The sequence below is a fragment of the Inquilinus sp. OTU3971 genome (genome assembly GCF_038440215.1).
Genome location: NZ_JASATH010000009.1, coordinates 1 through 54,912 on the forward strand (window position 1 = coordinate 1; position 54,912 = coordinate 54,912).

Sequence of the window (54,912 nt, forward strand, 5' to 3'; positions counted from 1 at the left end):
CTAGCCCCAATCGCTGTCAGCCGCCACCCTTAACCTGACAGAGCCCCGTTTGGTGCCGCAGCCTGGACCTTGGCGCCCGAACGCCTCTGGGTTTCCTCGGCTCTGGCAATGAGCCAGTCGACGAATGCGCCGATCTCCGGATTGCCGAGATTCTCCTCGCTGCAGACGCAGTGATAGTTCTTGGCTGCCGGGACGCTGAGCGAAAGCGGCTGCACCAGCCGTCCCTCGTCGAGATCGCGGGACGAGATCACGTCGTCGATCAGCGCGACGCCCTGGCCGTCGCGAGCCGCCTGGAGGACCAGGCCGAAATCGTCGAAATACACATCGGCGGCGCCGGGATACGGGACCCGCGCCAGGGCCAGCCAGCGCCGCCATTCGCTGCCGTCGTCCTCATGCAGCAGACGATGGCCGGAAAGGTCGGACGGATGGCGGATGCCCTTCGGCCCGCGCAGCAGCACGGGGCTGCAGACCGGCGTCAGCTGCACCCCGTGCAGGAGCCGCCACCAGAAGCCGGGCCAGGGAGGGTTGCCGTAAATCACGGCCACGTCGATCCGCCGCCAGTCGACCTGTTCGAACTCGATCACCGTCGCAACCCGCAGGCGGATGTGTCGGTGGTCGGCCAGGAATCCGAAGACATGGGCAATGAACCAGGTGGCGCCGAGCACGGGCGGCATGCCGACGGTCAGAAGGGTTTCAGGCCGCTCGGCCGAAACCCGCCGCGTGAGGTCGTCGACACCGGACACGATCTCCGCCAGGGCCCGCGCCACCGACCGCTGCAGGGCCAGGCCTTCGTCGGTCAGGACCAGCCGCCGTCCGACACGGCGGAACAAGGCCAGATTCAGCGTGGACTGCAAAGATCGCAGTTGCTGGCTGATCGCCCCCGGCGTCACGTGCAGCTCCGCGGCTGCGGCGCCGACGTGACCCAGCCGGGCGACACTCTCGAAGACGCGCAAGGCATGCAGGGGCGGTAAGGGCATAAGCCAGATCGTTTAGTTTGGTTGGGAGATTTTGAAGAAGATCATTTAGCTTGTCAAAATTCTGCACCCCCCTGATGGTTTGTCGCAGCGAGCCCGCAGACGGCTTGCTTCGGCACAATCAACCGACGGGGAGACCAAACAATGGGCACGCTTCCATCGCGACTTTCATCGACGATCATCTTCGGATTTTCGGCACTCTGCTCCACGGTCGCCATGGCGGGCGGCACTGTTCCATCCTTCATCCAGAACGGAACGCTCAAGGTCTGTACGGCCGGCGATTTCCCTCCGATGGAATACTATGAGCATCCCGGCGACACCCAGATGGTCGGGGTCGAGATCGATGTCGTGTCGGCGCTCGCTCGGATCTGGAACGCCAAACCGGACTATGTGATCGCGCCGTTCACGGGCCTCCTGTCTTCACTCGAGGCGCGGCGCTGCGACCTGGTCGCCAGCGGCATCTCGGTCACCCCCGAGCGGCTGAAGACCTATGACGCGCTGCCCTATTTCAACACCGCGGTGGTCGTCCTGACGTCAGCCTCCGACACCGCGACGGCCCGGCCGGAAGACCTGTCGGGCAAAGTCATCGCGATCGAGGCCGGCACCACCTACGAGGCACGGGCGGAGGATCTCAACAGCACGCTCCGGGCCAGCGCACGGCCCGAGGTGACGGTGCAGACCTACCCTTCGGCCGCGGCCGTGATCCAGCAGATCCTGGTGGGCCGTGCCGCCGCGACCTTCACGCAGGACACGACCGCCATCTTCCGCCGCAACCAGGTGCCCGACGCGCTGCGCATCGCCTATACCTATCCGGACCACAACACCTACGGCCTCTATATCCGCCGAAACGGCGACGACCTGCAGTCGCTGCGGCAGGCCTTCGTAACGCTCGAGCAGAGCGGCGAGCTGGCGGCGATCGCGGCCAAGTGGGGCATCGCCGAGAAAGCCCTGGCTGCCGTGCCCGGCCCGCAATAGGCGCTGCCGGTCCCGATGTTCGATCCAGCTTTGTTTCTGTCGGCCCTGTTCGGGTGGCCGCTGGCGCAAGGGGCGCTGATCACCCTCGCGCTGTCGATTGCCGTCCAGGTGGTGTCGTTTCTGCTGGGCATGGGCGCCGCCTCCCTGGCGGCGTCCCGACGCCCCGTGCCCCGCTGGGGCATGACCGTCTATGTCTGGCTGTTCCGCGCCTCCCCCGCGCTGCTGGTGCTGCTGTTCGTCTGGAACGGCCTGCCGCAGATGATCCCGCAGCTTCAAGCCGGCTGGTTCTCGCCCTTCCTGGCGGCCTTCCTGGCGCTGACCCTGATCCAGGTCGCCTATTTGACGGAGATCCTGCGCAGCGCCTATGCCGCGATCCCGATCGGCCAGCGCGAGGCCGCGGCGGCGCTCGGCCTGCACCGATGGCAGATCTTCCTCCTGGTGATCCTGCCGCAAGCGATGCGCATTGCCCTGCCGGCCCTCGTCAACGAGTTCATCTCGCTGCTCAAGACCACCTCCCTCGCCACCGTCATCTCGCTGAAGGAGTTGATGACCGTGACCTCCTTCGCCATTGCGACCAGCTTCCGCTTCCTGGAGTGGTACGGCGCCGCCCTGGTGTACTACCTGCTCATGGTCTCGGTGCTGACCGTGGTCCAGATCCGGATCGAGCGCCGGCTGTCCGCCGGATATATCCGGCGATGATCGGACCGCTTCGTTCCGCCTGGTTCGAAGAACAGGTGGCGGCGCCCGGCATCCGGCGGCTGTGGGAGCCGCATGTCCACCCCTTCTTCCGGGCCAATATCTGGCACGTCATCGGCCGCGACGCCGACCTCGTCGTCGATGCCGGCATGGGATTGCGGCCTCTGCGCCCGATCCTCAACCCGGCCGGCGGGACGCCGGTGCTGGCCGTTGCTACCCACATCCATGTCGACCATGTCGGGTCGCTGCACGAATTCGAGCACCGGATCGGGCATCGGGCGGAGGCGGAGGGCTTCGCCTGGATGGATGACCGCGACACGCTCGCCCCGCTGTTCCGCAGCCAGGCGGATGCGGTCGCCCGGCCACCGTCCGAGGCCTGGAATCCGGCCGGATACCGGGTGCCGCCGGCGCCGCTGACCCGGATCGTGGAGGAAGGCGACACGATCGATCTCGGCGACCGGCGCCTGAACGTGCTCCATCTGCCCGGTCATTCCCCGGGCTCGATCGGGCTGCTCGACGAGCGGGACGGGCTGCTGTTCAGCGGCGACGCGCTTTATGCCGGCCGGCTGGTCGACGATCTGCCCGGTTCCGACCGCGCGGCCTATCGCCGAACGATGACCCGGCTGCTCGAGCTGGACGTTCGCACGGTCCATGGCGGCCATGGCGACAGCCTGGATCGCGACGGCATGCGGGCCATTGCCTGCGGCTATCTCGATCGCGTTCCATGAGGCTGTCGAGCCGGACCTGCGTTCCTCGGACCCGAAGCGCTGACAGGGAGGACAGGATGGACACACGGAAGCTCGAGCCCAGATGTTGTTCGAGCTGCTGTGCCTGGCGGTCAAGACAAGGTCAGGCACTGGTCGCCGTTGAGTGCGGCCATGACTCGCCCTCACGTACTGGACCCTTGGCGGGGCGGACGTTCCGCCGCCAAGGCAATCCAGCCGACCCAGTCTGACCTTCCGGCGACGGGGTGCGGTACAGCGCGCAACGGGGGCTACTCGCGTGCGGGCCTCGGCGCTTGGAGCTGGTTTACCGCCCTTCGAAAGCTCCGCAGAGCGCAGAAAGCCCCGCCATTTTGGGGCGGGGCTCTGGATCAGACCTTGATGTCGAGGGAGTTATAACAAAGGTGGTTGCGGGGACAGGATTGTAGTGGACTGCAGCAATCTACGACCACCCGCGCCCGAGCACTCTCTTCACCCACTTGCCTGTTTCGAGTCCATCTGCCGCGTTGCGCCTTCCACCCAGCTGAGGTCGAGCACCAGCCGGCCAGCGACCTGTCCCCGTCGCAGCCGCGCCAGCGCCTCATTCACCTGCTCGATCGGCACCGTCTCGACCGTCGCCGCGACCAGGCCGCGGGCCGCGAAATCCACCGCCTCCTGCAGATCCTGCCGGGTGCCGACATTGGAGCCGCGGATCGACTTCTCCCAGTTGGAGATGGCGGCGATCGACAGCCGGATCGCATCCCGCGCACCGCCCGGGAGGCCGATGAAGACAGCGGTGCCGCCGGGCCGGATCAGGGTCAGGCTCTGCTCGAAGGCGGCCGGCGCCGGGGCGGTGACGATCGCGGCCGCGCCGCCGCCGCCGGTCAGGGCCATGACCGCCGCGGCCGCGCCGGGCCCGGCCTCGACCACGGCCTCGGCGCCGAGCCGCCGGGCGAGGTCGAGCTTGGCCGGATCGACGTCGAGCGCGATCGGGCGGAAGCCCATGGCGCGGGCATATTGCACGGCGACATGCCCGAGGCCGCCGGCGCCGACGATGACGACGAAGTCACCGGCCCGCGCCTCGCTGCGCCGGAGGCCGCGATAGGTGGTGACCCCGGCGCACAGGATCGGGGCGATGCGGATCAGGTCGACGCCGTCGGGGATCAGGCCGACGAAATCCGCCCGCGCCACCATGTATTCGGCATAGCCGCCGTCGCAGCTGAAGCCGGTCGCGCCGCCTTCCGGGCAGATCGTCTCCATCCCCGCCCGGCACCAGGCGCAGCGACCGCAGGCGCCGGCCATCCAGGGCACGCCGACGGCGGCGCCGAGCGCCGGTCGGTCGACGCCCGGGCCGTGCGCCACAACGTGGCCCGTCACCTCATGGCCTGGGATCAGCGGCATCTTCGGCGGCTCGCCCCAGTCGCCGTCGACCGCGTGAAGATCCGAATGGCAGACGCCGCAGGCGACGACCCGGATCAGGATCTCGCCCGGTCCCGGCTCCGGCACCGGTGCGGTCCCGATCTCCAGCGGCTCTCCCACCCGGCGCAGCAGCGCCCGACGCATCAACGGCATTCCGGTTTCCCTCTCAGCGACTCTATTGGTTGAATATTCAATAATCTAAAAATACGGTACAACGAATAAATCCAGCCATGGGAGCCCGGACAGGATGATCACGATCACGGCGATCTTGCGCGCGAAACCGGGAGCGGAGGCCGAGCTGCAGGCGGCGCTCCTCACCGTCGCGGCGCATGTCCGGGCCGCGGAGCCCGGCACGGTCGACTTCTTCGTCTCCCGCGACGCCGAGACGCCGGCGGTCTTCACCACCTATGAGCGGTTCCGCGACCGTACCGCCATGGACACGCATAACGGCTCCGCCGCCGTCGCCGCCTTCTTCGCCGCGGCGGCGCCGATCCTGGACGGGTCGGTCACCCTGCACATCTGCGACGAGGTCAGCACGAAGCGCTGAGCCCTACTCCGCAATCAGGCCGCGCAGAATCTCGGTCAGGCGCGCCAGGTCGGCGGGGGACAAGCGGTCGAGGACGCGCTTCTGCTGCTCGGTCGCGTAGCCGCCGATCTTCTCCCACAGCGCCTGGCCGCGCCTGGTCGCATAGATCAGGACGCGGCGCCGGTCGTTCGGGTCGGGGGCGCGGATCACCAGCGACTGCGCCACCATGCGGTCGATGATCTTGGTCAGGGTCGGCGGCTCGACGAAGACCTGCTCCGCCAGCTCGGTCATCGGCCGGCCCTGCCCGTCGGCGAGCAGGCCGAGGACCCGGGACTGCTCGATCGGCACTCCCTGGGGCCGCAGCTTCTCCCTGAGCTCTTCCTCGAATTGACGGTTCACGCCGGCGATGAGGTAGGCCAGTTGATCTTCCAGGCGCTCCGGCGGCATGGCGGTCTCGACCATCGAAATTTCATTAGATGAGTTCGGAAGTAAATACGCGGGACAGGCGCGGCTTTCAAGGCGGCAGACCCCTCGTCCCGCCGGTGGCGCTGCCCAGAACATGGGCATGCAGGATCGGCCCGCCGATTTTTGCGGCATGCCGGCCGCGGCCGGGGCGGCGGGCGCCCGCCCGGTCCATGAGGCCGGGCTGGCATAGTCATTGCATTGCATTGTCGGCAAACTCGAAGCCGCGCTCGACGGGCCGAGCGGCCAGAGCGCTCCGTCGGCGTGCCCCAGCCTCGGAAGGACGTGGCATGAAGATCGGGTTGCTGCTGCCGCGGGACGGGCCGGCCGGCCTGTGGTCCCCCTCGACCGAAGCCAGCGCACTGCTGGCGGTCGCCGAGATCAACGCCCGCGGCGGCATCCGCGGCCGTCCGATCAACCTGGTCCTCGGCGATGCCGGCGGCACGGTGGCGGAGGCGGCAGAGGCGGCCGACGACCTGATCGTGCTTGACGAGGTCGACCTGCTGGTCGGCATGCATCCCAGCGACATGCGCGAGGCGGTGACCGCGGCGGTGCGCGGCCGCCGCCCCTATCTCTACACCCCGCAATATGAGGGCGGCCGGATCGAGGCCGGCGTGACCGCGACCGGCGTCACCGCGGCCGAGTTGCTGCGGCCAGGACTGCACTGGCTGTCGGAGCAGCGGGACGCCCGGCGCTTCTTCATCGTCGGCAACGACTATGTCTGGCCGCAGGTGTCGAGCGCAGTCGCCCGGGCGCTGATCCGCGACGGCGGCGGCGTGCTGGTCGGGCAGAGCTTCCTGCCCTACGGCACGCGGGACTACGACCCGGTCTTCGCGGCGATCCGGAGGACCCGGGCGGATGTGGTGATCCTGCTGCTGCTGGGCCAGGAGGCGATCGCCTTCAACCGCGAATTCGCCGAGGCCGGGCTCGACCAGCGCCATCTCCGCTTCGCGCTGGCGACCGACGAGACCGTGCTCTACGGCATCGGCGCCGAGGCTTCGGCCGGCCTCTACATCACCGCGACCTATCTGGCGACGCTGCGCTCGGCCGGCAATGACGGCTTCCTCGAGCGCTACCACGCCAGCTTCGGAGCCCAGGCGCCGACCCCGAACGCCTTCTGCCAGTCCTGCTACGACGCGCTGCACGCCCTGGCGGGAAAGCCCCGGCCGGCGCCGCGCCGGGCCGTGCATCTGGCCGAGGCCGACGGGCTCGACTTCCGCGTGATCGCCAGCTTCTGAGTCGATCGATAAACCTATTGCAATAGCAATAATTGCCGTTTCATATATCACCAATTCAAAAATGAGCGGTAGGAGAGGCGGCACATGCGGATCTCGCGGCGCGACGTTCTGAAAACCACGGCCCTGTCGGCGGCCGGCCTTCTGGCCAGCCCGGCCATCCTGCGGCACGGCGCCCTCGGCGCCGACGACCCGATCCTGGTCGGCAGCCTGCACGACCAGTCCGGTCCGATCGCGGCCACCGGCGTGCCGATGGTCGCCAGCCTGCAGCTCGCGATCGAGGAGGCGAACGCCGCCGGCGGCCTGTTGGGCCGGCCGCTGAAGCTGGTGCATTACGACACCCAGTCGACGATCCAGATGTACAGCCAGTACGCCCAGCAGCTCGCGCTCAAGGACAAGGTCGCGATCGTGCATGGCGGCATCACCTCGGCCTCGCGTGAGGCGATCCGGCCGATCTTCGACCGGTTCAAGGTGCTGTACTTCTACAACACGCTGTACGAGGGCGGCGTCTGCGACCGCAACATCTTCTGCACCGGCACCACCCCGGCCCAGACGGTGGAGAAACTGGTCCCCTCGGCGATGAAGAGCTGGGGCAAGAAGGCCTACATCATCGCCGCCGACTACAATTACGGCCAGATCACCGCCAAGTGGATGACCAAATACGTCCAGGACAATGGCGGCGAGGTCCTGTCGACCGACTTCTTCCCGCTGGACGTGACCAATTTCGGCCCGACGATCAGCAAGATCCAGGCGACCAAGCCGGACATCATCCTGTCGGCCCTGGTCGGCGGCAACCACACCGCCTTCTACCGGCAATGGGCGTCGGCCGGGATGAAGAAGGAGATCCCGATCGCCTCGACCACCTTCGGCCTGGTCAACGAGCAGACCACGCTGGACGCGCAGGAGAGCGACGGCGTCCTCGCCGCCTACGGCTATTTCGAGGAGCTGACGACCCCGGCCAGCGCCACCTACGTCAAGAAGCTGAAGGACAAGTTCGGCGCCGACATCCCCTACATCTCCGAGATCGCCGCCGCGACCTATGAGGGCTTCTACCTGTGGCTCGAAGGGGTGAAGAAGGCCGGCTCGCTCGACCGCATGAAGGTGATCGAGGCGCTGGAGAGCGGCATCAGCTTCGACGGGCCGACCGGCAAGGTCGTGCTCGATCACGCCACCCATCACGCCACGCGCAACGCTTATCTCGGCAGCGTCAAGGACCGGCACTTCTCGGTGGTCGAGACCTTTGAGCAGCAGCCGCCCGCCGATACCGCGGCAGTCTGCAACCTGATCGACAAGCCGACCGACAACCAGCAATACGTGATCAAGGTCTGAGCGGGGCCGGGCCGATGGATCTCGCCGCCATACTCGCGCTCGACGTCCTGAACGGCGTCGCGTCCCTGATCCTGCTGTGCACCGGCCTGGCCATCATCTTCGGCATGATGCGCATCATCAACCTCGCCCATGGCGAGTTCCTGATGCTCGGCGCCTACGCCACCGTGGTCTCGACCAATGCCGGGGTGAACATCTGGGTGGCGATGCTGGTGGTGGCGCCGCTGTTCGTCGGCGCGGTCAGCCTGGTGGTGGAGCGCTGCCTGATCCGCTTCCTCTACGGAAGGCTAGTCGACACCATGCTCGCCACCTGGGGCCTCAGCCTGTTCATCGTCGGGCTGGTGACGACGATCTACGGCAACACCATCCAGGGCGTGCCGACGCCGCTCGGCGGCTTCTCGATCGGTGCCTACCGGTCCAGCCTCTACACCCTGTTTCTGGTGGCGATGGCGGTGCTGCTGCTGGCCGCGGTCTGGGCGGTGCTGCGCTACACCCGCCTCGGCCTGATCGCCCGGGCGACGATGCAGAACCCGAACATGGCGGCCGCCCTCGGCGTCAGCCCGAACCGGGTCTACATGGCCACCTTCGCCGTCGGCGCCGCCATCACCGGCCTGGCCGGCGGCCTGCTGGCGCCGGTCTCCGGCGTGGTGCCGACAATGGGGGCGGCCTATGTCGCCAAGGCCTTCATCACCGTGGTCGGCGGCGGCTCGGCGATCCTGGCCGGCACCGCCTCGGCCGCCGGGCTGTTCGGCTTCATCAACCAGATGGCGGCCTATCTGACCACGCCGGTCTTCGGCGAGGTGACGCTGTTCGTCTCGGCCATCATCCTGATCCGGGTGCTGCCCCAGGGCATCTCCGGCCGCTTCTTCGGGCGCAGCCTATGACCGGAACCCATCTCGCCAAGCTCGCTCAGGCGGCGGCGCTGGCCGCGGCGGTCGCCGCCGTCGTCGTCATGCCGCAGCAGGTCGAGATCTTCGACCTGATGCAGTACACGCTGTTCGCGGCGATGGGCATCCTGGCCCTCAGCCTCGGCTTCATCTGGGGCTTCGGCGGGATCCTGTCCTTCGGCCAGACCGCCTTTTTCGGCCTCGGCGCCTATGCCTATGCCGTCGCCGCGATCAATTTCGGCGACAGCACCGGCGCCGTGGCGCTGGCGGTGCTGGTGCCGGCCGGGTTCGCCCTGGTGCTCGGCTACTTCATGTTCTACGGCCGGATCAGCGACGTCTATCTCGGCGTGATCACGCTGACGGTGACGTTGATCCTGTTCAACCTGGTGAACTCCACCGCCGGCGACGAGTACCGCATCGGCGCCGCGGCGCTGGGCGGCTTCAATGGCATGCCGTCGATCCCCGGCCTGAACGCGCCGGGCAATCCGGACTACCTGCTCGACCCGGAGGAGCTGTGGTTCGTCACCGGCGGCGCCCTGATCCTGGTCTACGTCCTGCTCCGGCTGCTGCTGGCCAGCCGCTTCGGCCGGGTGGCGGTGGCGATCCGCGAGAACGAGACCCGGGCCGCCCTGCTCGGCTACGATCCGCGGCTGACCAAGCTCGGCGTGTTCGTGATCGGCGGCGGCATTGCCGGCCTGGCAGGCTGCCTCTATGCCAATTGGGGTGCCTTCGTCAGCCCGACGATCTTCAGCCTCGCCTTGTCGGCGGAGATCATCATCTGGGTCACGGTCGGCGGCCTCGGCACCCTGATCGGCCCGGTGATCGGCTGCGTCCTGATCCAGTACCTGGTGGCGCAGATCGGCACGCAGCAGGCATTCAACGCCAACCTGGTGCTGGGCGTCATCCTGATCGCCTTCGTGCTGCTGCTGCGCCGCGGGCTGGTGCCGACGGTACAGGATCTCGGCGGCCGGCTCGCCGCCCTGGTCCGCCGGCGCGCCGCCCGGACGGCCGACAGCCTCGGCGCGCTGAAGGAGGCCGAGTGATGGCGGCGCCGGTCCCCCTGCTCGAGACCAGGGCCCTGACCATGCGCTTCGGCGGAGTGACCGCAGTCAGCGAGGTCGACTTCACTCTGCGCGAGGCCGAGCTGCGCTGCCTGATCGGGCCGAACGGCGCGGGCAAGAGCACCTTCTTCAAGATGCTGACCGGCCAGCTGGCGCCCAGCGCCGGCACCATCCGCTTCCGCGGCCGGCCGGTCGCCGGCGCCAGCCCGCACGAGATCGCCCGGCTCGGCGTCGGCATCAAGACCCAGGTGCCGAACGTGTTCAACGGGCTGTCGGTGCGCGAGAACATCTGGCTCGGCGCCCGGCGCGCCCACACGCCGCTGCGCACGGCGGCGGTGGTGGACGAGGTGCTAGAGAAGATCCGCCTGACCGCGCAGTCCGGAACGCTGGTCGGCCAGCTGTCGCACGGCCAGCGCCAATGGGTCGAGATCGGCACCGTGATCGCGGCCGACCCGGAGCTGATCCTGCTGGACGAGCCGGCGGCCGGCATGACCCATGACGAGGTGCTGCGCACCGCCGAGCTGATCCGCGAGATCAACCAGTCCCGCGCGCTGGTGGTGGTCGAGCACGACATGCAGTTCATCCGCATGATCGCGCGGACGGTCACGGTGTTCCACCAGGGCCGGGTGCTGCTGGAGGACACGGTCGACGCGGTGCTGCGCGACGGCCGGGTGCGCGACGTCTATCTCGGCAAGAAGGTCGCGGCGTGATGCTGAGGGTTCAGGGCCTGCATGGCGGCTACGGCCGCATCCCGATCCTGGCGGGGGTCAGCCTCGCGGTCGAGGCCGGGGAATCGGTCGGCATCCTCGGCCACAACGGCATGGGCAAGACCACGCTGATGCGCACCCTGATGGGCTACCTGCCCGCCACGGCCGGGACGGTCAGCTTCGAGGACCGCGACATCACCAAGGCGCCGACCGCCGACCGGGCCCGGGCCGGACTTGGCTTCGTACCGCAAGGTCGCGAGATCTTCCCGAACCTGTCGGTGATGGAGAATCTGCGCATGGGCATGGCCGCCGCGCGCGAGGACCGCACCGTCATCGACGAGGTGCTGGCCGAGTTCCCGCGGCTGCAGCGACTGCTCGACCGGCGCGGCGGCGCCCTGTCCGGCGGCGAGCAGCAGCTGCTGGCCCTGGCGCGCTGCCTGTGCATGCGGCCGAAGCTGCTGCTGCTCGACGAGCCGACCGAGGGCATCCAGCCCTCGATCATCGAGGAGATCGTGGAGACGCTGGAGGGCTTGCGCGCCCGCCGCGGCCTGACCCTGATCCTGGTCGAGCAGAACCTGGATTTCATCGCCGCGCTGTCGCAGCGGATCCTGACCATCCAGAAGGGCCGGATCACCGGCAGCCTGGCGCCAGAGCAGTTCCGCGACCCCGAGCTGGTCGCCGAGTTCGTCGGCATGGCGTAGCCGCCCGGCCGCCGTCACCGCACCATCGTTCGCCCACACCCGACAAGGGAGCACAGCATGGCCGTCACCCGTCCGTCCGTTCCGCAGCTGGTCGACATCGCGGCCGGCCTGGGCATGCATCTGACCACCGACCAGGCGACGGAGTATCTCGCCCTGATGGGCAGCAGCTTCGCCGCCTACGACGTGGTCGACGCGCTGCCGGACGAGGTGCCGGCGGTGACCTATCCCCGCACGCCAGGCTATCGGCCCGGGCCCGCCGAGAATCCGCTCAACGCCTGGTACTGGAAGAGCGAGGTGAAGGGTGCGCCGACCGGCAAGCTCGCCGGCAAGACGGTGGCGCTGAAGGACAATGTCTGCCTCGCCGGCGTGCCGATGATGAACGGCGCCTCGACCCTCGAAGGCTATGTGCCGAACATCGACGCCACCATCGTCACCCGCATGCTCGACGCCGGCGCCACCATCCTGGGCAAGGCGGTGTGCGAATACTTCTGCCTGTCCGGCGGCAGCCACACCTCCGAGCCCGCGCCGGTGCACAACCCGCATCGCCGCGGCTATTCGGCCGGCGGCTCCTCCTCCGGCAGCGGTGCGCTGGTCGCGGCCGGCGAGGTCGACATGGCGATCGGCGGCGACCAGGGCGGGTCGATCCGCATGCCCGCTTCCTTCTGCGGCATCTACGGCATGAAGCCGACCCACGGCCTGGTGCCTTACACCGGCGTGATGCCGATCGAGTCCACCATCGATCACACCGGCCCGATGACGGCGACGGTGGCGGACAACGCCCTGCTGCTGGAGGTGCTGGCCGGCCCCGACGGGCTCGATCCGCGGCAATACGCCCCCAAGGTCACCTCCTACACCGGCGAGCTCGACCGCGGCGTGAAGGGGATGAAGATCGCCGTCGTCACCGAAGGCTTCGCCAGCGCTAATCTGGAAGCGGATGTGAAGGAGAAGGTGTTGGCCGGGGCGGAGCGGTTCCGCGCGCTTGGCGCCGAGATCGCCGAGATTTCGATCCCCGAGCATCTCGTCGCCGCCTCGGTCTGGGCGCCGATCGCGCTGGAAGGCCTGCAGTGGCAGATGATGCTGGGCAACGGCATGGGGATGAACTGGAAGGGCCTCTACAATGTCGGCCTGATCGACGCCCATGCGGCGTGGCGGGAGCGCGCCGACGACCTGTCCGAGAGCCTCAAGATCTCGATGCTTACCGCCCAGTACTTCATCAGCCATTACCGCGGCCGCTACTACGCCAAGGCGCAGAACCAGGCGCGCCGGATCAAGGCCGTATACGACGCCGCCTTCGCCGATTGCGATCTGCTGCTGATGCCGACCCTGCCGATCAAGGCGACGCCGCTGCCGGAGCCGGGCGCCTCGATCACCGAGATCGTCACCCGGGCCTTCGAGATGATCGGCAACACCTCGCAGTTCGATGTCACCGGCCACCCGGCGATGTCCCTGCCCTGCGGCCTCGGCGGCGGCTTGCCGATCGGGCTGATGCTGGTCGGCAGGGACTATGCCGAAGCCACGATCTACCAGGCCGCCGCGGCCTTTGAGGCCAGCGGCGACTGGAAGACCTTCTGAGCCGGATCGTCAGACACCGGCGATGGACGAATGTTTCACGTCCGACGTCGTAGTGCTCGAACGACTCGCTCAGGATCGGCTGCGCCTGATTGGCGACTGAACAAGAGCCCCGTCGGAGTGCCGGCGGGGCTTCGTGTCAGATCTCGATGTGGATGGAGTCATAACGAAGGTGGCTGCGGGGACCCGCAGACAACTACGCCAAAACGTGCCTGAATACCGTCATCCAGCAACGACATCTTGGGTGCGCTTCATTCGAGCAACGTCGCCTCGGATCTTTGGAAGGCCGGGCTTCAGTCAGCCGGCACGCTCAGTGCGATTGACCGGGACCTTGGCTGCCAAGAGATGGGCCGGCCGGGCCGGCCATACGAGCGACTGGTATTGATGAGGCTGCCGCATCGAAACCAGATCCTTCCGGCGCACGACGCTGGTGGGATAGCGCGTCTCGAGATTGGTCGTATCGATCTCGACGGAAGCGAGCCCCTCCCCCTCCGGAACGATCGCTTCCCGGCGCGGGAAGGCGAAGGTGTCCGGGCCGAAAACGCCGCTCTTGCCGGAAAACCCGTTCGGCGGATCCACGACATTGGCGAAGGCGAGAAAGACGTTGTTCTCGCCGGCACGCACCCGCAGGTGATGCCAGTGGTGCGGGTCGGCGCCGGTCGGGATCGGATAGTTCTGGTCGATCGTGGTTCCCGAATGGGCGCCGGTGAACCGGCCGGCCTGGGCCGCCGGGCAGGCGATCAGGTCACAGCCCCTGAGCGCCAGGATCCGCCCCGCCTCGGGAAAGGCCGCATCATGGCCGATCATGAGGCCGATACGTCCCGCGGGAATGTCGAAGACCGCCCAGCTGTCCCCCGGCGTCGCCCAGCGCCGGTCCTCGCCGGTGAGATGGATCTTGCGGTAGCGTCCGACGAGCCCCTCCGGGCCGACCAGCACCGCCGTGTTGTAGCGGCGCCCATCCTCACTCTCCGCCAGCCCGGCGACGAGATGGAGCCGGTGCCGGGCGGCGATGGTCAGGAGGCGGCCCGTCGCCCGGCCGGGAAGCGGTTCGGCCCGTTCGGCCGCGTCGGCGAGCCCGGTGACGCTGAGCTCCGGGAACACGACGAGATCGGCCCCCTGCCCCGCCGCCTCAATCGCGAGGCCCTCGATCCGGTCGAGATTGGCGTCGACGTCGCGGCCCGGCAGGAACTGGCCGACCGTCACGCGGGACCGGCGTCCGGGCGGCAGCGGGCGATGGCCGTAGAGGCCGAAGAAGTCGGACGGGTTCCAGGCGAAGGTGTTCGTCGCCAGCTCCGGATACAGCTCCGGCCGCCGCTGCGCGAACACCGGTTCCCCCAGGACCTGCCGTTGCCGCGCCCGCGCCAGGTCGATCTCGCCATAGGCGATCCCGTCGCCGGCATCGACGACGGCCGCGACCGTGCCGTCCGGCTCGATGATCGCGCTGCCGCCGCTGAACTGGACCGTGCGCTCCAGCCCCCAACGGTTGCTTTCCACCAGATAGCAGCCGTTCTCGAAGGCCCGGCTGATCCAGTAGGGCGCGGGGGTGCGCTCGGCCAACCAGTTGCTGATGTGGCAGATGATGTCGGCTCCGCCGAGAGCAACAAGCCGCGCCGTCTCGACGAAATGGATGTCCATGCAGATCAGGAGCGCGATGCGGCCGAGCGGCGTCTCAAAGACCTGGTGCCCCAGGTTCCCCGGCGCCGACCATTTCGGCTCGGAGACATAGGGGTGGGTCTTGCGATGCCGCCCGACCACGCCGTTCGGGCCGATGAGCACGGCGGTGTTGTAGTAGAGGCCGGTGTCGGGATCGATCTCGGGCAGGCCGATGACGACATGGATGCCGTGGGCCTGCGCCACCGCATGGAAGCGCTCGGTGGTCGGCCCGGGCACCGGCTCGACGAAGGGCGCAACCTCCGCCCGGTCGAACCAGCAATAGCCGGTCGTGCCCATCTCCGGCGCGACCACGAGCGTCGCGCCGGTCCGTGCAGCGGTCTCGACCAGCTCGACCAGGCGCGCGATGTTCCGCTCCTTTTCGAACAGGATCGGCTCGAACTGGACCGCGGCCGCCTTGTATGTCGCCGGCATGCCGTCCCCCTCAGCCCAGCAGGGTTTTGCGAATGGAAGCACCGAGCGTGTATTTCGGGTCGACCATGTTGCCGAGCCTGACCTTGCCCACCTGAGTCAGCAGCATGTAGGCCTCGATCTCGTCGAAGCCGTATTCGGCCGCCATCCAGCGCACCAACTCGCGATAGGCGATGCGGACGGCATCCTCCATCGGGCGCGACGAGCCGATGGTCATGATCACCCGCTCGTTCTCCAGCCGCGGCCATTTGAATTTCCAGCCCTTGATCAGATCGACCTGCACGGTCGTGACCGTCGGATGCTCGATGGCGACGCCGCAGAGCTCGCCGTCACCCTGGGCCGCGTGGCAGTCGCCGAGATAGAGCAGCCCGCCCGGGGCGTTCACCGGCAGGTAGATGACCGCGCCGGGGCCGACATCCGGCAGGTCCATGTTGCCGCCGTAATAGTCGGGCTGGAGCGAGGAGATCGCCTCGATCTCCGGCGATGTGCCGATCGTGCCGATGAAGGGCTCGTAGGGCAGCGTGATCTTGTCGTTCCACTTCACGCCGGTGACGGCATCCACCTCCAGCTTCTTGACCCTCTCCGGCAGGGCCGGATTGAGGAGGGCCGTGTCGCCGGTCGCGACCAGGCCGCCGAATTCCGGCATGACGCAGGTGGTGCCCCGCGGCTGCGGCCCGCGCGGCACGATTTCCTTGATGTAGACGGCGAGGCAGTCGCCCTTCTCGGCGCCGTTGACGTAGATCGGTCCGTTCTGCGGGTTGAGAAAGGGGAAGTTCAGGATCTCGGTCGGCTTGTCGCTCTCCGAGGTGATCTTGCCTTCGAAGGCGTCGTGGGTCTCGGCCGAGATCACCGCGCCGGGATCGACCGTCAGCACCGGTGTCGCGTAGGGACCGTACACATAGTGGTACTTGCCCTGGCTGGCCTCGGTGATCGCATAGGCCTGGCCGGGCTGGCCCTTGGCCAATCCGCGCCGCGCCATGATGGATTCCGCGAGCCAGGACGTGTCGGGCGAAGGCATGGGTCGTCCTCCTGTGGGACCTGTTGCTGGTGATCAGACCGAGAGATGGCGGCGCACGACCTCGGCATCGGCGAGGTCGTCGCGGTCGAGCGAGGCGACGATCCGCCCCTTGTCCATGACGTAGCAGCGCTCGACCATGGCGCGGATCATGTCGATGTTCTGCTCGACCAGGATGATGGTCAGCCCGCTGGCGCGGTTGAGATCGACCATGATGCGGGCGATGTCCTGCACGATGTTCGGCTGGATGCCCTCGGACGGCTCGTCGAGCAGCACGAGGGCGGGCTGGGCCATCAGCACGCGCCCGATGGCGAGCTGCTGCTGCTGGCCGCCCGACATGGTCCCGGCGCGCTGGTTGCGCCGCTCGGCCAGGATCGGGAAATACTCGAAGATGCGCTGCCGGTCGGCCTCGGTGACCGAGGACCGGAACAGGCCGCCGACCCTCAGATTCTCGGCCACCGTCAGCCGCGGGAACACGTCGCGGCCCTGCGGCACGTATCCGACGCCGAGCCGCGCCCGTTTGTAGGGCGGCAGATGCTCGACCGGGGCGTCGCGGAACACGACCGAGCCGGCCATCGTCGGCACCAGGCCGATCAGGCTCTTCATCAGCGTCGACTTGCCGACGCCGTTGCGGCCAATCACGCCGACGATCTCGCCCTCGCGGACAGTGATGTCGAGGCCCTGCAGCACCGGCTTGCCGCCATAGCCGGCGCGCAGGCCGAGGGTGGAGAGAAGCACTTCCTTACGCATGGGCCTGCCCGAGATAGATGGCGGCGATCCGTTCATCCGCGACGATCTGGTCGATCGTGCCCTGGGCGAAGACCCGCCCGAGATGCAGCACCGTCACGCGTTGCGCGACCTGGCGGACGAAGGTCATGTCGTGCTCGACGGCGAGGATGGTCATGCCGCCCGCATTCAGGGACTTCACCATCTCGCCGGTGGCATGGGTTTCCTCCGGCGACATGCCGGCGGTCGGCTCGTCCAGCAGCAGCAGGCGCGGCTTGAGGCTGATCGCCATGCCGATCTCGAGCCATTGCTTCTGGCCGTGGCTGAGATTGCCGGCGAGCTGCCTCGCCTCCTTCGTCAGCATCAGGAATTCGAGCAGCCCGTCGATCTCGCCGTCCAGCGCCGCGGCGGGATAGGCGTGCTGCATCGCGATCTCCAGGTTCTGCCGGACGCTCAGCGCCTTGAAGATGCCCGGCACCTGGAACTTGACGCTCATGCCGCGGCGGATGCGGGCGTAGGGCTTCAGCGCGGTGATGTCCTCGCCCGTGAACAGGATGCGGCCGGCGCTGGGGCTGTGTTCGCCGAGGATGAGGCGGAACAGCGTGCTCTTGCCGGCGCCGTTCGGGCCGATCAGGCAGTGGATCTCGCCGGCTTCGAGCGCAAGGTTCACATCCGCGGTCACATGCAGGCCGCCGAAGCGCTTGTCGAGGGCGCGGGTCTCCAGGATCGGCATCATGCCTCCCCCTTCCGGCGCCGCCGGCCGGCCAGCCGCGCCAGTCCGGCGGCGGCCGACAGGATCAGGCCGCGCGGCGCCGCCAGCACGGTCAGGACCAACAGCAGGCCCATGACGACCAGCGCGTACTGACTGCCGTAGATGGTGAGCGCCTGAAAGCCGGCCAGCACCACCAGGGTGCCGATCAGCGTCGCGGTCAGGTCCGACCGCCCGCCGACGGCGACCCAGACGATCGGCAGCGCCGCCGCCGTGATGCCCATGCTGGACGGGGTGATGTACTGGCCCCAGGCGGTGTAGAGCACGCCGCTGAGCCCGGCGAGCGCCGCCCCGATGACGAAGGCGGCGAGCTGGTACTTGCGCACGTCGTAGCCGAGCATCTCGGCGCGCTGGGGATTCTCGCGGATGGCGACGAGCACGTTGCCGAAGGACGAGTTCACCAGGATGCGCAAGGCCAGATAGACCAGCACCAGCAGACCGAGCACGCCGTAGTAGAGCTCGACATCCGGATAGAGCACGAGATCGCCGCCGAACCAGGGCACCGTCAGCGGCGGCATGCCGCTCATGCCGTTGAACCCGTTGAGGCGGGCGCTGCCGATGCGCCATTCCGGCCCTGCCGTCTGCGCCATGAACCGCTCCAGCAGCAGCGTGACGGACAGCGTCACGATGCCGAGGAAGACGCCGGCGATGCGCCCGAAGAACAGGAAATAGCCGAGCAGGATTGCGAAGGCCGCCGCCAGCAGGACGGCCAGCACCAGCGCCAGCAGGGTGAAGCCGTAGGCCGAGCCGAAATTGATGGTGAGGATGCCGTAGCCGTAGCCGGCGATGCCGAAGAACGCGGTCTGGCCGAAGCTCAGCGACCCGCCATGGCCCCAGATCAGGCTGAGGCCGAGCGCCATGAAGGCCCAGTTGAAGAAGTAGACGGCGTTGCCGACCGTGTAGCCGTCCGCGGTCAGCGGATAGCAGAAGGCGGCCAGGACGACGAGGCAGAAGGCGGCCCAGAACGCGGGGCCGCGGCCGGTCGTCTGCGGCCCTTCGAGCCGTCTGAGGATACGTGCGATGCCGGTCATCTCCGCGCCTCCTCAGGCCCGCTCGCGCAACAGGAAGCCGGAGATCCCCCTCGGCAGGACCCGGATCACGATGATGACGGCGATCAGCAGCCCGATCTGGCCGAAGAGCTGCCCTTTCCACGAGGTCATCGCCGCCTTGACCACGGCCAGCACCGCGCCGGCCGGCGCCGTTCCGAGGAAGACGTCCGCCCCGCCCACGACGACGGTGACGAAGGCCTCCATGATGAAGGTCGCGCCCATGGTCGGGACCAGCGTCATGGTCGGGGCGTAGAGGCCGCCGGTCAGCCCGGCGAGAGCGGCGCCTAGCGCGAAGGTCAGGCCGTAGACGAGCCGCGTGTCGATGCCGAGCGCCGCGGCCATGTGCGGCACCTGGATGGTCGCCCGAGCCATGACGCCGAAGCGCGTCCAGTTGAACAGCGCATACAGCCCGGCGAGCACGGCGAGGGCCGCAGCGAACAGCACGAGCCGGTAGATCGAATAGGAGTAGCTGCCGATCTCGACGCTGCCGAACGGCGTGCCGACCCCCTGCATGGTCGAGCCGAGGACGATCAGCGTTCCCTGTGTCGCGATCAGGCTGATGCCCCAGGTGGCGACGATGGTGTCGAGCGGCCGGTCGTAGAGGTGGCGGATCACCAGGATCTCCACCACCAGCCCGACCAGCCCGGAGACCAGCGCGCCGGCCAGGATCGCGGCCGCGAGCGGCAGCCCGGCATGGGTGGCCGCGACCGTCACATAGGCGCCGCACATGATGAATTCGCCATGGGCGAGGTTGATCACGCCCATCATCCCGAAGATGACGGCGAGCCCGCAGGCGGCGAGGACAAGAAAGGCGAAAGCGTCGCCGAATTGGTAGAGCGCGGCGAATGCGAGGTTACCGACAGCCATCGTCGAGCGGTCCGTCTGGTTCATCGACAGAGGGAGCGGTCGCCCCGGCCAAGAGCGGGCCTGGGCGCCGGTTCGGTTGACGCCGGTTCAGCCGGCCCGGCTCAGGATTTCGCCGGCGGGTTCGACGGTGTGTACTGGGCGTTCGGGTTGTCCTTGGTCAGGTCGCACCCGGCATCGCCCAGCCAGTAGGGCTTGATGTCCGCCCAGACCTTGGGGAAGGAGATCGAATGGTCCTCGCCGACGCGCGCCAGGTAGATGGTGTGGGACATGTGCTGGCTCTTCGGGTCGAGGCAGACCTTGCCCTCCGGCGCGTCCATGCAGACGTCGCCCTGGGCGATCACCTTGCGCAGGTCGTCGCGCCTGGTCGACCCGCCCGACCGCTCGACCATCTGCTTGTAGAGATAGAGGGCGAGGTAGGAGTTCTCAGCCTCCTGGTTGACATAGGGCTCGTCCGGGAACATCGCCTTGAACCGGCTGTAGAAGTCCTTGCTCGCCGGGCTGTCCACCTCCTCGATGTAGTTGGTGGTGACATACATGTTGGCGAGGCTCGGCGGCTTGAACCGCTTGTGCTCGTAGCCCTGGCCGACATTGACCGAGGACGCCATGGGCAGGTTGAGGTTCGCCGCGGCCGCCTGCTCGTAATAGGAGGCCTGGGCGGTGCCGACGAGCAGCGTCACGACGAAGTCGGGCTTCGCATTCTGGATGTTCTGGACGGTCTGCGAGAACTGGGAGACGCCGAGCGGGACGAACTCCTCGCCGGCCATCTTGCCGCCGTTGTCCTTGACGATATTGCGCACCCATTCGGCCGAGATCTGGCCGAAATTGTAGTCGGCGGCGATGGTGTAGACGTTCTTTCCGTACTTCTCCATCATCCACGGGATCAGCGTCGAGAACTGCTGCTCCGGTACCGCCCCCGTGACGATCATGTGGGTGTCGCAGACCCCGCCCTCATACTGGTTGTTGTAGAAGGCGAGGCCGTCGAGCTGGTCGACGATCGGCCGATAGGCCTCGCGCGAGGCGGATGAGAACCCGGCGAACACGACATCGACCTTGTCGCGCTGCAGCACCCGGCGCATGAACTCCTGGTACCGGGTGTTGTCGGACTGCGTGTCGTAGATCACCAGCTCCAGCGGACGGCCGGCGATGCCGCCCGCCTTGTTGATCTCGTCGGCGGCGAGCTGGATGGCGTGCACCTTGCCGATGGTCGCCACGGCGAAATCGCCGGACTGATCCTCCAGCACGCCGAGCTTGATCGGGTCGGCGGCCAGCGCGAGTTGGCTGGCGCCGAGCATGAGGGGGCCCGTGAGGGCCGCGGCGCGCAGCCCCCGCATCAACACTCCAGACATGTGTCTCTCCTCTGTTTTCAGGCTTGGTCGGCGCGCGGCCTTTGGGCCGTCTCCTGCATGGTTTGGGCGGCTGGGTCCGCCTGGTTGCCGAGCCATTGCTCGCAATAGCTTTCCAGGCCCTGCCGCGACCGCATGCTCTCGCGGCGAAGCAGGGAATAGGCGGCATCGTCGTCCAGGCCGGTCTGCTGCATCAGGAGGACGACGGCCTTGATCACGAAGCGGCGTCCCTGCCGCCGGCGGCCAAGCTCTTCCAGCTGCCCCTGCATCTCGCTGCGGAGCAGGAACTGATTGACCCCCAGGAACAGGGCCGTGTAGACGGCCGCGCCATGCACCGGCTTGCGCAGAAAGCCGGTCGCGCCGAGATTCATCAGCGCCTTGAGCCGGCTCGGCGCTTCCACGCCGACGAGGCCGATGATCGGGACCGGGGGCAGCCGGCCTCCGGCCGCCGTATCGATGACCACGGCTCCGTCGAGGTCGCCGTCGAGGAACAGGATGTCGCGCTCGGCCTGTAGCGACGCGATGTCGAGCTCGGCGCGGCCGTCGACGAGCGCCGGCCGTTCGACCGAGACGCCCAGCTTGGCCAGCGTCGCCTCCAGGGCTTCCGCGGCGCTGCGGCTCGACGTGACGATGAGCGCCCGGCCGCCCTTGAAGTTCTGGATCAGTCGTGGAACCGTCACCGGATCACCCTCAGGTTCGGTTGGCGTGGACCGAGCGCGTAGCGAGGCGAAGACTGGACGAGATAGGGGTCCGGGCAGACCGGGGATGCAGACTCCATGATCACGTCGAAACGGGCATCGGCGGTCGACCGACCGATGCGCGGGGTCAGCCAGGAATGCAGCGTCTGCGGGTCGATCCAGACGGCGCCCTGCGGCGCCGCCAGGCGTTGGCGCGTCACGGCCGATTTCACCGCCGCGACATCATCGCTGCCGGCCGCCGCGAGCGCCAACGCCAGGAGCCTGACCGCGTTGTAGGACGCTTCGGCATCGGCCGAGCTGGTGGGGCCGTCCGGAAATGCAGCGGCGTATCGCCGGACGAAGGCATTGCTCGCCGGGGTGTCCAGCGAGGAGAAGTACACGCTGCAGCTCAGATGGCCGTCCACCGCACCGCTTCCGATCTCCTCGAGCTCCGGCTCCGACAGCGTGCAGCTGGCCACCGGGATCTCGCGCGGCTGGTCGATGCCGGCCGCCTCGCAGGCACGGCGGAACATGCGGAAAAAGGCGTAGGCGCTGGTGCCGATCAGCGTGTTGAAGACCACGTTCGGGCGGGCGTCGAGGATGGCTTCCACCGCCGGCTGAAGTTCGGTGTCGCCCACGGCGAAATAGCGCTCCGCCAGAACTGTGCCGCCGCGTGCGGTCATCGCCTCGCGGAAGATCCGGTTGTTCTCCCATGCCCAGATGTAGTTGGAGCCGACGCAGAAGGCCCGGCTGCCGCCACCGTCCAGCAGATACTCGACGAGCGGCAGAACGTGCTGGTTCGGGGCCGCGCCGGTGTAGATGACGTTGTTGGAGCTCTCGAACCCTTCGTAATGCGAGGGGTACCAGAGCAGGGCATCATGCTTCTCGAAGCAGGGGATGACCTCCTTCCGGCTGGACGAGGTATAGCACCCGACCACATGGCGGATGCCGTCGGACAGCAGGTCGCGGCTGAGCTGTCCGTAGCGGGCGAGATCCCCGCCGGGATTGACGATCACGGGCTCCAGCGCCAGGCTGGCCTCGTCCTCCGCCAGTTCCTTGAACGCGAGCAAGGCGCCGTTCAGCATCGACCGGGCCACCACGCTGTAGGGCCCGGTGGAGGAGAACATCACTCCGATGCGCGTGCGCCGCAGCGCCATGAAGACCCCCAAAAAGACGAAAGCCCGCCGGCCGGTGAGGGCCGCGGGCGTCCTTGCCTGCAATCATGCGTCGCCGAGAGCGCGCCGATTGATATCGTTTGATTGAGTGGCGCAAAAATGGGCACCTTTGCCCACGCCTGAAAAATAGGCTGTCCTGGACCGAGCCGGCTGTCAAGAGGGGATTCGCACCTCAAGCCTTCGGCATCGGTCAGATGAGCGGCACCTGCACATCGTCGTGGATCCCGTGAGGGCCGATCCCGAGGATTGCAAGTCGCAAATAGGAGGAGGATCTGGCTCACTGCGCAGAATAGCGGTGACTACGCCGATTCATCGCCGGGGTCAGGGGACGACGAGCAGCGGCAGGTCCTGCCGACCAGTTGTCAGCTCGTCGAAGCCGAAATGCTCCATCACCAGCCGGGTGCCGTCGTCGATCGCCTGTTCCAGCGCCGCCCGGGCGCGCCGGGCATCCCCCGCCCGCAGCGCCTCGAGCAGGACGTCGTGGTTGTGCCGGCCGCCGGCCTCAAGCCGCGGCTGCGGGTAGAGGTAGTTGAAGCACGGCCCGATCTGCATCCACAGCTGCTCGATCAGGCCGAGAAGCGCCGGCATCCCGGCGAAGCCGTAGAGGGCGAAGCGGAATTCGCGGTTGGCCTTGAGCGCGTCGCCGGCCCGGCCGTCCGTCCTGGCCGCGCGGAACGCCTCGTTCAGCCGGTCCAGCGTCGCGAAGCCGTCCGCGTCGATCCGGCCGCACGCCGCCTCGACCGCCAGCCCTTCCAATGACTTCCGGATCGTGGCGATCTCGCGATAGCGCTCGCGGGTCACCACCGGCACCTGGAACGCCTGCGCCGGCGCCGCGTCGAGAGCGCCGGCCGCCACCAGCTTCAGCAGCGCCTCCCGCACCGGTGTCAGGCTGGTCCCGGGCTGGCGCGCCCGCGCGCGGGTGTTCAGCCGCTGCCCGGGCCGGAGCGCTCCGGACATCAGCGCCTCGCGCAGCTGGCCCTCGACGAAGGCCGTCAGACTGGCGCGCGGCGCCTCGCTCAGCACGAAGCTCACCACCGCTTCTCCATCGCCGACACCCCGTCCGCCCTCGTTCCTTCGACCGGTAATATAGCCGTTGTCGAGGTTGGATACATGATATATCGTGTTTTCACAGGCGGCAAAGCATCGCCGAAAATAATCCCATAAGAAATTTGTCTTTCTTGATCGCGGCCGACAGGCCCGTTCGGAGGAACAGGATGAGGACTTCGAGGCAACTGGCCGCTGCGGCCCTTCTCGCCTGGGCGGTCGGCACGGGCGCCGCCTTCGGCAACGAGCTGGTGATCGCCCGGCCGGTCTCGCCAACGGCGATGGATCCGGGCTTCCTGCGCGAGGCGGCGACGATCGTTGACAACATCTTCGACACGCTGGTGCTGCGCGACCCGGACATGAAGCTGGTGCCAGGGCTGGCCGAATCCTGGTCGGCGGTCGACGACACGACCTGGGAGTTCAAGCTGCGGCCCGGCGTGCGCTTCACCAATGGCGAGCCCTTCGACGCCGCGGCGGTGAAGTTCACCCTCGACCGCATCCTCGACCCGGCGGCCAAGGCGCCGACCATCTCCTACATCCGCACCATCGCCGGCGTGGACGTGGTCGACGAGCGGACGGTGCGGATCCGGACCACGGCGCCCGATCCGCTGCTGCCGACCCGGATGAGCCGCTACCCCGCCTATATCGTGCCGCCGAAATACCTGCAGGAGGTCGGGCCCGAGGCTTTCGCCCGCAAGCCGGTGGGCACCGGCCCCTACAAGCTGACCGAATTCGTGCCCGACGACCGGGTTGTGCTCGAGGCCAATCCGGACTATTGGCGCGGCAAGCCGGTGATCGACCGGGTGGTGTGGCGGCCGATCCCGGAGGCGACCGCCCGCGTCGCCGCCCTCCTGACCGGCGAGGTCCAGCTGATCGAAGGCGTGCCGGCGGAGATGGTCGACGCGGTGGGCCAGAGCGGCGACGCCGACCTGATCCAGGTCAAGAACGGCGGGCTGACCATCTATCTCGGCCTCAAATCCGCGGCCAAGCCGCTCGACGACGTCCGCGTCCGGGAGGCCCTGTCGCTGGCCATCGACCGCAAGGCGATCGTCGACAACCTGCTGCACGGCCTGGCGACCCCGAGCGGCACCCCGGTCGGGACGCATGATTTCGGCTATCTGCCGGTCGAGGCGCCGGCCGCCGACCCGGCCAAGGCGAAGGCCCTGATGGCCGAGGCCGGCTACCCGGACGGCTTCGAGATCCAGATGCAGGCGCCGCGGCGCTACATCAACAGCGCCGAGGTTGCCCAGGCGATCGCCCAGCAATTCGCCGCGATCGGGGTCAAGGCCGCCCTCGATATCCCCGAATGGTCGGTCTATTCGCAGAAGGTGCCGGCCGGCCAGCAGGCGCCGGTCTACATGCTGGGCTGGGGGTCGACCCAGACGCTGGACGCCGATGCCGCGACCTATGCGATCCTCCGCTCGGGCGAGCCCTATTCGACCGTGTCGCTGCCGGATCTCGACGCACTGCTGGACCAGAGCCGCCGCACCATCGACCCGGCGGCGCGGGCGGAAGTGCTGCACAAGATCCAGACCGTGACCGCCGAGCAGGTGCCGGTGATCCCGCTGTACCAGGAGGATTCGCTCTACGCCAAGAGCAAGTCGGTCGACTTCGTCGGACGGCCGGATGCGCGCATCCCGGTCTACGACATCCGCCTGCATTGATCCGCGCGACGCCGACGCGGCGCCGGCGCCGGGGCTTCACAGGCGACGTCCTGGTCGGCGCCCCGTTGCTGCTCGCCGTGCTCGCTTTGGCGGCCTTCGGCCCGCTGCTGTGGCCGCCCGATCCGATCACCGCCGACATCACCGCGACCTTCAAGCCGCCGATGACGGTGGTGGCCGGGACACTGCACCCGCTCGGCACCGACCAGCTCGGCCGCGACCTGCTGGCCCGGATCATCGCCGGCACCCGGCTGTCGCTGGTCATCGTGCTGCTGGCCGGGACCATCGCGGTGATCCTGGGCACTCTGCTGGGGCTGGTCTCCGGCTTCTTCGGCGGCTGGACCGACCGGATCGTCATGCGGCTGGTCGACATCCAGCTGTCGATTCCCTTCATCCTCCTGATCCTGCTGGTGGTCGCGGTGGTCGGCCCCAGCATCCTGAACCTGGTGCTGATCCTCGGTGTCACCGGCTGGGCGATCTTCGCCCGCATGGCGCGCGCCAAGACGCTGGAGGTGAAGGCGCTCGACTTCGTCCGGGCGGCGCGGGCGCTCGGCGTGCCGACCGCGGGCATCCTGTTCCGCCACGTCCTGCCCAACATCCTGACGCCGCAGATCGTGCTGATGACGCTCGATCTGCCGCGGCTGGTGGTGCTGGAGGCGTCGGTCGGCTTCCTCGGCCTCGGCGTTCAGCCGCCCACCGCGACGCTGGGCAACCTGATCGGCGAGGGCCGGTCCTACATCCTGATGGCGGACTGGATCGTGCTGTATCCCGGGCTGGTGATCGCCGCGCTGGTGGTCGGCTGCAATCTGGTCGGCGACTGGCTGATCCGCCGCACCAATGTCCGGGTCGACTGAGGCGCCGATGACCCGCTACCTGCTCGACCGCGCCCTGCAATCCGTCGTCGTCCTGCTCGGCGTCTCGGCGATCGTGTTCTTCGCCCTGCACCTGACCGGCGACCCCGCGGCGCTGATGCTGCCGCCCGACGCCAGCCGGGAGGAGATCGAGCGGTTCCGCGCCGCCATGGGCTTCGACGCCCCGCTCCTGCTGCAGTATCTGCGCTATCTCGGCGCCGTGCTGCAGGGCGACCTCGGCACCTCGCTGCGGTTCCAGCAGCCGGTGCTCGGGCTGGTGCTGGAGCGGCTGCCGGCCACGGCGCTGCTGGCGGTCGCGGCCCTGGCCTGGAGCACGCTGGCCGGCTTCCTGCTGGGCATCGTCGGCGCCATCCGCCGCGACGGCTGGGCCGACCTGCTGGTCCGGCTGGTGGCGCTGGCCGGCCAGGCGGTGCCGGTGTTCTGGCTCGGCCTGCTGCTGATCATCCTGCTCTCGCTGCGGCTGCGCTGGCTGCCGACCAGCGGCTATGGCGAGCTGCGCCACCTGGTGCTGCCGGCGGTCTCGCTCGGCGCCTACTACATGAGCGCCGTCACCCGGCTGGTGCGCGCCAGCCTGATCGAGACGCTGGACCAGGACTACATCCGCACCGCCCGCGCCAAGGGCCTGTCGGCCTGGGGCGTGGTCACCCGGCACGCGCTGCGCAACGCGATGATCCCGGTGCTGACGGTGCAGGGCATGTATTTCGCGGCGCTGCTGGGCGGCGCGCTGGTGACCGAGATCATCTTCGCCTGGCCCGGCATCGGCCGGCTGGCGGTGCAGGCGATCCAGAACCGCGACTTCCCGCTGGTCCAGGCGGTGGTGCTGTTCGCGGCCTTTACCTTCGTCGCCATGAACATCCTGGTCGACATCGCCTATGCCGCACTGAATCCGAGGATCCGGCTGTGACCGCGGTGGCTGAGACCCTCGACCTGCTGCGCGCCTGGACGCCGATCCGGTCGGTCGCCGGCGACCGCGACGGGCTGGCGCGGATGGCGGCGGCGCTGTCGGACTGGCTGGTCCGCGAGCTCGGCGCCGCGCTTGTGCCCGGCGCCGCCGCGGCCGACCCGCCGATCGTCCATGCCCGGCTCGACATCGGCGCGCCGCGCACGGTCGTCCTCTACAACATGTACGATGTCATGCCGGCCGACCCGGCGGGCTGGAGCGTCGATCCCTTCACCGGCGGCGAGGCGGAGCTGCCGGGGCTCGGCCCCGCCTTCCTCGGCCGCGGCGCCGAGAACAACAAGGGCCCGCTGGCCGGCATGCTGGTCGCCGCCCGGCGCCTGCTCGCGGCGGGCCGGCTCGGCGTCAATCTCGAGATCCTGGTCGAGGGGCAAGAGGAGAGCGGCAGCGGCGCGCTGCGGCGCTACCTGGCCGCCGATCCATGCCCGGCCGGCCCGGCCGATGCGGTGCTGTTCCCGTCGCTGTGCGAGTACGGCGGCGGGCCGCCACGGATCTATCTCGGCTTCAAGGGCATCGCCACCGGCGAGATCCGGGTGGAGGGCGGCGCCTGGGGCGGGCCGGCGACGGCGATCCACAGCAGCAACGCGCCCTGGATCGGCAACCCGGCCTGGCGGCTGGTCTCGGCCCTGGCGGCGATCGCCGGCGGCGACACCGGCACGGTCGGCGCCATCACGCTCGACGCCGAGGCGCAGACGGTCACCGCCCGGCTGGCGGAGCGGTTCGACCCGGAGGCCGAGCTGCGCTTCCGCCGCGCCCAACGCTACGCCGTCGACGGCACCGCCGAGGAGAGACTGGCCGCCGTGCTGACGACCGCCTCGCTCAACCTCTCCACCCTGCGCACCGACCCGCCGGACGGCAGGGCGGTGACGCCACACCGGGCCGCCGCCGGCTTCGAGCTGCGCCTGCCGCCGGGCCTCGACCCCGATGCGGCGCTGGACGACATCCGCGGCCGCCTGCGCCGGGCCGGGCTGTCGGACGGCGTCGCCATCGACCTGATCGACGCCTATCCCGGCTGCCGCTTTCCGGAAACCGCCGCCGGCGTGGCGGAGCTGGCCGGCGCCTATCGCGACCTCGGCGCCGAGCCGCAGGTCTGGCCCTGGGCGATCGGCAGCGCGCCCGGTTCCGCCTTCGCCCGGATCGCCCCCGCCTTCCTGATCGGCGGGCTGGGCCATGGCGGCAACGCCCACGGCATCGACGAATTCGTGACGCTGGACGGCCTGTCTCGTTTCCTTCGCTCGATCGAGGGCTGGCTGCTCCGCCTCCCTTCCCTGCCCGACACTCCAGGACGACAGACATGACACCGGACGACTTCCCACGGGTCCCGCTCGGCTTCTTCCCGACTCCGATCGAGGCGCTGCCCCGGCTGGGGGCGGAGCTGGGGATCGAGCTGTCGATCAAGCGCGACGATTATTCCGGCTTCGGTGGCGGCGGCAACAAGGTCCGCAAGCTGGAGTTCCTGATGGCCGAGGCGCTGGCCGACGGGGTCGAGGTGATCATCACCACCGGCGGGCACCAGTCGAACCACGCGCGCATGGTCGCGGCCGCGGCCTGCAAGTTCGGCATGAAGGCGGTGCTGGTGCTGCGCGGCAACCCGCCGGCGGAATACCAGGGCAACCTGCTGCTCGACCGGCTGTTCGGGGCCGAGCTGGAGTTCCTCGAGCCCACCGCCTATTTCACCCAGGTCGACCCGCGGATGGAGGCCCATGCCGCCGCCGCCCGCGAGCGCGGCCAGAAGGCGCAGATCATCCCGCTGGGCGGCGCCAACGCGACCGGCGCGCTCGGCTATGTCCGGGCGGTGGCGGAGATGGACGCGCAGCTGCGCGCCGCCGGCCAGGCCGCGCCCGATGTCGTCGTCGTCCCCGCCGGGTCCGGCGGCACGCTGGCCGGGCTGCATGTCGGTGCCCGCCGGTACTGGCCCGGCACCCGCGTGATCGGCATCAGCGTCAGCCGCGACGCCGCCTGGTTCCAGCAGCGGATCGCCGGCATGGCGGCCGACTGCGCCAGGCTGCTGGGCTGGGACCAGGCCTGGTCACCCTCCGACATCCCGATCGAGGACGGCTTCGTCGGCCCCGGCTACGGCATGCCGTCGGAAGGCGGCGTCGCCGCGATCCACCGCATGGCTCGAACCGAAGGCGTGCTGCTGGACCCGGTCTACACCGGCAAGGCGGTGGACGGGCTGACCGCCCTGTGCCGGCGGGGCGAGATCCCGGCGGGATCGCGGGTGGTCTTCGTCCATTGCGGCGGGTCGCCGGCGCTATACCCCTTCGCCAAGACGCTGGTCGAGGCGTGAGGCGGCCATGGCCGAGGTCGAGCTCCGCCACCTCTCACGCCGGGACGTGATCGTGCTGGGCGGCGGCGACATCGCCCAGGCGGTCGAGGACGTGACCGAGGTGCTGCGCCTGATGCGGGCCGGCGAGGCGGCGATGCCGGCCGAGACCGCGGTCGCGCTGGCGGGGTTGGAGCAGGCCAAGGCCTATGCGCTGGCGGCCCGGGTCGGCGGCCGGTTCGGTGCCGCCGGGGTGAAGTGGACCGCGCATCGGCCGCCGGCCGCGGACGAGGCGCCGCAGATCCTGTCGCTGACCCTGGTCAACGATCTCGCCACCGGCCGGCCGCGTGGCCTGGTCGAAAGCGCGCTGCTGACCGCGACCCGCACGGCGGCGGTCTCGGCGCTGGCCCTGCGCACGGTGGCACCACGGCCGCCGCGGCGCGTCGCCGTGCTCGGCGCCGGGGTGCAGGCCCGAGCCCATCTCGCCATGCTGGCGGCGCTGTTCCCGGCGGTGGAGGAGGTCACGCTCTGGAACCGCGGCCCCGCGCGGCGCAAGGCGCTGCTCGCAGCAATCTGCCCGGCCGCGCCCTGGCCGATCCGCCTGGCCGACGATCCCGCCGAGATCGCCGCGGGCGACGCCGATGCGATCCTCGCCTGCACCGCCGCGCCGCAGCCGATCCTCGGCCGGGGCGCGGTCCGGCCGGGGCGGATCCTGCTGCAGATCGGCTATCACGAGGTCGCGTTCGACGCGATCGACGAGGCCGGCGCGGTCGTCGTCGACCTGTGGGGCGACTTCGCACGGACCAGCGCCAAGAGCCTGTTCCAGATGCACCGCGCCGGGCGGTTCCCGGCGGAGCGGGTGGCGGCCGACCTCGCGGCGGCGATGCTGGACGGCTGGCGCCCGGCGCCGGACGCCGCCGTCTACATGTCGAGCTTCGGCCTGAACGTGTTCGACATCGCCTTGGCCGCCCGGGTCCTGGCGCGGGCCGAGGCGGAAGGCGTCGGCCGGATGCTGCCGATGTCGGGAGACGAGAGAGGAGACTGGCCATGGCCGTGACCATCGGCGCCGCCGAGCTGCGCCACCGGCTCGCCACGGGCGAGCGCATGATCCTGGCCGATGTGCGGCCCGAGGCGGAGTGGCGGCGGGCCACCATCCCCGGCGCGGTCGGGCTGAACGTCTATGACTACTTCATCCCGCAGAGCGACCGGGTCGGCATCGCCGCCATGGCGGACGCCGCGGCCGGCGCCTTCGTGGCGGCGGGGGTCGACGGCAGCGTGCCGGTCGTCCATTTCGAGCAGGCGACCGGCATGATCTCGCCGCGCGGCCTGTGGTTCCAGGAGTTCCTCGGCCTGCCTGGCGGGCTGATCCTCGACGGCGGTATCGACGCCTGGATCGCCGCCGGCGGCCCGACGCAGCCCGGCACCGGCCCGGCCCTGGCCGTGACGGCCGGCGCGGCCCTGCCGGAACCGCCGGCGCCGCGGCTCGACCTCGTCGCCACCATCGACGAGGTCGCCTGGCTCGATCCCGGTCGGGCGACGCTGCTCGACGTCCGCCGCCGCAGCGAGCACGAGGGCAGCTTCGTCCATCCCTGCTGCGCCCGGCCGGGGCGCATCCCGCACTCCGCCTTCCTGTTCTGGGAGGATCTGCTGGCGGACGGCCGCTACCGTCCGGCGGCCGAGATCGCCGTCCTGGCCGCAGCGGCTGGGCTGTCGCCGGACCGGAAGATGATCACCTACTGCCACCGCGGCGCCCGCGCCGCGACGGCGCTCTATGGTCTGCGGCTCGCCGGATATCGCGATGTCGCGGTGTTCGTTGGCTCCTGGCACGAATGGGCGGCCCGAATGGATCTTCCGATCAACGTCGGATAGGTCGCGTGCGCTGCGTCTCACGCAGCGGCCGCGGACAAAAGCGAGCACGAGCTTTGTCGCCCCAGCCTCGGATATAGAAAAGCACTGTCAACTTAAGCCGCCAGGGCACGAAAGGCGCGATCCGCCTGATTCTCAGCCGGCCTGCACGGCGTCACGCCAGCCTGCGAAGGCGGCGTCGCGAGGCGCTCGAAGCGTGCGGCGGGAAATCAGATGGCGCTGGAGGTTGAAGTGATTGTAGACGGCAGGATGAGGAGGTCCAGCACCTCACCCTCATCGTCGACCGCCCGCCACAGATACATCCGTCTGCCGCCGATCCGGACGAACATCTCGTCGAGATGCCAGCGCCAGCTGGCGCGGCACCGGCGGCGGCGAAGCCGGCAGCGAAGGCCGGGCCGAATTTGGCGACCCATTGCCGGATGGTCTCATAGGACAACCTCCAGCCCGCGCTCGGCCAGCAGGTCCTCGACGTCGCGATAGCTCAAGCCAAACCGGACGTAGAGCCACACCGCATGCTGGATGACGGTCTGGGGAAAGCGATGGCGGGTTTTGTACCGAAGTGGCGACCCCTACGGGATTCGAACCCGTGTTACCGCCGTGAAAGGGCGCAAACATAGGGCTGATTATGGTCTCATGTCGATTCGCATGGCGCTTTAAACCCTCTCAATTCCTCGGTATGTTACCGCCTATCCGGTATTGACTCTGGATACCTATAGATGCTATAGTTGGTATCAGGTTGGCATAGAGATATTGGAATCAGGATATGGGACGGAAAGCGATTGACGCGGAGATCATGACGAAGACGGCCAGGAAGCGGCTCGAGGTGCGGGGCGCGCCGCATTTTCGGCGCCTGCGTGATGGCCTGAGCCTGGGATATCGTCGCCTGGCCGGTGGCGTGGCAGGGAAGTGGGTAGTCAGGAAGCTCGGCGAGCGCGACGAGCACGGGAAGCGTGAGTATAAGGAGTCTGTTATCGGCACCGCCGATGACGTTGAGGACTCCAACGGGTCGACCGTCCTGAACTATGACCAAGCCGTCGATAAGGCCGGTGAGGTAGTCGATGCCGCACTTCCTTCTGGCGACCCCCTAACCGTCCGCGTCGCCGTACAGCGATACGTGAAACACCTCGAGGCGCACGCGAAGACGGCGAAGGACACAGAGCAACGCCTTGGGCTGCATCTTCTGCCGAAGCTTGGCGACCGCACAGTCAATAGCCTGACCAAGACGGATATCTCGTCCTGGCATGCTGGCCTTGTGAGGGGAGACGACGCAGAGGCCATCCGGAAATCGAAGGACACGGCCAACCGTCTGCTGTCGATGTGCAAGGCCGCGCTCAACATGGCTGCCCAAGATCCGGCGAACGGCATCACCAGCGATGCGGCGTGGCGTCTGACCAAGCCGTTCAAGTCGGTTGGTGCGGCTCGCGACGTGTTCCTCAGCCCCGAAGAGTGTCAGCGTCTGGTGGATGCCTGCGAAGGCGACTTTCGCAATCTAGTCATCGCGGGGATTCTGACCGGAGCGCGATACGGCGAACTGGCCGAGTTCGACGTTCGAGACTTCGACCCCAAAGAACGCACCCTAACCGTCCGGGACGGGAAGACGGGTGATCGCCGCATCTACCTGCGCGCCGATGATCTGCCATTCTTCAAGGCGCTCGCCGGAGATCGCGATGGGCGCGAACCCCTGATCCTTCGGGACGGTGGCCGCTGGCACAAATCGGAACAGCACCGGCCGATGAAGGCGGCGGCGAAGGCGGCGAAGCTGGACCCGGCAACAACCCTCTACAGCCTGCGCCACAGCTACGCCTCTGAGGCCCTGCGCACTGGCATGCAGATGCAGTTGCTTGCCGAAAACCTTGGCACGTCGATCAGAATGATTGAAGAAAACTATGGCAAGCTCCTCGCGCAGAGCCGACGCGAGATGGTTGAGGCGACGGCGCCCCGGTTGCTGGGCAGCACGGCATGAGCAAGAAGCAGCCTAGGCAGCGCACCGGCCTATTCGCCGAGACGTTTGGCTCGGCCTTGAGCGAGAAGACACTCGCCATATGGACCGATGCCGACGATATCGGCCAATCCATTAAGACGGCCGCGGGGCTCGCCTGTGAATGGGTGTCTCTCGGCAATGACGCGAAGGCGGAAGAGTATTTGCTAATGGTTTGCAGCGAGGTCGACCGCTTGGTCGACCGCATCAACGATCAATCCTTCCATCGAGGCAAGGGTGGGATCGAGCGGGCGAAGAAGGCTGAACAGCACGTATCGGCCAGACACGCCGAATGGGCCTCAGAGGCGCGCACAATCTGGGCCAAGAATTTCAGGCTCTCGGTATCGGCCGTCGCTAGCAGAATTCAGAATCGTATCGCGCGAGAGATGAGCCCCGATAGCGACGATAAGATCCCAACGATTCGCACCATTTCGGACGCCATCAAGAAAGAGCGTCCGCCGAAAGTTTGAAATCAGCTAGCTTTCCGTGTCGTTACGAAATCCGTACTCGACTATATAGAGCACACCACAACGAAACGAGGTGTGCCAATATGAATTCAGATCTTCCAGACGTGATGACGTTCGACGAAACGGCAGACTATCTCAGACTCCCGAAGTCGACGCTATATTTTCTAGTGGCCGAAGGACGCGGACCGAGGTCCGCTAAACTCGGAAAGCGCAGAATGTTCCGACGCGAGGACGTTGTGCAGTACGTTGCTGATCGGGTGGCGGCATGACCGGGACTGTGATTCAGGCAGAGACCGGCATGAAGGTCTATATCTTCTATGTCGACGGATACACCGTCCACCGTGAACTTGTCCGTATGATCGGATGGCATGTCGATGATGATGGTCTGACTACGCCGATCACCACCGTTGGCGTTCTCGACTATCTAGAGCCGGGCACGGGATGGGCTGTCTTGTTCCCCGATGGGACTATCGACGCGCCCGGATACGGAGAGTTTGTGAGCCCAGGCAGATTGGATGCAGCGATACTGACAGAGCATTACAGTCGAAAATCTCCTAACTGAGGTCCGCTCTAGTCGATTACTATTGGGTATTGACTCAACCTCGCAAACGTGAGATAAGTCAGATATTCATCATCGACAACTGCGCCCCCGCATCCTTCAGGACTCGGGGGCGCTGTCGTTTCAGCCCAACAATCTGAGGTTTTACCATGCCCACCCACATTCGGGCGCGGGACGTGTCCGCTTGTCTCGGCGGCATGTCGACCACGCAACTGCTACGTCTAGCCGAGCACGATCCTGACTTCCCGCGTCCCCTGCGACCATGGGGACCGGGCGGCAAGCTAATCCTGTTCGAACGAGAGAAGTTCGAGTCATGGCTCGCGGCTCGGTCCTCACAAGACTGACAAAAAAATTGCCGGCAGGGATGGCGTCCCGTACCGGCAAAATCACTTACCAAGGAGTCAAGTATAATGGAAAACGATAAGAATTTCAAGCCTTCAGCATGGGATGCATATTCCGCCATCTGGCGTGAGGAAGCAGCACTGCCAGCGATCACGCTCGATTTCATTTTGAACGCTGCAGTCGCCGAGCTTGGCATCATCAGATCTGAGCTAGCCGGACCGACCGACCCGGAGCTCATCCAGGCCATCGCACGGATCTATGGATCGCGTGCGACCCATGTTGAACCGGACGGATCCGTCCGCGTCGGTGATGTCGGCTCGCGCCCCCTGCGCGTCGGGGCTGACGGCATTTGGTACTCGAGCACGGTCGATGACTGCGTTGAGGGACACGGCCGAACCGTCGACGGCTTCATTCGATGGTCAATGGGGCTCGACACTGACGAGGCTGGCGCCGCGTTGCTGAAGGTTCTGCCCTCTCTTCCGCAGCGAGAGGACGAACCAGATATTGGCGATCTTCTGGACGAGGCGCGGGCAGCATATCGGGAGCAGCCGCGATGACCGGCGCCGCGAAGGACGCGAGTCCGCGGGATCACGACGCGGTTCAATGTCCGAAATGCTACGGCCTGCAGCTCGTCGAGTATGCACCCCCACTACAGCCGAACGAACCGCCGCCGACCGTCACATGCAAGCTGTGCGACCTCGGCATGATCGAGAGGCCGGTAAGGCCTAAGCCGAAGCCAGCCCCCAAGGAACAGCCTTTGCCATCGCCGGCCTCAACCGTAGTCGAGTTCCCAGAGCGCACCAGAAGACCGGCGCCTAAGGCGCTGCCCGCGCCAGATCCACATATCGACGCACCGGCACGGCGATCGGCTTGGAAAGCTGAACTCATCTGCGGCGAGCGCGGCCCCAAGCCCTGCCTCGCGAACGTCCTGGCAGGGCTGCGCACCGCGCCTGATTGGGACGGAGTCCTCGGCTGGGACGAGTTCCGATGCACGACGATGATGCTGTCCCCTGCCCCGTGGCTGGACCGCAGCATACCATGGAAGGAACGGCCATGGTCTGACACCGACGACGTCCTCGCCGCCGACTGGTTCCAACACGAGGGCATCGCCGTGCCCCCTGCGACGGTCGGCCCGGCGATCGAGGCCGTTGCGCGCGAGAACCCGTCACACCCGGTCAGAAACTACCTCTCGAGCCTAACGTGGGACGGAACCGCGCGGCTCGACGCCTGGCTTGTGGACCACTGCGGCGCCGCCGATACGCCCTACACACGCGCTGTGGGTACCGCCTGGATGGTTTCCGCGGTCGCCCGCGTCTGCAGGCCTGGCTGTAAGGTCGACACCGCCCTGATCCTCGAAAGCCGTCAGGGCCTTCAGAAGTCGTCGGCACTGAGGGTTCTTGGCGGCGAGTGGTTCTCAGACGGCATCGGCGATCTGTCGTCGAAGGACACCCTGTTGCAGATGCAGGGGGTGTGGATCATCGAACTCGCCGAGCTCGATGCCGTGGGGCGATCCGAGGTGAGCCGGATCAAAGCTTTCATGAGCACGGCATCCGATCGGTTCCGACCACCCTATGCCAAGAGGTCCGCCGACTTCCCCCGGCAATGCGTGTTCGCCGGCACCGTGAATCCGGAACGCGGCTACCTTTCTGACCCGACAGGTGCTCGACGGTTCTGGCCGGTGAAGGCGGCCGACGGCAAACCGCCGTCTTGGGTCATCGATCTGGACAATCTCGCCGCCGCCAGAGATCACCTATGGGCAGAAGCCGTCCACCGCTTCAACGCTGGCGAACGCTGGTGGCTGGACTCCGACATGACCGCCGCCGCCGAAGACGTCCAGGCCGAACGATACGCGGGCGACGCATGGGACAACGTCATCACCGGCTACCTCACTGAGACGAGCAGGCCCGTGAAGAACGGCGAGGACATCATCGGATGGCAGGCCGTCCCTCGCACAGAGGCTCTGAATGAAGTGTCTGTCGGTGAAGTGCTCAAGGATGCCCTGCACATCGCGCCGGGGAAGTGGACGCAGGCTGATCAGAACCGTGTATCGAAGTCGCTTCGATCCATGGGCTTCGAACGCTATCAAAGGAAGGCAGCCGGTCAGCGGGAGTGGCGGTATCGGCGGTCACCAGTTCAATAGAGTGGCGACCATACTGGTGACCCGAAAAACCCTTTGTTTTCAATGCGGTCACCAGTCACCACTTGGTCACCACTCTTTTAAAGAGTTTATAAAACAGAGTGGGTGACCACAGCCCCCCGCATTATAGAGAGTCTTTGAATATACTGGTGACTGGTGGTGACTGGTGACCTCGTTGATTTTGTTCATGCTTTCGGTCACCACTTGATTCCAAAGAGTGGTGACCGATACGGCTAGGCCAATCAGAACAACGACAGCTTCGGTTTCGGTTTGGAAGGGTGCGCCTTATCCCATGAGTATGGGTTATCTGAATAGTCCCGATTGGGATGCGTCTTACACCAAGCCTCGAACTTCTCGCCACGCGCCAAGTCTTCCGGCGAATACACTTTTTCACGGCGGTGCGGGTTCTCTTTGGCACGTCCCGGATGGGCCATGGTCCAATTAGATTGGCTCGAGATTCTTGATAGCTCGCCTGGTCCAAACTTGTGAACCTTGTGTTCTCGCGACTTGCGGGCGGCTTCCTTTTCAACGGCCTTGCTTCGGTTCATCGTCATCCCTCCCCCTTCGAAGGTATCAACAGTCTGCCGCATCTCTGGCGGAATGTCGCATCGACGATCGGATGAGTCGATCCGCCGGATAACCATCTGAACACTGTTCACCAACATACAGTTCTGTATGTTCGACGGCTTCGGGCGATGGCGCTGAGTCCCCTGCCCTAGCCTCGTTGCACCCCTCGAAATCACTCCGAAATCTGATTACCGCCTCAGTAAGGCGGTAACATCGATCTGATTGAGCCGAAGAAACCTAGGTTTTCTGCGGCTTCTGGCTGCTTGACTTCACGCCATACCAACTATCTGCCGAATATAATTCTTGAGGCCACATATGTCTGATGAAACCACCCCTAAGCGCCAGCGTCGCCGATCGAGCGCGGAACTACCCATCCAATCCACCCTTGATGGCCCGACGATGCCAGCGGCATGCACCGCCGGCCCGGTTGAGGTCGAGCAGTTGGACGGTCGCACCATGGCCGTGCGTCGCTACAAGAGCGCATGCGACGGCCTAATAGCTCAGCTAGGCGGCAACCCAAGCGTCTCTGACACGATGCTGGTGAGGCGCTGTGCGAGCCTCATGAGCTATTGCGAGGCGCAGGACGCTCGACAGGCGGCCGGCGAGGACATCGACATCAGTCACTACGCCCGCGCTGCCCTGACGCTGGGCACGATGCTCAAGGCTCTGGGCCTGGCGATCCATTCGAAGTCGCCGAGAAGGTCCGATGTGATCGACGCGCATTCCGCCGCGATACTAGACGCCTAACAACCGGAACGATTTCGGCCTGTTGGCGCAACAAGGGGGTGCCCTCTTATATCCATACGCAACAAAGTTGCGTGACCCCCTCTCAGAAATCCGACACGTAGTTTTTCAAGGCCCTGCCTCATGTTCAAAACTATTTTAGCCGGCCTGGACCAGTTCCAGGCCGGGCAGCCACATCTTGGCCTATCCCAGATCGAGTCAGCCCTCTCCGGCCCCTCTGATGCCCTGCCAGCCGATCAGCGCGCCATCCTGCGCGAGATGCGGCGCCGTGTTGCAGACTTGCGCGCCGCGATCGAGGCCGAAGACGTCCCGGCCATTCTGAGGCTGCTGCCTCTCATGCGTGCCAGGTCGAATGAGGCCATCCGTCGTGGTCGGGCGGTGAAGTCGTGAAGCCGGCACCTCGGAAGCCGGATGCCGCTGCCCAGATCAAACGATGGACTGAACCCGGTGCCGCTGGTTTCTGGAATTGGATCGAGGACACCCAGCCCTGCATCCCGACCGGGACGAAGGGCGGCGGGTTCATCCCGTACACGGTCCCGAATGATGAGGTCCGCGATGAGATCACGCGGGGCCTCGATAGCGGACGGTCCTGCCTCGTCTGGTGCTGGCCTCGTCGGCACGGCAAGACGACGGTATCGGCGCTGATCATCGCCTGGCGATTCATGAGTCGCCGGCATCAGTCGGTCGGATTGGTCGCGAACTCGGAAAAGCAGAGTGTCGACGTCTGTTTCCGGATGGTCCGACAGATTCTTGAGAACACGCCTCACTCGGCGGCCCTGATCAAGTCGGGTGCGATCGTAGTGAACGCCGACCGGATCGAATTTGCGGCCCTCAAAAACTGGATCCAGGGCTATTCCAACAGCACGGCCAGCCTGTACGGCAAATCCCTGTCGGTCGCGCAGTGCTCGGAACTGCATGCCGCGAAGACGGACGGCACCTATCAGGTACTCGCCTCGTCCACGATCGACAACGACGACGGCCTCATTTTGGTGGACAGCACCACCGGCCCCATGTCGAGCCCGCTATACCAGTTGTACAAGCTCGCCGAGTCCGGCGAGGACGACGAAATCTATTTCTCGCACCTCTTCTACCGCGACCTTGAGGACGCCATCGCGCGCGGTCCGTCGTGGATCAAGGCGGGGAAACTGCGTTCCCGTGCCCGGCAGATGTTGCCCCACGAATTCGCGCAACAGCATCTCAACACCTGGACAGCCTCAAGCGCGAACCTCTTCCCGGCCAACGTGATCGAGCGGTGTTACGCCGAAGCGTTCCCTCTCGACGTGAAGGCCATCACGGGCGGTGCGGCCTATGTCGTGGGTGCAGGTCTAGACCGTGCCTATGGCTTCAGCCTGCACGGCGACTCTACCGTGACCACCTGCGTGCTGAAGACCACCGGTCCGGATGGCGAGGCGCATTTTTACGTCCTGGCCAGCGATGATATTCGGTTCTCGTCGGAGGGCGGCATCAAGGCTGCCCTCACCCGATATCATCGGGACTTCGGGCCGGTGCGTCGGGCGGCACTGGAATCGTACAATGCGGCCGACATCGCGGCATGGGCAGCGGATCAGCCCTTCGCCTCGGAACTGATCCACCCGACCGCGGAACGGCAATCGTCCGCGTTCACCGCACTCTTCCAGGCGGCAAACGAAAGTCGACTCCACATCCATCCTTCAATGGCTAAGCTCAAGAAAGAGCTCGGCACCTTCGAATACAAACTCGACACAGGTACCAACGGCACGACGGTCGCGAAGTTTGGTCACGCTAAAGGCTGCCATGACGATACGGTCTATTCCTTGTGTTGGGCCGTGTACGCACTCCGGGATGACGAGCTAAACCCGTTCGAAATCGAGGGTGTCCACTGTCACAATGCACCGAATGGCGCGATTGCCCGTCTCTGCGTCCTGAACGCTGGAGATATTGTGCCTATGTGCGCCGGCGAGTGCCGTTCAATGATACATGCTCGAGACCTGTACGAGCGTTACAAGGAACGTGCCGGAATCGCACCCATGATCTTTGTCGACTTTTTCAAGGCGAAGGTTGTTAACACTGGATCGCACTCGGTTCCGAGGTAATTCTGAAGATCACTGTTGACTAAATCTGGCAACAATGCTATATTGATGTGTTTTATTGGAGTGAAATATGTTTTGGAATAGCCAGAGTCCGATTATCAAGCTAGTTCAAGCTAGCACAGAACGCAAGGCCAAAGCGGATCTTGCTCTGGATTTCTATCACGACAGGCAATCAGAAAACCTGCATTCCCTGATCGCGGCGCGCTGGTCTCGGCCTGAGGATTTTCGGTTGTTCCAGATCAATCTTACGAAGAAGATCACCAACAAGCGCGCCGCTGTCTACCTTCGCGCCCCCATGCGTACGTTTGCGGGATGGGATCAGGCCAAGGGTGAGGCGCTGTATCGAGCGATCGGCGCGAACTCTATCCTGAAGAAAGCCAATCGCTATACCAAACTGTTGCGCACCACTGCCCTGCAGGTGCGGTGGGCGAAGGATCGGCCGGCGCTGTCCGTAGTCACACCGAACATCCTGGATGCTCTCTACACCGATCCCGCGCGGCCGGATGCGCTGATCGTCACCCATCGCGGCTATAACGCCACGGGCACCCGCGTGAAGACTGAGGCCACCGAATACAGCGTTTGGTCGGCCACGGGATATGAACGTCTCGACTATCGGGGGCAGCCCATCCCGGTCGACGGCAATCCCGATGGCGTGAATCCGTATGGCGTTCTGCCGTTCGTGTCGCTGCACGACTCGCCACCGGACGATGACTATTTCGTCCGCGGCGGGGATGACGTGATCGAGGCTCAACAGGCTTTGAACTGCGGCCTAGTCAACTTGTGGCGGGCGATCGAGTTGCAGGCGCATGGGCAGGCTTGGGCCGCGGGCATCAGTGCTGGCGACGCGCTGCAGACTGGTCCAGATCGTGCGATCACGTTGCCGGTCGACGGGAAGTTCGGGTTTGCTGCGCCCGGAACGCCGATTGCTGAAATCCTGTCGGCGCTGGAATTCCTCGCGAAGCAAACGGCCGTTGCAAACGGTCTGTCGGCGAACGTGTTTTCGATCGATCAGCAGACCGCGGAGTCTGGCGTCGCGAAGGCTATCGAGGGCGCCGACCTGTTGGAAGCCAGGGCCGACGATATCGAGCTCTGGCGCGGCTATGAGGCCGAACTGTTCGAAGTCCTCAAGCACGTGTTGAACACCCATCAGCCTGGCACGATCCCGGCCGACGCCTCGGTTCGTGTCGACTTCGCCGAGCCCGATGAGGTGACGGACGAGGCCACCGCAGCGCAGGCCGCTCAGATCCGCATTACCAGCGGCGTCTGGTCTCCGGTGGACTGGGCACTGAGGGATAACCCGGATCTGGGCACCCGTGAGCAAGCCCTTGAAGAGTTGATGCGCAGGAGGGCCGAAACCGCGGCCCTGCGTCCAGAGATCGGCGCCCCGACCGCCGTACCCACCACCGCGACGGATCCGACTCCGTCTCAGATTGAGACACGTTGATGACTGTGGAAAACCCGGTGCCGGCGTCCGATATCGCCGTTCCTCCCGCTGCTGCCGGCGACACGGCTGCGAACGCTGGGCACATGATTCCCAAGGCTCGCCTTGATGAAGTCCTAGCTCAGAAAAAGACCTTGGAAGGGGACATGGCTGCGATTGCCGATGCCGTCCTCGCCGACGTCCCCGCTCATCTTCACGGCCTAATTCCCGCTGATTTGGGACCGGCCGCGCGGATTAAGTGGTTCACCGCGGCGAAGGCGACCGGCGTGTTCGGCGGCACCTCCACCGTGGTCCCCAAAACCGACACGGCGCCTGCGCGCACGACGCCGGCCCCTGCCGATCTCTCATCTTTGCCAGCCTTTGCGCGCATGTCGCGAGGCTATGGCACTAAGTAGGAATTGAGTAATGCTTACTATTCTCGAAGCTTCCAAGCTGATTACCAACCCTCTCGCGCAGGGTGTTGTTGAGGTTATCGCCTCTAACAACCCCGTTCTTGAGCGTCTGCCATTCATCGATATTGCCGGCACCGCGTACCGCTACAATCGGGAAGACACTCTGCCCGGCATCGCGTTCCGTGGTTTCAATGAGGGCTACACCGAGTCGACTGGCGTCATTAACCCCCAGGTCGAAAGCCTGACCATCGCCGGGGGCGACAGTGACTTTGACGTGGCTCTTGTCGCGATGGGCGCGGGCTCGAACGATATCCGCGCGACTCACGACGCAATGAAGGCGAAGAGCCTTAGCCTGACTTGGCTTAAGACTTTCTTCGATGGCGACTCCAGCCTGAATCCGCGGGAGTTCGATGGCCTGAATGCCCGTCTGACCGGTGGCCAGGTGATCCCGCTCGCCAGCGGTGGCGCGACCCTGACTCTTGACGCCCTGGACGAGCTCATTGATGCGGTGGTCGGCACCCCCGACGTTCTGCTGATGAGCAAGTGGGCTCGCCGCAAGGTAAACAAGCTGATCCGCGCGGCTGGTCAGGCGTCCGAAATCGTCTCGGACGCCTTCGGACGTCAGGTCATGGCGTATGCCGGCATCCCGATCGGCGTGGTTGAGGACGACGCGACCGGCACCGCGATCCTCGGTTTCGATGAGGACGACGGCGCCGGCAACCTCGATACCACCAGCATCTATGCCGCGCGCTTCGATGCTGAAACTCTTCTCGGTATCGAGACTGCCCCGATCGACGTGCGCGACCTCGGGGAGATCGAGGCCAAGCCGGCGCTTAGGACGCGTATCGAATGGTACAGCGGCCTGGCTCTGAAGCACCCGCGCGCCGCTGCCCGCCTCACTCGCATTAACAACGCCTAAGGCTCAAGGCGGGGGACCCCGGTCCCCCGTCGTCATGAAAGGAATTCGATATGTCTTACAATTTTGATGCGGCTCTTGAGCTTCAGTCCGCGACCACTGTTACCGCCTCCACCAAGGTCGCCGGCACTGGCGTTGCCCTCAACGTCCTGACGGTCGGCCCGACGTTCCGCGCCGTCTTCAACGTCGGGTCCGGGTCGGCCTTCGCTTCGGCACAGGTCGCCACTCTCGGCGTCGATGCCGCGGCGTCCACGTCGTTCGCCTCTCCGGTGACGATCAGCCTGCCCGGCGTCTCGGCGGCCGGTGTGTACGAACTGCCGCTCAGCTCGAAGCTGTTCGACCAGTTCGCCGCTGGCGACCTTCGCTACATCCGAAGCTGGGTTGATAACGCGCCTGGCACTGGCACCAGTTCGGTAACCTACTCGGCATTCCTGGCCCCCTAAGGTCAGGACGGCCCGGCTGCAGGGCGCCCCCAGAGGGCATAGGCAGCGGCGGATTGTTCGGTGAGTGCCGCCCCAAGCAAAACCCCGAAAGCCGGCGGCACCTTGTTTCGAGGGAGCGCGGCCGGGAATACAGAGGCCGACGTCCCCCGGCGTCGGCCTCACCATTTTTGAGAGGTGAGGGCGATGACGGTTACGGTGGGTACCAATAGCTATATCAGCGCGGCGGACGCGACGGCCTATTTTGCCGATCGTCTCTATGCAGCCGAATGGACTGCGGCGAGCTCTGGCGACAAGGACAAGGCTCTGATCATGGCTGCCCGCCAGATCGACCGCCTTGCCTTCCTAGGCCAGATCGCGACGGCCGGCCAGGCCATGGCATGGCCTCGCACCGGGGTCACTGATCGTGAAGGCCGGACCATCTCGTCCACGACGGTCCCACAAGCCGTTAAGGACGCTCAGTGCGAGGTTGCCCTAGCCACTCTGCGCGACGATCCCACCGCCGACGACGGCAACCGCAATGTGCGGCGCCTGAAGGCCGGATCGGTCGAACTCGAATACAGCGGTGCTGCTCCGACGCGGGTGCTGCCTGATATCGCCGCGTCGATCCTGGCGCCGTTCCTCGAGGCCAACAGCGCGCATTCGGTGAGGCTGGTGCCATGACCAGCCCACTGCGCGGACCCATCGCCCGCACCATCGCCGGCGCGCTCAAAGGCATCCTGTATGACCTGACACTCAGGCACCTGACTGGCAGCGTATACGACCCGATGAGCGGTGAGACCGTGAACACGTATGCGAACTACGTCTGTCGTGGATTCGTGGACACGTACTCGGCGGCCGAAAAGTCCGCGAGCGGGAACACCATCGCCGTCACCGATCGGAAGATCGTCATCTTGACGAAGACGCTTGCGGCGGTTCCCGAACTCAACGACGTCATCATCGTGGATGGCATCGACCGGAACATCGTCGCCATCGAGTCCGATCCTGCCGGGGCCACCTGGATCCTGCAGACTGCTCTGTGATCGATGATCGCGGCGGAGAGGGCATACGAGGACACCACCGGCTACAACGGCGAGCGGCGACTCTGGCGTGCGGTGCTGGCGGCACTTTGTCAGGATGCGCTTGGCGCCGGCTGGCCGTTCGAAGCGGACGAACAATTGTACCATACAGCATTGGCTCGGGTGTGGGTGCGGTCCGAATCGTTCGATGATGTGTGCGACCTGGCCGATATGGACCCCGAAGCGGTGCGGGATGGCATGAGGCGGAAGATGGACGCCTAACATCACCCTTCGCGGCCCCTTCATTGATGCATCCCAGGCACACTCAGCCAAAGACCAGCTTTCGCGTTTCATCGGAGGATTCGAAGGCATTGCTGGTCTTGAGAAACACCCACATTTCGTGAAAGTACGTTTCGCCAATAATATAGGTAAAGTGTGATACTCTAGCCACCTCCCCGACCGTCATCCCTTCTCCAGATCCGTCGTACCTAAATATATCTCCCACCGCAAGGGCAGGAAAAGGTTGATCGGATTCAATCTTGTAGAGAGCGTCATCTATTGATCCGGGCCGCAACACTTCAAGACGATACACGATCTTGCTCTTATTCATCTCATCCACCCTACTTCTTTATCAAGCAGTCAATAGAACCGGTTTTTGCCTAGCCGCGTGGATACCATCCCTTCGCATTTCGCTCAGGCAGAGATAATCCCTTCTCAGCCATATGACTTTCGAATATCGGCTCAACACGTGGACCGAATCCATCCCAGTTTGAGTCATAGCATGTCTTGCACAGAAAAAGCTTATAGTGGGGCAGATACTTTCCTTCGTATCGATGATTTCCAAATGGGACCCTGCTTTTGCAGAAAATGCAGGTCTCATACAACTGATCACCGGCACTCATAGCGATATGCCTCGACGTTTGTCGGCCGCTGACGCAGATCATAGCGCATAATTCGCTATCTTGAGAGCCATAGCATGAATGCGACGCCGCGGTGCTCTCGAGGATGGATCTGGGATCGTGCCTAGCGTCCGTGCGTATCGCGGCGCTAATCCTCATACTAATGATTTCCGGATTCCGCCGAACTTTTCCGGAATCCGGAAAGAGATTTTCCACCATAGGAAAATTACTCGAGTTATGGTCTCTCCACCAGCCGCGATGTGCGGCTATTGAAGAAGGAGACCAATGCTATGGATTTTCACGCTGCCCTTGAGAAATACCGAGTCGCCGAAGCCGCTGAGCGACGGGCTATCGAAGACGAGAGACCGATAGATGCTTATGACCTCGACCGCGCTACGCTCGACAATGCCCATGCCGAACTTTTGAGGGCGCCTATCACTTCGGTTCAAGATGCGTCGACGCTGTTCGATCTGCTGTGGACGCACCACACCCCCGGCGATACCGATGACGCGCTCAACACGGTCGGCTCAACCCAACTGATCGACCGCGTGGGCGTGGTCCTGCGCGAGCTCGCGGCGAAGGGTGCTGAGGCTGGCGATGCCCATCTTTGAACTCAGCCCCAAGGACTGGAACGCGGACATCTGGAAGGGCGAGGCCACCACAAGGGTCGTGGTCAGAGCTAAGGACGAGAAGGAAGCGAGATGCCTCGCCAGTGGATGGGAATTCCCCATCACTGGTGGTGTCGTGCCAGGCGCGCCGAGTCCACGATCCGATGATCGATGGATCGACGCGAGACTGACCGGTTGCAGGGAGATCAGTCCTGATGGATCGTCACAGGTGATTCTGACGGGCAGGCGCCCAATGCGAGAGTTCTGATACGATGAGATCGGCTTAGCGGCCGGCATGGCGGCGACGACTATTTTTCCATCGCCCACAGCAGATGCGGCCACCTAAGCTGATTTGGAGGTTGCTGTCATTTTAACTCGAGGATAGGAGGAATATATGGCTGTATATATGGTAAACTTCAGAATTGAATCTGACAAAACGTATGGAGAGAGATACAAAACCTTTACCGATCAATTGAAGGCAAGCAGCGCATGGTGGGACGAAAATACATCTTTTGTTGTAGTCCAAACAACAGAAGAGATTGATGATTTCTGCTATAGAATTTACTATAAAAGCGATTTTGATTCTTCAAAAGACAAGTTTGTTGTTCTGGACGCTTATGCTCAGGACGGTCGAGCCTTAGGGCAATACGACGATCGGGATTTGTTTAAGCTTCTTCCCTTCGTGAAGGAAATGTGATTATTTTAATTGGGCGCCGCATTGTCGGCGCCCTTCTCATGCTTCCGGCCGGGGAACCGGTCGAAGAGAGTCCCACGTTCCGTCATGGTTCAAACTTGCCAAGTGCGAACCGTTAAACTCTGCCCAATCTCCAATCAGCCGCCTGAGGAACTCTACGTCGTTGGGCTTCTCACTCGATCTTGATATGAGCACTTGAGGATATCCAGTCCCTCCATCGGGCAGGCGGATGCAATGACATTCGATGTTCACCCAGAAATGCGACAGATCCGGATAGCCGCTTTCGGACGAATTGATCGCATACTTGATCGCATGGGCAATCTGCGCGGCATCGATCCCTGGAACACTATCGTTGATGACGATTACGAGACCAGTGGATTTGTCCAATCGGAGTCGACCCTTCGTGGCGCGAATTTGCTCGTTGGCTATCTTGAGGTCCTTGCGCACGGCCCGTCCCGACACAGCATTGAAGACCTCGTTGAGCTTGTCGCGATCCGGCATGTTCTCGATAACTGAGGAAACCGGGACCTTTCCATAAATTCTGACTCTGGGAGCATCGGGTTGCGAGAGCCGATCTCTGAGCCTCCGTTCAATGCGCTCTAGCGTATTGCCGTTCACCGTCTTCATTTCGGTCACAATGCGCCTAGAGTTCTGAAGATAGTCGGCCTTCAACCCCGAACCATTCAGTTGCGCAAAGGCGGCGCCATCTAGCGACTCAGTCGTCGGCTCGCGATCCAGGAACCGCTTCATTCGGTCCTCAAGCCGATCGGCTGCGGCGAGCACCGGGTAGAGGGCGAAAAGCCTCAGGAAGAGTTCGGTCTCGGGCACTAATCTAGCTCCATGCGACTCCGATCCTACTCCCCTTAAAAGAGATGATCCATGAACCCGTGGCTGCCTGGCAAAACGATCATTCGTGACGTCGCCGAGCTCGCCGGCCTCGTGTCCGTCCTGCCCAATCCTCTGGTGGCGATCGACGGCGTAGACGGGGCAGGGAAGACCACCCTCGCGACGAAGCTATCCGCCACACTTGGATGGCCAGCAGTCGACCTTGATGACCATATCGGACCGAAGGGGCGATCGTACGTCGATCAGATCATATTCGACGATCTGGCAGAGGCGATCCGTCCCCGGCCGGTGATCTTCTCAGGCATCCATATGCTGGAGGTGCTGGACCGGGTAGGGGCGCGTCCTGATTTCCTCGTGTACGTCGTGCGGCTATCTCAGGCGGGCATCCCTGCGGACCTTGATCTAATCGAACGCGATCTTCGGCCGGAACTCACAGAGGGGCAGGACACCCCGCCCAAACTCGGCGGAGTGACGCCGGGAAAGCTAATGCGAAGCCTCTGGACCTACCTGCCACGGTGGAGGCCGGTAACGGCGGCCGATGTCGTGTTTGCCTGGCCCTAAGGACCCATGCAGCGGCGATGCGCGTCTATCCGAACAACGCGCCATAGATCGCCGCCAGCACCACGATCCAGAAAAAGGCGCTGAGGAGTCGGGAAATGAGTTGCATCAACATGCAGGGATGATGATCCCCTTCACGGCGTACCGCCATGGGGATGTTTATCGAACCCAATCGGCAATCGCTGAGGCCACCGCAGCCCCGGCCCCGACAACGGCCGACGCCGTCACAAGAACCGCGCCAATGCGCTGCCACGTGCTCAACGAGAATCGCGCCTCGGTCCTAACGCGCCGGTCGCGCCAATAGAGATCGCCCGTCGCCTCGTCGATCTCAAAGCCATCGAACTCGTCTATGCCTATCGTGCGTCGTGCCATGAACCGCCCGCGTCGCCGGTTTTCAAGGCACGGTGACCCAAGGCGATGAGCTTGAGCAAGCCCATTCCCTGCAGTCTGCGAATCGATGATTCGGGATGTCCGCGCACTGAGTGGCTACGGGTGCCTATGGCACCGTCCGACTCCGTCCCGAAAACCCATAGTTGGTATCAGGTTGGCATTTAGTGGCGACCCCTACGGGATTCGAACCCGTGTTACCGCCGTGAAAGGGCGGTGTCCTAGGCCTCTAGACGAAGGGGTCGGCGCGGCGCAGAGACCTAACCGCAGCGGTCGCGGAAATCAAGCGCTTTCCGCCCCCCAGAGCGGCGCCACATCCTCGATGAACAGCTGCACCCGGATATTGCCGTTCCAGCGGTCCAGCCGCAGCGTGCCGGCGACATGCAGCAGCGCGTCGCGGCGCAGCAGCGCCTGGCCGACCGGCTGGTCGGCGCAGCGAAAGGCGATGGCGCGCAGCCGGCCGCCATCGGGCCCGACCAGGGTGCAGGCGACATGGCCGCCGCTGCCGACCACCGACGCCGCCACCACCCGCACCCGCGGCAGGGCGAAGCGCGGCTCCGGATTACCCGCCCCGTAGGGACCGAGGCGGGACAGCGTCTCCGCCAGCTCGACCGTCGCGGCCTCCACCACCAGCGTGCCGTCCAGCTCGACCAGCGGCACCATCGGCTCCCCGGGCTGCGCCGCGACCTGGCCGTCGATATGCTCGGTCAGATAGGTGCGCAGCTCGGCCACCCGCTCCTGCCGCACGGTGAAGCCCGCCGCCATGCGGTGGCCGCCGCCGGACAGCAGCAGCCCGGCCTGGCGCGCCGCGATCACGGCGGCGCCGAGATCGACCCCCGGCACCGAGCGGCCGGAGGCCTTGCCGATGCCGCCCTCGAACCCGACGACGCAGGACGGCCGGCCATAGCGCTCGCGCAGCCGGCCGGCGACGATGCCGACCACGCCGGGATGCCAGCCTTCGCCCGCCACCAGGATCACGGGCCCCGATTCCGTGGCCTCGACCTGGGCGATGGCCGCGGCCATGACCTCGGCCTCGACCGTCTTGCGGTCGACATTGTGCTCGTCCAGCAGCGCCGCGATCCGCGCCGCCTCGGCCTTGTCCTCGGTGGCCAGCAGCCGGGCGCCGAGATCGGCCCGGCCGATGCGGCCGCCGGCATTGATCCGCGGCCCCAGGATATAGCCGGCGTGATAGGCGTCGACCGTCTCGGTCACCCGCGCCACATCGGCCAGGGCGGCCAGGCCGGTGTTGCGCCGCTGCGCCATCACCTTCAGCCCCTGCCCGACCAGCGCCCGGTTCAGCCCGGTCAGCGGCACCACGTCGCAGATGGTGCCGAGCGCCACCAGGTCGAGCAGCGCCATCAGGTCCGGCTCCGGCCGGTTGGCGAACACCCCGGCCTGGCGCAGGGTCCGGTTCAGCGCCACCAGCGCCAGGAAGGTGACGCCGCAGGCGGCGAGCTGGCCGAGGCCCGGGTCCTGGTCCAGCCGGTTCGGGTTGACCACCGCCGACACCTTGGGCAGGCGCGGCTCGGCCGTGTGGTGGTCGATCACGACGATGTCGAGGCCCGAGGCCGCGGCGCCTTCCAGGGCGTCGAAGGCGGTGGTGCCGCAATCGACCGTGACCACCAGCCCGGCGCCGCCGGCCCGCAGCTTCTCCAGCGCCTGGGCGTTCGGGCCGTAGCCCTCGGCGATGCGGTCGGGGATGTGGATCTGCGGCTCCACCCCGAGCCCGCGCAGGTAGCGGACCATGAGCGCGGTCGAGGTGGCGCCGTCGACGTCGTAGTCGCCGAACACGGCGATGCCCTCGCCGCCGGTCACCGCGCGGGCGATGCGCTCCGCCGCGCGGTCCATGTCACGCAGCACTGACGGGTCGGGCAGCAGCGCCCGCAGCGTCGGGTTGAGGAAGGCGGGCGCGTCGTCCAGGCCAACGCCGCGCGCCGCCAGCACCCGGGCGACGATCTCCGGCAAAGCGTGGCGCTGGGACAGGGCCAGCGCCAGCCGGTCGTCGGCGGCGCGGCCGATCCAGCGCGCGCCCTTGGCGGAGCGTTCGACGCCGAACAGCGCCGGCGTGCTCACCGCCCCCGCCTTGTGGTCATCGCCAGCCCCTCCCCGGCCGCCCCCGTCGGCCGCCATCCGCCGGCCTTAGTGGCCGACGAACTCGAACCCGGCCTTGCGGCGGAAATCGTGCCGCGCCTCGATGGTGCGCACCGTGCCGCTCTTCGACCGCATCACGATCGAATGGGTGATCGCGCCGCCGGGGATCAGGCGGACGCCGCGCAGCATCGGGCCGGTGGTGACGCCGGTGGCCGCGAACATGACGTCGCCGCCAGCCAGGTCCATCAGCCCGTAGACGCGAGTGAAGTCCTCGATGCCCTGGCGCTTGGCGCGCTCGCGCTCGTCATCGTTGCGGAACAGCAGGCGGCCCTGCATCTGGCCGCCGATGCAGCGCAGCGCCGAGGCCGCCAGCACGCCCTCGGGCGCGCCGCCGGTGCCGAGATACATGTCGACGCCGGTCTCGGCCTGGGCCGTGGCGATGACGCCGGAGACGTCGCCGTCGGAGATCAGCATGATCCGGGCGCCGGCTTCGCGGATCCGGGCGATCAACTCCTGGTGCCGCGGCCGGTCGAGCACGCAGACCACGAGGTCGGAGACCGCGATCCGCTTGGCCAGGGCCAGCGCCTTCAGGTTCTGGGCCGGGGTCGAGTCGATGTCGATCAGGTCCCTCGGCAGGTCTCCGCCGACCGCGATCTTGTCCATGTAGACGTCGGGCGCCTTCAGGAAGCCGCCCTTGTTGGCCATGGCGATGACCGCCAGCGCGTTCGGGCCGCCCTTGGCGGTGATGGTGGTGCCCTCCAGCGGGTCGAGCGCGATGTCGATCTCCGGCCCGTCGCCGGCGCCGACCTTCTCGCCGATATAGAGCATCGGCGCCTCGTCGCGCTCGCCCTCGCCGATCACCACCTCGCCCTCGATCGCCAGGCTGTTCAGCGCCTGGCGCATCGCGTCGACCGCAGCCTGGTCCGCCTGGCGCTCGTCGCCGCGACCCATCAGCCGCGACGCGGAGAGGGCTGCCGCTTCCGTCACCCGCACTGCCTCGAGCGCGAGGTTGCGGTCCATCACCTGGGACTTGGTTTCCGGCCGTTTCATCGTCTCTCCGATCCTCTCGGTCTCGTCTCCGCCGCATCCGGCCCTCACGGGCGGCGGCGGACACATCGTACGACGGGTGTACCGGCTTTCAACCGCAGCCGGTACCGGGAATGATCACAGGTCTTCGATGCGAATGACATGTGGCGGCTCCAGCACCGCGTCCAGCGCGCCCAGCGCCGCCAGCAGCCGGGTCATCGCCGCCTCGTCCGTCTCATGGGTGATGATCACCAGCGGCACGGCGTCGCCGGGCGACCGGCCGCGCTGCAGCAGGCTCTCGACCGAGATCTGCTGGTCGCGCATCGCCGCGGCCACGTCGGCGATCACGCCCGGACGGTCGACCACCATCAGCCGAAGGTAGTAGGCGCCCCGGCGATGGTCCATCGGCAGCACAAGGGCGCGCTCGAGCCGGGCGGCCGGGATGCCGAGCACCGGCACCTTCAGGCCGCGGGCCAGGTCGACCAGGTCAGCGACCACGGCCGAGGCGGTCGGGCCGGCACCGGCGCCGCGGCCGGTCATCATCACCTGGCCGACGAAGTCGCCCTGCGCCACCACGGCGTTGAACACGCCCTCGACATGGGCGATCGGCGAAGCCTCGGCCACCATGCAGGGATGGACCCGCAGCGACAGCCCCTCATCCGTGCGCCGGGCGATGCCGAGCAGCTTGATGCGGTAGCCCAGCTCCTGCGCATAGGCGATGTCGAGCGCCGAGATCTGGCGGATGCCCTCGATGTGCAGGTCGTCGAACTCGACCCGGGCGTTGAAGGCCAGCGCCGCCAGCACCGCCAGCTTGTGCGCGGCGTCGACGCCGTCGACGTCGAAGCTGGGATCGGCCTCGGCATAGCCGAGCTTCTGTGCCTCGGCCAGCACCTCGGCGAACTCGCGGCCCGTGGTCCGCATCTCGGTCAGGATGTAGTTGCAGGTGCCGTTGAGGATGCCGAACACGCCGTCGATGCGGTTGCCGGCCAGCCCCTCGCGCAGCCCCTTGATCGCCGGGATGCCGCCGGCGACCGCCGCCTCGAAGGCCAGGGCCACGCCGGCCTCCTCGGCCCGGGCGGCGAGATCCGCGCCGTGCACGGCCAGCAGCGCCTTGTTGGCGGTGACCACCGGCTTGCCATGGCCGATCGCGGTCTCGCAGACGGCCTTGGCGATGCCGTTGGCGCCGCCGATCAGCTCGACCACGACGTCGATCTCGGGATCGGCGGCCAGAGCCACCGCGTCGTCGTACCAGCGCACCCCGTCCAGCGGCACGCCGCGGTCGCGGTGCCGGTCGCGGGCCGAGACGGCGGCGACGACGATACGCCGGCCGCTGCGCTGGGCCAGCAGCTCGGCATGGGCCTGCAGCAGGCGAAGCACGCCGCCGCCGACCGTGCCGAGGCCGGCAATGCCGATGCGAAGCACAGGGATCACGATACCGCTTTCAGGCTGACCGGCTGCGGGTCGTTGCGGCGCCGGCTCAGGAACGTCTTGATGGCCTTGCAGGCCTGGCGGATGCGCTGGTGGTTCTCGACCAGGGCGATACGGACATGGCCGTCGCCGTATTCGCCGAAGCCGACACCCGGCGCCACCGCCACCCCGGCCTCCTCCAAGAGCAGCTTGGAGAAGGCGAGCGATCCCATGCTGGCAAAGGCCTCCGGGATCGGCGCCCAGACGAACATGCTGGCCTCCGGCTTCTCCACCGGCCAGCCGGCGGCGCGCAGCCCCTCGATCAGCGTGTCGCGGCGCAGGCGATAGCGCGCCCGCATCTCGTCGACGAAATCCTGCGGCCCGTTGATCGCCGCCGTCGCCGCCACCTGCAGCGGCGTGAAGGCGCCGTAGTCGACATAGGACTTCACCCGCGCCAGCGCCGCGATCAGCCGCTTGTTGCCGGCGGCGAAGCCGATGCGCCAGCCGGCCATCGAATAGGTCTTGCTCAGCGAGGTGAATTCGACCGCGATGTCGCGCGCCTCGGGGATCGCCAGGATCGAGGGCGGCGGCGCCGTGTCGAAATAGATCTCGGCATAGGCCAGGTCGGACAGGATCCAGATGCCGTGCTGGCGGCAGAACTGGACGATCGGCCGGTAGAAGTCGAGGTCGACCACCTCGGCCGTCGGGTTCGACGGGTAGTTCAGCACCAGCGCGGTCGGCTTCGGCACGCTGTGCCGCACCGCCCGCTCCAGCACTTCGAGGAAGCTGCCGCCGGGCGGGGTCGGCGGCAGCGACCGCACCGACGCGCCGGCGATGATGAAGCCGAACATGTGGATCGGGTAGCTCGGATTCGGCACCAGGATGATGTCGCCCGGGCTGGTGATCGCCTGGGCCAGGTTGGCCAGGCCTTCCTTCGACCCGATGGTGACGACGATCTCGCTCTCGGGGTCGAGCTCGACCCCGAAGCGGCGCTGGTAATAGGCGGCCTGGGCCCGGCGCAGCCCGGGGATGCCACGCGAGGTCGAATAGCCGTGGCTGCGCGGATTCTGCGCCGCCTCGGTCAGCTTCTCGATCACATGCTTCGGCGGCGGCCCGTCGGGGTTGCCCATGCCGAGATCGATGATGTCCTCGCCCCGAGCTCGCGCCGCCGCCTTCATCGCGTTCACCTCGGCGAACACATAGGGCGGCAGGCGCTTGATTCGGTGGAAGTCCTGGTCGGTCATCGACATGTCCCCCCGACGCCCGTCGGGGCGTCCGGTGCTGAGCTTATTGGGCGAGGTAGATTTCGACGCGGGCGGCCTGGCCGTCGGTGATGTTCGGCCGGGTGTCGGCCGCGCCGCCGGTGACGATTCGGGCCGGGTCGACGCCGGCCGCGCGCAGCGCCGCTGCCACCGCCTCGGCCCGCGCCTTGGCCTGGGCCGCGCCGTCGCCGGCGCCGAAGCCGACGACCCGCAGCTTCGGGCTCTGCGCCGTCTTGGCGACATTCTCGATGGTGCTGCTGGCCGAGGCCGGCAGGGTGGTGCTGCCGCCGTCGAACTTGACGGTGCCGGCGACCCGGTTGTTGAAGCTGAAGGCCGGCTTGGCCTCCGGGGCGGGGGTCGCCGCGGCCTGGCCGGCCGGCTTGTTGCCGAAGCTGAGCGCGCCGGGCGCGCCCGAGGCGGCGCGGTCGGCCTCGAGCTGGCCGCGCACCGCGGCCTGCTGCTCCGGCGTCGGCAG

The 54,912-nt window shown here is 66.4% G+C and carries 58 protein-coding genes, 2 tRNA genes and 1 pseudogene (1 of these 61 only partly in view); 37 read left to right on the forward strand and 24 right to left on the reverse strand.

Translation table 11 applies throughout. From position 1 onward, the window contains the following. Window positions 1-29: 29 nt before the first annotated feature. Window positions 30-953, reverse strand: a complete 924-nt coding sequence (locus AAHM41_RS03870) for a LysR substrate-binding domain-containing protein (protein WP_342235196.1) — start codon at window positions 951-953, stop codon at window positions 30-32. Between the two features lie 237 nt (window positions 954-1,190). Here AAHM41_RS03870 and AAHM41_RS03875 point away from each other — a divergent pair, with 237 nt between their 5' ends. From AAHM41_RS03875 to AAHM41_RS03885, 3 genes are read left to right on the forward strand one after another with little or no spacing between them, the layout of a single operon-like run. Further along, window positions 1,191-1,949 carry a transporter substrate-binding domain-containing protein gene (locus AAHM41_RS03875; RefSeq protein ID WP_342235272.1) on the forward strand — a complete coding sequence of 253 codons (759 nt, stop codon included), beginning with the start codon at window positions 1,191-1,193 and terminating at the stop codon, window positions 1,947-1,949. 15 nt (window positions 1,950-1,964) lie between these two features. Further along, window positions 1,965-2,648 (forward strand): amino acid ABC transporter permease, encoded by a 684-nt coding sequence (locus tag AAHM41_RS03880; RefSeq protein WP_342235197.1) that lies wholly within the window; start codon window positions 1,965-1,967, stop codon window positions 2,646-2,648. Next, a complete protein-coding gene (locus AAHM41_RS03885) occupies window positions 2,645-3,373 on the forward strand; it encodes an MBL fold metallo-hydrolase (protein ID WP_342235198.1) in 729 nt (242 codons plus the stop codon). The genes AAHM41_RS03880 and AAHM41_RS03885 overlap by 4 nt, the downstream gene beginning before the upstream one ends. Before the next feature lie 465 nt (window positions 3,374-3,838). Here AAHM41_RS03885 and AAHM41_RS03890 read toward each other — a convergent pair whose 3' ends face one another. Further along, window positions 3,839-4,918: an alcohol dehydrogenase catalytic domain-containing protein gene (locus AAHM41_RS03890; RefSeq protein WP_342235199.1), complete on the reverse strand. Its 1,080-nt coding sequence runs from the start codon at window positions 4,916-4,918 to the stop codon at window positions 3,839-3,841. Between the two features lie 94 nt (window positions 4,919-5,012). On the opposite strand from AAHM41_RS03890, the gene AAHM41_RS03895 reads away from it, so the two are divergent. Next, window positions 5,013-5,312, forward strand: a complete 300-nt coding sequence (locus AAHM41_RS03895) for a putative quinol monooxygenase (RefSeq protein WP_342235200.1) — start codon at window positions 5,013-5,015, stop codon at window positions 5,310-5,312. A gap of 3 nt (window positions 5,313-5,315) precedes the next feature. On the opposite strand, the gene AAHM41_RS03900 is transcribed toward AAHM41_RS03895, so the two are convergent. After that, complete coding sequence (locus tag AAHM41_RS03900; protein WP_342235201.1) at window positions 5,316-5,753, reverse strand: MarR family winged helix-turn-helix transcriptional regulator; 438 nt, start codon at window positions 5,751-5,753, stop codon at window positions 5,316-5,318. Between the two features lie 290 nt (window positions 5,754-6,043). On the opposite strand from AAHM41_RS03900, the gene AAHM41_RS03905 reads away from it, so the two are divergent. From AAHM41_RS03905 to AAHM41_RS03935, 7 genes are all read left to right on the forward strand, one after another. Beyond that, window positions 6,044-6,991, forward strand: coding sequence for a substrate-binding domain-containing protein (locus AAHM41_RS03905; RefSeq protein WP_342235202.1), 948 nt, complete (start codon window positions 6,044-6,046; stop codon window positions 6,989-6,991). A gap of 84 nt (window positions 6,992-7,075) precedes the next feature. Then, window positions 7,076-8,317 (forward strand): urea ABC transporter substrate-binding protein, encoded by a 1,242-nt coding sequence (locus AAHM41_RS03910; protein ID WP_342235203.1) that lies wholly within the window; start codon window positions 7,076-7,078, stop codon window positions 8,315-8,317. Between the two features lie 14 nt (window positions 8,318-8,331). Further along, entirely contained in the window at window positions 8,332-9,198 is an 867-nt protein-coding gene (locus tag AAHM41_RS03915; RefSeq protein WP_342235204.1) for a branched-chain amino acid ABC transporter permease, read from the forward strand. Next, on the forward strand, window positions 9,195-10,244 hold the full coding sequence (locus AAHM41_RS03920; RefSeq protein WP_342235205.1) for an ABC transporter permease subunit: 1,050 nt from the start codon (window positions 9,195-9,197) through the stop codon (window positions 10,242-10,244). Before AAHM41_RS03915 ends, AAHM41_RS03920 begins: the two co-directional genes overlap by 4 nt. Next, a complete protein-coding gene (locus AAHM41_RS03925; RefSeq protein WP_342235206.1) occupies window positions 10,244-10,972 on the forward strand; it encodes an ATP-binding cassette domain-containing protein in 729 nt (242 codons plus the stop codon). The genes AAHM41_RS03920 and AAHM41_RS03925 overlap by 1 nt, the downstream gene beginning before the upstream one ends. Then, a complete protein-coding gene (locus AAHM41_RS03930) occupies window positions 10,972-11,670 on the forward strand; it encodes an ABC transporter ATP-binding protein (protein WP_342235273.1) in 699 nt (232 codons plus the stop codon). The genes AAHM41_RS03925 and AAHM41_RS03930 overlap by 1 nt, the downstream gene beginning before the upstream one ends. Before the next feature lie 57 nt (window positions 11,671-11,727). Further along, on the forward strand, window positions 11,728-13,242 hold the full coding sequence (locus AAHM41_RS03935; protein WP_342235207.1) for an amidase: 1,515 nt from the start codon (window positions 11,728-11,730) through the stop codon (window positions 13,240-13,242). 294 nt (window positions 13,243-13,536) lie between these two features. Here the strand turns inward: AAHM41_RS03935 and AAHM41_RS03940 are convergent, their stop codons facing one another. The 10 genes from AAHM41_RS03940 to AAHM41_RS03985 all read right to left on the reverse strand — a co-directional run bounded on the left by AAHM41_RS03940 (window position 13,537) and on the right by AAHM41_RS03985 (window position 23,974). Next, window positions 13,537-15,324 (reverse strand): nitrilase-related carbon-nitrogen hydrolase, encoded by a 1,788-nt coding sequence (locus tag AAHM41_RS03940; RefSeq protein ID WP_342235208.1) that lies wholly within the window; start codon window positions 15,322-15,324, stop codon window positions 13,537-13,539. A 10-nt stretch (window positions 15,325-15,334) separates the two neighbouring features. Beyond that, window positions 15,335-16,339, reverse strand: coding sequence for an acetamidase/formamidase family protein (locus AAHM41_RS03945; RefSeq protein ID WP_342235209.1), 1,005 nt, complete (start codon window positions 16,337-16,339; stop codon window positions 15,335-15,337). Between the two features lie 33 nt (window positions 16,340-16,372). Continuing rightward, a complete protein-coding gene (locus tag AAHM41_RS03950; RefSeq protein WP_342235210.1) occupies window positions 16,373-17,086 on the reverse strand; it encodes an ABC transporter ATP-binding protein in 714 nt (237 codons plus the stop codon). Continuing rightward, a complete protein-coding gene (locus AAHM41_RS03955; protein WP_342235211.1) occupies window positions 17,079-17,798 on the reverse strand; it encodes an ABC transporter ATP-binding protein in 720 nt (239 codons plus the stop codon). Before AAHM41_RS03955 ends, AAHM41_RS03950 begins: the two co-directional genes overlap by 8 nt. Then, window positions 17,795-18,862 carry a branched-chain amino acid ABC transporter permease gene (locus tag AAHM41_RS03960; protein ID WP_342235212.1) on the reverse strand — a complete coding sequence of 356 codons (1,068 nt, stop codon included), beginning with the start codon at window positions 18,860-18,862 and terminating at the stop codon, window positions 17,795-17,797. The genes AAHM41_RS03955 and AAHM41_RS03960 overlap by 4 nt, the downstream gene beginning before the upstream one ends. A gap of 12 nt (window positions 18,863-18,874) precedes the next feature. Then, window positions 18,875-19,747, reverse strand: coding sequence for an ABC transporter permease subunit (locus AAHM41_RS03965; RefSeq protein ID WP_342235213.1), 873 nt, complete (start codon window positions 19,745-19,747; stop codon window positions 18,875-18,877). 101 nt (window positions 19,748-19,848) lie between these two features. Next, a complete protein-coding gene (locus AAHM41_RS03970) occupies window positions 19,849-21,093 on the reverse strand; it encodes an urea ABC transporter substrate-binding protein (protein WP_342235214.1) in 1,245 nt (414 codons plus the stop codon). Window positions 21,094-21,110: 17 nt separating this feature from the next. Continuing rightward, on the reverse strand, window positions 21,111-21,770 hold the full coding sequence (locus AAHM41_RS03975) for an ANTAR domain-containing response regulator (protein WP_342235215.1): 660 nt from the start codon (window positions 21,768-21,770) through the stop codon (window positions 21,111-21,113). Continuing rightward, window positions 21,767-22,924, reverse strand: a complete 1,158-nt coding sequence (locus AAHM41_RS03980; protein WP_342235216.1) for a transporter substrate-binding domain-containing protein — start codon at window positions 22,922-22,924, stop codon at window positions 21,767-21,769. Before AAHM41_RS03980 ends, AAHM41_RS03975 begins: the two co-directional genes overlap by 4 nt. 339 nt (window positions 22,925-23,263) lie before the next feature. Next, window positions 23,264-23,974, reverse strand: a complete 711-nt coding sequence (locus tag AAHM41_RS03985) for an FCD domain-containing protein (RefSeq protein WP_342235217.1) — start codon at window positions 23,972-23,974, stop codon at window positions 23,264-23,266. A 182-nt stretch (window positions 23,975-24,156) separates the two neighbouring features. Between AAHM41_RS03985 and AAHM41_RS03990 the strand changes: the two genes are divergently transcribed. From AAHM41_RS03990 to AAHM41_RS04020, 7 genes are read left to right on the forward strand one after another with little or no spacing between them, the layout of a single operon-like run. Then, window positions 24,157-25,650 carry an ABC transporter substrate-binding protein gene (locus tag AAHM41_RS03990; protein WP_342235218.1) on the forward strand — a complete coding sequence of 498 codons (1,494 nt, stop codon included), beginning with the start codon at window positions 24,157-24,159 and terminating at the stop codon, window positions 25,648-25,650. Further along, window positions 25,647-26,501, forward strand: coding sequence for an ABC transporter permease (locus tag AAHM41_RS03995; RefSeq protein ID WP_342235219.1), 855 nt, complete (start codon window positions 25,647-25,649; stop codon window positions 26,499-26,501). Before AAHM41_RS03990 ends, AAHM41_RS03995 begins: the two co-directional genes overlap by 4 nt. 7 nt (window positions 26,502-26,508) lie before the next feature. Next, the gene (locus AAHM41_RS04000; RefSeq protein ID WP_342235220.1) at window positions 26,509-27,423 is read left to right on the forward strand and encodes an ABC transporter permease; all 915 of its coding nucleotides are present in this window, start codon (window positions 26,509-26,511) and stop codon (window positions 27,421-27,423) included. Further along, on the forward strand, window positions 27,420-28,775 hold the full coding sequence (locus AAHM41_RS04005; protein ID WP_342235221.1) for a M20/M25/M40 family metallo-hydrolase: 1,356 nt from the start codon (window positions 27,420-27,422) through the stop codon (window positions 28,773-28,775). The genes AAHM41_RS04000 and AAHM41_RS04005 overlap by 4 nt, the downstream gene beginning before the upstream one ends. Further along, the gene (locus AAHM41_RS04010) at window positions 28,772-29,767 is read left to right on the forward strand and encodes a 1-aminocyclopropane-1-carboxylate deaminase/D-cysteine desulfhydrase (RefSeq protein ID WP_342235222.1); all 996 of its coding nucleotides are present in this window, start codon (window positions 28,772-28,774) and stop codon (window positions 29,765-29,767) included. The genes AAHM41_RS04005 and AAHM41_RS04010 overlap by 4 nt, the downstream gene beginning before the upstream one ends. A 7-nt stretch (window positions 29,768-29,774) precedes the next feature. Further along, window positions 29,775-30,800, forward strand: a complete 1,026-nt coding sequence (locus AAHM41_RS04015; protein ID WP_342235223.1) for a hypothetical protein — start codon at window positions 29,775-29,777, stop codon at window positions 30,798-30,800. Further along, window positions 30,791-31,612, forward strand: a complete 822-nt coding sequence (locus AAHM41_RS04020; protein WP_342235224.1) for a rhodanese-like domain-containing protein — start codon at window positions 30,791-30,793, stop codon at window positions 31,610-31,612. The genes AAHM41_RS04015 and AAHM41_RS04020 overlap by 10 nt, the downstream gene beginning before the upstream one ends. A 239-nt stretch (window positions 31,613-31,851) precedes the next feature. Here the strand turns inward: AAHM41_RS04020 and AAHM41_RS04025 are convergent. Both AAHM41_RS04025 and AAHM41_RS04030 read right to left on the reverse strand, forming a co-directional pair. Beyond that, window positions 31,852-32,130, reverse strand: a pseudogene (locus AAHM41_RS04025) (IS6 family transposase); the annotation flags it as partial. A gap of 39 nt (window positions 32,131-32,169) precedes the next feature. Further along, window positions 32,170-32,240: transfer RNA gene (locus tag AAHM41_RS04030), tRNA-Glu, on the reverse strand. Window positions 32,241-32,402: 162 nt separating this feature from the next. Between AAHM41_RS04030 and AAHM41_RS04035 the strand changes: the two genes are divergently transcribed. The 6 genes from AAHM41_RS04035 to AAHM41_RS04055 all read left to right on the forward strand — a co-directional run bounded on the left by AAHM41_RS04035 (window position 32,403) and on the right by AAHM41_RS04055 (window position 37,095). After that, window positions 32,403-33,572, forward strand: a complete 1,170-nt coding sequence (locus tag AAHM41_RS04035; protein ID WP_342235225.1) for a tyrosine-type recombinase/integrase — start codon at window positions 32,403-32,405, stop codon at window positions 33,570-33,572. Next, window positions 33,569-34,057, forward strand: coding sequence for a hypothetical protein (locus AAHM41_RS04040; protein ID WP_342235226.1), 489 nt, complete (start codon window positions 33,569-33,571; stop codon window positions 34,055-34,057). The genes AAHM41_RS04035 and AAHM41_RS04040 overlap by 4 nt, the downstream gene beginning before the upstream one ends. Window positions 34,058-34,161: 104 nt before the next feature. Beyond that, window positions 34,162-34,323, forward strand: coding sequence for a helix-turn-helix transcriptional regulator (locus tag AAHM41_RS40580; protein WP_446719431.1), 162 nt, complete (start codon window positions 34,162-34,164; stop codon window positions 34,321-34,323). 29 nt (window positions 34,324-34,352) lie between these two features. Next, window positions 34,353-34,616 (forward strand): hypothetical protein, encoded by a 264-nt coding sequence (locus AAHM41_RS04045; RefSeq protein ID WP_342235227.1) that lies wholly within the window; start codon window positions 34,353-34,355, stop codon window positions 34,614-34,616. A gap of 407 nt (window positions 34,617-35,023) precedes the next feature. Continuing rightward, complete coding sequence (locus tag AAHM41_RS04050) at window positions 35,024-35,512, forward strand: hypothetical protein (protein ID WP_342235228.1); 489 nt, start codon at window positions 35,024-35,026, stop codon at window positions 35,510-35,512. Beyond that, entirely contained in the window at window positions 35,509-37,095 is a 1,587-nt protein-coding gene (locus AAHM41_RS04055) for a VapE domain-containing protein (protein ID WP_342235229.1), read from the forward strand. Before AAHM41_RS04050 ends, AAHM41_RS04055 begins: the two co-directional genes overlap by 4 nt. A gap of 239 nt (window positions 37,096-37,334) precedes the next feature. Here the strand turns inward: AAHM41_RS04055 and AAHM41_RS04060 are convergent, their stop codons facing one another. Further along, window positions 37,335-37,640: a hypothetical protein gene (locus AAHM41_RS04060; protein ID WP_342235230.1), complete on the reverse strand. Its 306-nt coding sequence runs from the start codon at window positions 37,638-37,640 to the stop codon at window positions 37,335-37,337. 334 nt (window positions 37,641-37,974) lie between these two features. On the opposite strand from AAHM41_RS04060, the gene AAHM41_RS04065 reads away from it, so the two are divergent. From AAHM41_RS04065 to AAHM41_RS04110, 10 genes are all read left to right on the forward strand, one after another. Beyond that, window positions 37,975-38,406 (forward strand): hypothetical protein, encoded by a 432-nt coding sequence (locus tag AAHM41_RS04065; RefSeq protein WP_342235231.1) that lies wholly within the window; start codon window positions 37,975-37,977, stop codon window positions 38,404-38,406. Window positions 38,407-38,526: 120 nt separating this feature from the next. Then, window positions 38,527-38,793: a hypothetical protein gene (locus tag AAHM41_RS04070; protein ID WP_342235232.1), complete on the forward strand. Its 267-nt coding sequence runs from the start codon at window positions 38,527-38,529 to the stop codon at window positions 38,791-38,793. After that, window positions 38,790-40,475 carry a terminase large subunit domain-containing protein gene (locus AAHM41_RS04075; protein WP_342235233.1) on the forward strand — a complete coding sequence of 562 codons (1,686 nt, stop codon included), beginning with the start codon at window positions 38,790-38,792 and terminating at the stop codon, window positions 40,473-40,475. Before AAHM41_RS04070 ends, AAHM41_RS04075 begins: the two co-directional genes overlap by 4 nt. A gap of 67 nt (window positions 40,476-40,542) precedes the next feature. Beyond that, complete coding sequence (locus AAHM41_RS04080) at window positions 40,543-41,916, forward strand: hypothetical protein (RefSeq protein ID WP_342235234.1); 1,374 nt, start codon at window positions 40,543-40,545, stop codon at window positions 41,914-41,916. Next, window positions 41,916-42,308 carry a hypothetical protein gene (locus AAHM41_RS04085; RefSeq protein WP_342235235.1) on the forward strand — a complete coding sequence of 131 codons (393 nt, stop codon included), beginning with the start codon at window positions 41,916-41,918 and terminating at the stop codon, window positions 42,306-42,308. The genes AAHM41_RS04080 and AAHM41_RS04085 overlap by 1 nt, the downstream gene beginning before the upstream one ends. A 10-nt stretch (window positions 42,309-42,318) precedes the next feature. Beyond that, entirely contained in the window at window positions 42,319-43,224 is a 906-nt protein-coding gene (locus AAHM41_RS04090) for a major capsid protein (RefSeq protein WP_342235236.1), read from the forward strand. Window positions 43,225-43,274: 50 nt separating this feature from the next. Beyond that, a complete protein-coding gene (locus AAHM41_RS04095) occupies window positions 43,275-43,664 on the forward strand; it encodes a hypothetical protein (protein WP_342235237.1) in 390 nt (129 codons plus the stop codon). A gap of 183 nt (window positions 43,665-43,847) precedes the next feature. Then, on the forward strand, window positions 43,848-44,324 hold the full coding sequence (locus tag AAHM41_RS04100; RefSeq protein WP_342235238.1) for a DnaT-like ssDNA-binding protein: 477 nt from the start codon (window positions 43,848-43,850) through the stop codon (window positions 44,322-44,324). Next, entirely contained in the window at window positions 44,321-44,683 is a 363-nt protein-coding gene (locus AAHM41_RS04105; protein WP_342235239.1) for a hypothetical protein, read from the forward strand. Before AAHM41_RS04100 ends, AAHM41_RS04105 begins: the two co-directional genes overlap by 4 nt. A gap of 3 nt (window positions 44,684-44,686) precedes the next feature. Then, on the forward strand, window positions 44,687-44,941 hold the full coding sequence (locus tag AAHM41_RS04110) for a hypothetical protein (protein WP_342235240.1): 255 nt from the start codon (window positions 44,687-44,689) through the stop codon (window positions 44,939-44,941). Between the two features lie 43 nt (window positions 44,942-44,984). On the opposite strand, the gene AAHM41_RS04115 is transcribed toward AAHM41_RS04110, so the two are convergent. After that, window positions 44,985-45,269 (reverse strand): hypothetical protein, encoded by a 285-nt coding sequence (locus AAHM41_RS04115; RefSeq protein ID WP_342235241.1) that lies wholly within the window; start codon window positions 45,267-45,269, stop codon window positions 44,985-44,987. A 579-nt stretch (window positions 45,270-45,848) separates the two neighbouring features. Between AAHM41_RS04115 and AAHM41_RS04120 the strand changes: the two genes are divergently transcribed. Together AAHM41_RS04120 and AAHM41_RS04125 are read left to right on the forward strand one after the other, a co-directional pair. Beyond that, a complete protein-coding gene (locus tag AAHM41_RS04120; RefSeq protein WP_342235242.1) occupies window positions 45,849-46,169 on the forward strand; it encodes a hypothetical protein in 321 nt (106 codons plus the stop codon). A 391-nt stretch (window positions 46,170-46,560) separates the two neighbouring features. Continuing rightward, window positions 46,561-46,863 carry a hypothetical protein gene (locus AAHM41_RS04125; protein WP_342235243.1) on the forward strand — a complete coding sequence of 101 codons (303 nt, stop codon included), beginning with the start codon at window positions 46,561-46,563 and terminating at the stop codon, window positions 46,861-46,863. Window positions 46,864-46,899: 36 nt separating this feature from the next. On the opposite strand, the gene AAHM41_RS04130 is transcribed toward AAHM41_RS04125, so the two are convergent. After that, window positions 46,900-47,688: a hypothetical protein gene (locus AAHM41_RS04130; RefSeq protein ID WP_342235244.1), complete on the reverse strand. Its 789-nt coding sequence runs from the start codon at window positions 47,686-47,688 to the stop codon at window positions 46,900-46,902. Between the two features lie 51 nt (window positions 47,689-47,739). Here AAHM41_RS04130 and AAHM41_RS04135 point away from each other — a divergent pair, with 51 nt between their 5' ends. Continuing rightward, complete coding sequence (locus AAHM41_RS04135; RefSeq protein ID WP_342235245.1) at window positions 47,740-48,267, forward strand: hypothetical protein; 528 nt, start codon at window positions 47,740-47,742, stop codon at window positions 48,265-48,267. A 552-nt stretch (window positions 48,268-48,819) separates the two neighbouring features. On the opposite strand, the gene AAHM41_RS04140 is transcribed toward AAHM41_RS04135, so the two are convergent. From AAHM41_RS04140 to AAHM41_RS04165, 6 genes are all read right to left on the reverse strand, one after another. Beyond that, a tRNA-Glu gene (locus tag AAHM41_RS04140) sits at window positions 48,820-48,895 on the reverse strand. Window positions 48,896-48,933: 38 nt separating this feature from the next. Then, window positions 48,934-50,724, reverse strand: coding sequence for a single-stranded-DNA-specific exonuclease RecJ (recJ, locus tag AAHM41_RS04145; RefSeq protein WP_342235246.1), 1,791 nt, complete (start codon window positions 50,722-50,724; stop codon window positions 48,934-48,936). Between the two features lie 66 nt (window positions 50,725-50,790). Further along, window positions 50,791-51,762, reverse strand: coding sequence for a class II fructose-bisphosphatase (gene glpX / locus AAHM41_RS04150; protein WP_342235274.1), 972 nt, complete (start codon window positions 51,760-51,762; stop codon window positions 50,791-50,793). Window positions 51,763-51,906: 144 nt separating this feature from the next. Further along, window positions 51,907-53,199 carry a homoserine dehydrogenase gene (locus AAHM41_RS04155; protein ID WP_342235247.1) on the reverse strand — a complete coding sequence of 431 codons (1,293 nt, stop codon included), beginning with the start codon at window positions 53,197-53,199 and terminating at the stop codon, window positions 51,907-51,909. Next, entirely contained in the window at window positions 53,196-54,419 is a 1,224-nt protein-coding gene (locus tag AAHM41_RS04160; protein WP_342235248.1) for an LL-diaminopimelate aminotransferase, read from the reverse strand. The genes AAHM41_RS04155 and AAHM41_RS04160 overlap by 4 nt, the downstream gene beginning before the upstream one ends. A gap of 43 nt (window positions 54,420-54,462) precedes the next feature. Further along, on the reverse strand, window positions 54,463-54,912 hold the end of the coding sequence (locus tag AAHM41_RS04165) for an OmpA family protein (RefSeq protein ID WP_342235249.1). Its footprint extends 579 nt past the window's final position; 450 of the gene's 1,029 nt are visible here — the last part of the coding sequence; the start codon falls outside the window, past its right edge; it ends in the stop codon at window positions 54,463-54,465.

Excerpts from the sequence above, each read along its gene's own strand:
- AAHM41_RS03875 (WP_342235272.1), top strand. The coding sequence starts at position 1,191 with ATGGCGGGCGGCACTGTTCCATCCTTCATCCAGAACGGAACGCTCAAG.
- AAHM41_RS03880 (WP_342235197.1), top strand. The coding sequence starts at position 1,965 with ATGTTCGATCCAGCTTTGTTTCTGTCGGCCCTGTTCGGGTGGCCGCTG.
- AAHM41_RS03885 (WP_342235198.1), top strand. The coding sequence starts at position 2,645 with ATGATCGGACCGCTTCGTTCCGCCTGGTTCGAAGAACAGGTGGCGGCG.
- AAHM41_RS03890 (WP_342235199.1), bottom strand. The coding sequence starts at position 4,918 with ATGCCGTTGATGCGTCGGGCGCTGCTGCGCCGGGTGGGAGAGCCGCTG.
- AAHM41_RS03895 (WP_342235200.1), top strand. The coding sequence starts at position 5,013 with ATGATCACGATCACGGCGATCTTGCGCGCGAAACCGGGAGCGGAGGCC.
- AAHM41_RS03900 (WP_342235201.1), bottom strand. The coding sequence starts at position 5,753 with ATGGTCGAGACCGCCATGCCGCCGGAGCGCCTGGAAGATCAACTGGCC.
- AAHM41_RS03905 (WP_342235202.1), top strand. The coding sequence starts at position 6,044 with ATGAAGATCGGGTTGCTGCTGCCGCGGGACGGGCCGGCCGGCCTGTGG.
- AAHM41_RS03910 (WP_342235203.1), top strand. The coding sequence starts at position 7,076 with ATGCGGATCTCGCGGCGCGACGTTCTGAAAACCACGGCCCTGTCGGCG.
- AAHM41_RS03915 (WP_342235204.1), top strand. The coding sequence starts at position 8,332 with ATGGATCTCGCCGCCATACTCGCGCTCGACGTCCTGAACGGCGTCGCG.
- AAHM41_RS03920 (WP_342235205.1), top strand. The coding sequence starts at position 9,195 with ATGACCGGAACCCATCTCGCCAAGCTCGCTCAGGCGGCGGCGCTGGCC.
- AAHM41_RS03925 (WP_342235206.1), top strand. The coding sequence starts at position 10,244 with ATGGCGGCGCCGGTCCCCCTGCTCGAGACCAGGGCCCTGACCATGCGC.
- AAHM41_RS03930 (WP_342235273.1), top strand. The coding sequence starts at position 10,972 with ATGCTGAGGGTTCAGGGCCTGCATGGCGGCTACGGCCGCATCCCGATC.
- AAHM41_RS03935 (WP_342235207.1), top strand. The coding sequence starts at position 11,728 with ATGGCCGTCACCCGTCCGTCCGTTCCGCAGCTGGTCGACATCGCGGCC.
- AAHM41_RS03940 (WP_342235208.1), bottom strand. The coding sequence starts at position 15,324 with ATGCCGGCGACATACAAGGCGGCCGCGGTCCAGTTCGAGCCGATCCTG.
- AAHM41_RS03945 (WP_342235209.1), bottom strand. The coding sequence starts at position 16,339 with ATGCCTTCGCCCGACACGTCCTGGCTCGCGGAATCCATCATGGCGCGG.
- AAHM41_RS03950 (WP_342235210.1), bottom strand. The coding sequence starts at position 17,086 with ATGCGTAAGGAAGTGCTTCTCTCCACCCTCGGCCTGCGCGCCGGCTAT.
- AAHM41_RS03955 (WP_342235211.1), bottom strand. The coding sequence starts at position 17,798 with ATGATGCCGATCCTGGAGACCCGCGCCCTCGACAAGCGCTTCGGCGGC.
- AAHM41_RS03960 (WP_342235212.1), bottom strand. The coding sequence starts at position 18,862 with ATGACCGGCATCGCACGTATCCTCAGACGGCTCGAAGGGCCGCAGACG.
- AAHM41_RS03965 (WP_342235213.1), bottom strand. The coding sequence starts at position 19,747 with ATGGCTGTCGGTAACCTCGCATTCGCCGCGCTCTACCAATTCGGCGAC.
- AAHM41_RS03970 (WP_342235214.1), bottom strand. The coding sequence starts at position 21,093 with ATGTCTGGAGTGTTGATGCGGGGGCTGCGCGCCGCGGCCCTCACGGGC.
- AAHM41_RS03980 (WP_342235216.1), bottom strand. The coding sequence starts at position 22,924 with ATGGCGCTGCGGCGCACGCGCATCGGAGTGATGTTCTCCTCCACCGGG.
- AAHM41_RS03990 (WP_342235218.1), top strand. The coding sequence starts at position 24,157 with ATGAGGACTTCGAGGCAACTGGCCGCTGCGGCCCTTCTCGCCTGGGCG.
- AAHM41_RS04000 (WP_342235220.1), top strand. The coding sequence starts at position 26,509 with ATGACCCGCTACCTGCTCGACCGCGCCCTGCAATCCGTCGTCGTCCTG.
- AAHM41_RS04010 (WP_342235222.1), top strand. The coding sequence starts at position 28,772 with ATGACACCGGACGACTTCCCACGGGTCCCGCTCGGCTTCTTCCCGACT.
- AAHM41_RS04015 (WP_342235223.1), top strand. The coding sequence starts at position 29,775 with ATGGCCGAGGTCGAGCTCCGCCACCTCTCACGCCGGGACGTGATCGTG.
- AAHM41_RS04020 (WP_342235224.1), top strand. The coding sequence starts at position 30,791 with ATGGCCGTGACCATCGGCGCCGCCGAGCTGCGCCACCGGCTCGCCACG.
- AAHM41_RS04035 (WP_342235225.1), top strand. The coding sequence starts at position 32,403 with ATGACGAAGACGGCCAGGAAGCGGCTCGAGGTGCGGGGCGCGCCGCAT.
- AAHM41_RS04040 (WP_342235226.1), top strand. The coding sequence starts at position 33,569 with ATGAGCAAGAAGCAGCCTAGGCAGCGCACCGGCCTATTCGCCGAGACG.
- AAHM41_RS40580 (WP_446719431.1), top strand. The coding sequence starts at position 34,162 with ATGACGTTCGACGAAACGGCAGACTATCTCAGACTCCCGAAGTCGACG.
- AAHM41_RS04045 (WP_342235227.1), top strand. The coding sequence starts at position 34,353 with ATGAAGGTCTATATCTTCTATGTCGACGGATACACCGTCCACCGTGAA.
- AAHM41_RS04050 (WP_342235228.1), top strand. The coding sequence starts at position 35,024 with ATGGAAAACGATAAGAATTTCAAGCCTTCAGCATGGGATGCATATTCC.
- AAHM41_RS04055 (WP_342235229.1), top strand. The coding sequence starts at position 35,509 with ATGACCGGCGCCGCGAAGGACGCGAGTCCGCGGGATCACGACGCGGTT.
- AAHM41_RS04060 (WP_342235230.1), bottom strand. The coding sequence starts at position 37,640 with ATGAACCGAAGCAAGGCCGTTGAAAAGGAAGCCGCCCGCAAGTCGCGA.
- AAHM41_RS04065 (WP_342235231.1), top strand. The coding sequence starts at position 37,975 with ATGTCTGATGAAACCACCCCTAAGCGCCAGCGTCGCCGATCGAGCGCG.
- AAHM41_RS04070 (WP_342235232.1), top strand. The coding sequence starts at position 38,527 with ATGTTCAAAACTATTTTAGCCGGCCTGGACCAGTTCCAGGCCGGGCAG.
- AAHM41_RS04080 (WP_342235234.1), top strand. The coding sequence starts at position 40,543 with ATGTTTTGGAATAGCCAGAGTCCGATTATCAAGCTAGTTCAAGCTAGC.
- AAHM41_RS04085 (WP_342235235.1), top strand. The coding sequence starts at position 41,916 with ATGACTGTGGAAAACCCGGTGCCGGCGTCCGATATCGCCGTTCCTCCC.
- AAHM41_RS04090 (WP_342235236.1), top strand. The coding sequence starts at position 42,319 with ATGCTTACTATTCTCGAAGCTTCCAAGCTGATTACCAACCCTCTCGCG.
- AAHM41_RS04095 (WP_342235237.1), top strand. The coding sequence starts at position 43,275 with ATGTCTTACAATTTTGATGCGGCTCTTGAGCTTCAGTCCGCGACCACT.
- AAHM41_RS04100 (WP_342235238.1), top strand. The coding sequence starts at position 43,848 with ATGACGGTTACGGTGGGTACCAATAGCTATATCAGCGCGGCGGACGCG.
- AAHM41_RS04105 (WP_342235239.1), top strand. The coding sequence starts at position 44,321 with ATGACCAGCCCACTGCGCGGACCCATCGCCCGCACCATCGCCGGCGCG.
- AAHM41_RS04110 (WP_342235240.1), top strand. The coding sequence starts at position 44,687 with ATGATCGCGGCGGAGAGGGCATACGAGGACACCACCGGCTACAACGGC.
- AAHM41_RS04115 (WP_342235241.1), bottom strand. The coding sequence starts at position 45,269 with ATGAATAAGAGCAAGATCGTGTATCGTCTTGAAGTGTTGCGGCCCGGA.
- AAHM41_RS04120 (WP_342235242.1), top strand. The coding sequence starts at position 45,849 with ATGGATTTTCACGCTGCCCTTGAGAAATACCGAGTCGCCGAAGCCGCT.
- AAHM41_RS04125 (WP_342235243.1), top strand. The coding sequence starts at position 46,561 with ATGGCTGTATATATGGTAAACTTCAGAATTGAATCTGACAAAACGTAT.
- AAHM41_RS04135 (WP_342235245.1), top strand. The coding sequence starts at position 47,740 with ATGAACCCGTGGCTGCCTGGCAAAACGATCATTCGTGACGTCGCCGAG.
- glpX (WP_342235274.1), bottom strand. The coding sequence starts at position 51,762 with ATGGACCGCAACCTCGCGCTCGAGGCAGTGCGGGTGACGGAAGCGGCA.
- AAHM41_RS04160 (WP_342235248.1), bottom strand. The coding sequence starts at position 54,419 with ATGACCGACCAGGACTTCCACCGAATCAAGCGCCTGCCGCCCTATGTG.